Here is a 54,974-nt window from a genome sequence, read left to right as displayed (position 1 = left end):
CGCAGCTGTTCCGCTACCTGAATTTCATGCTCGCATTCGCCGCGCCCCAGGACAGCGAAAAAGACCTGCTGGCGCGCTTTGCCAGGATCGGCATCGCCCCCGGCGCGCCGTTCAAGTTCAAGGACTTGACCGCCGAACAGCGCAAGGCCCTGGAAGATGGCATCACCGATGCCCGCGCCGAATTTGCCGCGTTCAAGAAAGACAAGGTCGATACCCACCAGGTTTCCAGTGGCGACCTGTTCGGCAGCCGCGACCACCTCAATAACAACTACCTGTACCGCTACGCCGGCGCCGACATGGGGATTTTCGGCAATTCCACCGATGAAGCGGCTTACTTCAGCTACTTCGTCGACAGCGAAGGCAAGCCCGCCAACGGCGCGCGCCACAGCTACACCGTGCATTTCGCCAAGGACCAGCTGCCACCGGCCGACGCGTTCTGGTCGCTGACCATGTACGACGGCAAGACCAAGCTGCTGGTGCCCAACCACAAGAAACGTTACCTGATCAATTCGCGCATGCTCGCCGGCCTCAAGCGCGACGCCGACGGCGGCCTGACCCTGGCCCTGCAGCACCACGAACCACCGAAAGCCGAACAGAGCAACTGGTTGCCGGCCCCACCGGGCCCGTTTTACGCAATATTGCGGGTTTACCTGCCCAAGCCTGAGGTAGGGAATGGTCAATGGAAGCTGCCGCCCCTGACACCGCTTAAGTAATACAACGTGCCCGGTCGGGCACGTCACAAACTGAATCAGGCCGATACAAGGAGTAGCGCCATGGTTTTACGTGTCCGACTGAGTGCGGTGTGTGCATCAACACTGGCGATGCTGCCAGGGCTAGGGTTTGCCGACAACGCCAGGGACTGGCAGAACACCCCGACCGACTTGAACATGGTGTTCGGTTACTACAACCGCATCGACACCAATACCCCCATCGACACCACGCTGCCGATCACCGGCCTGTCGTTGAACGCCGACCTTTATCTGTTTCGCTACGCCCGTTCGTTTGGTATCGACGGGCGCGGCAGTGCCATCCAGTTCGTGCAGCCGTACGCCGATGTTTCCGCGTCCTTCGACAATGCGCAATTCTTCACCGGCACCAAACGCAATGGCGGGATGGGCGACACCCAAATCGTATTTGCCCACAACATCTTCGGCGGCCCGGCCCTGAGCAAGGAAGAATTCGCGCAATGGAAACCGGAAACCTTCCTCACCGCCGCCGCCTGGCTGACCCTGCCCACCGGCGACTACGACAAGGACCGCATCATCAACATCGGCGCCAACCGCTGGGTGTTCAAGCCCGAGCTGGGGTTTGGCACGCCGATCGGCCCGACATGGCTGGAGATCAACACCTGGGTCTCGTTGTTTGGCGACAACAAGGACTACCACGGCGACAGCAAGCTGGAGCAAAAGCCGCTCTACGCGATTGAGGGCCACTACAGCTACACCATCAACCGTGCGTTGTGGGCCTCGCTGGACGCCACCTACAGCCGTGGCGGTGAAAGCCGCATCGACGGCGACTGGCAGGACAACAAGCAGGAAAACGCCCTGCTCGGGGCGAGCATGGGCTTTATGTTGTCGCCGCAGTTCGGCGGTTTGCTGGCCTACACCGACACCGTGTCCGAGCGTCGCGGTTCGCCGGATGTGACCACCTGGACCCTGCGCTTTCAATACGTCTGGTGAGTACCACTTTCTCGAAGTAAACGGAGTGCGCCATGTCCCGTTTTCGTCACGCAAGCATGGCTCTGATCGGCCTGCTGCTCACCAGCGGCGCCTCGGCCGACGAGCTCGAACCCAAGGCCCTGAACGCCCTGGAGCAGATGGGCGGCTACCTGCGCAGCCTGGCGCAGTTTCGCATCGAGGCCGACAGCCGCACCGACCAGGTGCTGGAAAACGGCCAGGTCATCGAGTTTCGTCACCACACCCGCCTGCAAGCCAAGCGGCCCGACAAGCTGCAGGTGTCGGTCGAAAGCGACGGCAAACGCCGCAGCCTGTTCTACAACGGCAAGCGTTTCACCCTGTTCGACAGCCGCAGCGGTTACTTCGCCAGCCAGGATGCGCCGGCCGATATCAGCGCTTTGCTCGACCAACTCAGTGAACGCTACGGCATCGAATTGCCCCTGGCCGACCTGTTCCGCTGGAACCCCGACACCGCCAAAGCCGTGGGCCTGAGCAGTGCCTTGCTGATCGGCCCTGAAAGCCTGGAGGGTAAGGCCTGCGACCACTACGCCTTTCGCCAGCCGGACATCGACTGGCAACTGTGGATCCGCCAGGGCCCGCAGCCCGTGCCGTGTCGCCTGGTGATCAGCCGCCGCGACACCGCCGAGCAACCGCGCCACAGCGTCGACTATCAATGGCAACTCAGCCCCACCTTGTCACCCGACGACTTCGAGTTCATCCCGCCGACGGGCGCGCGCGCAGTGCCGCTGCAACAGTTGGCGCCACAGGGAGAGCAGCCATGAAGGCCACGGCGGCGGTACTCACGGCAAGCGTGCTACTAACGGCGCTCGACCCGTTGGCAGCCCAAGCCTGGCAAGTGCGCGGCGGCGGTGGCGCGCGCACGTTTGTAGTTCCCCATGGCGGCGGTGGCTACCACCCGCCCCCGCCACATCCGATGCCCGCGCCCCGCCCCATGCCGCCGCATCCGGAGCCGCATCCGCAACCCCATCCCTATCCGGGCCCACAACCGCACCCGGCGCCACCGCCCGGGCCACATCCTTATCCGGTGCCGCCTCCACCGCCTCCACCGCCGCCGCATCCGGATGACTGGTACCACCCGTGGGCAGCCGCCGCAGTGGTCGGCGCCACCACGGCAACGGTGCTGGCCATCGGCACCCAGGTCAGCAGCGTGCCGGCGGAGTGTGTCTCGGTGGTTGCCAATGGCGTGGCCTACCAGCATTGCGGGCCTACCTGGTACCAACCGCGCTACGTCGGCGGTTCGGTTCAATACATCGTGGTCGCCGCGCCCTGGTGACCCACTGCTTCAAGGACGATTGAGATGACAGCGCTCAACGATTTGAAGGCCTTGCAAGCCAGCATGGCCGAAAGTGTTCTGGGCCAGGACCAGGTAATCCGCCAGATCCTCATCGGCCTCTTGGCCAACGGACACCTGTTGCTCGAAAGCCTGCCCGGCCTGGCCAAGACCCGCACGGTCAAGGCCCTGGCCCGGCACCTGGAGGCGAAGATGAGTCGCATCCAGTTCACCCCCGACCTGCTGCCCTCGGACATCACCGGCGCCGAGGTGCTGCACCAGGTCGACGGCCAGAACCAGATCCGCTTCCAGCCCGGCCCGCTGTTCGGCAACCTGATCCTCGCCGATGAAATCAACCGCGCGCCGGCCAAGGTCCAGGCGGCCTTGCTCGAAGCCATGGAAGAACGCCAGATCACCGTGGCCGGTGCCAGCCACCCACTGCCGCCGCTGTTTATCGTGGTGGCCACGCAAAACCCCATCGAGCAGGAAGGCACCTACCCGCTGCCCGAAGCGCAGATGGACCGTTTTGTGATGAAGGTGCTGCTCGACTACCCCAGCGCCGAGAATGAAGGCCAGGTGCTGCGCCTGCTGCGCGAAGAAGAACAGGCTGCGACCACCCAGGCCGTGCAGGGCTTTACCTTGGCGCAAGAGGTGATCTTCAGCGCGCGCCAGGAAGTCAGCGCGGTCCAGGTCTCGCCCGCCATCGACCGCTACCTGATCGACCTGGTCAACGCCACCCGCCATCCCGGCGACTACGACCCCGACCTTGCGCGCTGGATCAGCCTCGGCGCCAGCCCGCGTGGCGGCATTGGCCTGGACCGTTGCGCACGGGCCGAGGCCTGGTTGCAGGGCCAGGCATTCGTGACCCCGGCCAATGTACAGGCGGTGGCGCACCCGGTACTGCGCCACCGCCTGCAACTGAGCTATGACGCGGTGGCCGATGGCGTCAGCGCCGACCAGGTGCTCGACCGCCTGCTGAGCACAGTGGCGATCCCGGCATGAACGCCGACGGTCTGGTCTACGTCAGCCTGGCGCAGTTGATGGCCTTGCAGTTCCAGACGCGGGACTTGAGCTTTGTCGCGCGTCAGCCCCAGGGCAGCATCCTGGCGGGCAACCATGCGTCACGCCTGCGTGGGCGCGGCTTGAATTTCGATGAGCTGCGTCGTTACCAGCCGGGCGACGACCTGCGCCATCTGGATTGGCGCGCATCGCTGCGCACCGGCAAACCGGTGGTGCGCACCTTTACCGAAGAGCGCGACCGCCCGGCTTTGATTGTGGTGGACCAGCGCATGTCGATGTTTTTCGGCTCGGTGCGCAGCTTCAAATCGGCCGTGGCCGCCGAACTCGGTGCGCTGGCGGCCTGGATGGTGTTCAACGCCGGCGACCGGGTCGGCGGCCTGGTGTTCAACGACACGCGCATCGACAGTGTGGCGCCGTTACGCAGCCGCAAGCGCGTGGAGGCGCTGTGCAGCCGCATCGCCGCGCAGAATGCCGAACTCAAGGCTAGCAATGCCGACGCCCAGGGCGCCAGCCAGTTGGACAAGGTGTTGCAGCAGTGCCTGGCCGTGGCCGGGCATGACCACTTGATTTGCCTGGTCAGTGACTTCGCCGACGCCGGCCCGCGCACCCTGCAATTGCTGCAACAGCTGTCGGCGCATAACGACGTGGTGGCGTTGCAGGTGTATGACCCGCTGGCGCTGAACCTGCCCAGTCGCGGGCAGTTGCTGATTACGCAGGGCCAACTGCAAGTCACGCTGGAGGTGAGCAAGCGCCAGGTGCGTCAACCCTTGGGGGATTTTCTCGGCGGGCGCTTGAAGGACGTGGCCACCCTGCTGCGCCGCAGCCAGGTGCCGTTGTTGATGATCAGCACCGCCCTGCCCGCCGCCGACCAGCTGCGCACGGAACTGGGGAAACGCCGATGACCAACCCCGTGCCCAGCATCGAACAACTCCAGGAATTGGACTTGCCCGCGCCGGTCAGCTACTGGCCGCAAACCTGGGGCTGGGGAGTGCTGCTGGGCTTGGTCGTGGTGAGTTTGCTGATACTGGGCGGCCGTCAATGGCTGCGCTGGCGGCGCGATGCCTATCGGCGTGAAGCCCTGGCGCGCTTGAACAACCTGCAGGATATGCGTGAGTTGCCCGAGCTGCTCAAGCGCGTGGCGCTGTCGATGCCACTGACGACGGAGGAACACCAACGCGTCCCAACCCTGAGCGGCGCCGACTGGCAAGCCTTTCTGCAACGCCACGCCGGTGGCCCGCTGCCCGAGGACCTGAGCCGCCGGCTGGCCGAACTGGCCTACGGCAATCCTTCACCAGATCCGCAACTACTGGCCCAGTGCAAAGCCTGGGTGGAGCAGCACCATGTGGCAGCTTGATTACCCCTGGCTGCTGTTGCTGCCGCTGCCATGGCTGGCCTACCGCTGGCTGCCCGACTACAACGAGGCACGCAGCGCGGTGCGTGTGCCGTTTTTTGCTGGCATGAGCCAGGCGGTGGGCGCGGCGCCGTCTGCCGGTGGCGCGCGGCATAATCGCAGCCAATTGCTGCTCAACCTGCTGGTGTGGGCCTTGCTGGTGTTGGCCATCGCGCGCCCGGTATGGGTGGAAAAACCCATCCAGCGCCAGCAGCCGGTGCGTGACCTGATGCTTGCCATCGATATCTCCCAGTCGATGCAGACCCAGGACTTTACCGACGCCAACGGGCAGAAAATCGACCGCCTGGCCGCCGTCAAACAGGTGGTGCAGGGCTTTATCCAGCAGCGCAAGGATGACCGCATCGGCCTGATCCTGTTCGGCAGCGGCGCCTATCCCCAGGCGCCGCTGACCCTCGACCACGCCAGCCTGGCCCTGCTGCTGGACGACAGCGGCATCGGCATGGCCGGGCCGAATACCGCCATCGGCGATGCGATCGGCCTGGGCCTCAAGCTGTTGGACCAGGCCCACGAGCCGCAGAAAGTGCTGATCCTGCTCACCGACGGCAATGACACCAGCAGTGCAATCACCCCGGACCACGCCGCCGACATGGCCGCCGCCAAGGGCGTAATCATCCACACCATCGCCATTGGCGACCCGCAGGCCAGCGGCGAAGCCAAGGTTAACCTCAGCGCGTTGCAGGGCATTGCCGCGGCCACCGGTGGCCGTTATTTCCGCGCCGAGGACCGCGACAGCCTGAGCCAGGTCTACGCGACCCTGGACCAGATCACCCCGCATCAAGTCAACACCCTGAGCCATCAGCCCAAGCGCGACCTGTTCTGGTGGCCGCTGGCGGCGGCGCTGGCGGTGTTGGCGCTGTATCACCTGATCGGCGCGTGCTGGCCCCATCGCTTCAAGCGGGAGGTCGTCGATGGACTTGACTGACTTCCACTTCCTGCGCCCCGCCTGGCTGTTGCTGGCGGTGTTCGGCGCATTGCTGCCGCTGATCTGGCGGCGCAGCCGTGATTTGCAGCGGCGCCTGCGCGGCAACATCGCGCCGCATTTGTTGCCGCATCTGCTGCTCACGCCCACCGATGCCCATCGCCTGCGCCCGGTGCACCTGGTCAGCGCCGTGTTGATGCTCGGCGCAGTGGCCGCTGCGGGGCCGACCTGGGAGCAGGATCGCCCGGACTTTCTGGAAAACCGCGCGCCGCTGATCATCGCCCTGGACCTGTCGCCGTCGATGGACACCGCCGATGTGCCGCCCACGCGCCTGACGGCCGCCAAGCACACGCTGCACGACCTGATCCAACGCCGCAAAGGCGCACGCACCGCGCTGCTGGTGTATGCCGGCAGTGCGCACCTGGTGTTGCCGCCCACCGACGACCCGGCGCTGCTCGACAGCTTTATCCAGGCGCTGAGTACTGACCTGATCACCCGACCCGGCAAGGACGTTGCCAGCGTGATCGACCAGGCCAAACGCTTGCTCCAGCACTCCCCCGGCACCTTGCTGTTGATCACCGACGGCGCCGACACTGCGCAATTGCCCACGCTCAAGCAGCACCTGGCCGACAGCCCCCTGCAAGTGCTGGTGCTGGCGCTGGGCAGCAGCCCCACGCTCAAGGCATTGGCCTCGACGACCGACGCGCCTTTGGGCAGCCTGACCCTGAATGACGATGACCTGGACTGGATCGAACTCCACGCCCAGGCGCACTTCCAGAATGCCGACGAGCAACAGCGCCTGTTGCAGTGGAAAGACGCCGGTTACTGGCTGTGCTGGCCGCTGCTGCTGTTGGCGCTGCTTTGCGTGCGACGCGGCTGGAGCCTGAACTGGACGGCCATCGTGCTGCTGGGTGTGCTACTGGCGCCGACCCAGGCCGATGCCAACCCGTTTCTCACGCCCGACCAACAAGGCCGCTGGGCCTTTGAACACCACCACTACCCCGAGGCCGCCGCGCGGTTTGTCGACCCGTACTGGAAAGGCATCGCCGCCTACAACGCCGCCGACTACGACCTGGCCCAAGCGACCTTCGCCGCCCTGAACACGCCGCAAGCCGCGTTCTACCTGGGCAATATCCACGTGCGCCGCTTCAAGTTCGATGACGCCATCGCCGCCTATCAACATGCCTTGCAGCTGCAACCGGTGTTCCCCCAGGCCAGTGCCAATCTGGCGTTGGCGATTGCCTTGAAAAAAGACACTGAAAGCGCCGAGAAAAACACTCCCGAGGTCAAGCCCGATGAGGTCAAGTTCGACAAGGCCCCCGGCAAGGGCCAGAGCAAGGCGATCCAGACCGAGCAAGCCAATAACGACGCGCTATGGCTACAGAACCTGACCACCTCGCCGGCGAATTTCCTGCGGCGCAAATTCAGCCTGCAAGACCAGGAGCCACGGCCATGACCCGTTACTGCGGCCTGCTGCTGTTGCTCGCTGGGCCATTGTGGGCCGGCGAGCCGCAACTGCGTGTGCAGGCGCAGTTGTTGCCGGGCAGTGCGGTGGTGGTGGGCGAACAAGTGCAAGTGCAGGTAGATGTGCTGACCAACACCTGGTTCACCTCGGGCGCGACCCTGCCGGAGTTGAAACTCGATGGCGCACGCGTGCAGGCGCCCGGTGGCGAGGCTGAACACACCACCCAAGTGATTGGCGGGCAAACCTTCTACGGCATGCGCTACGCCTATCGCATCACCCCGAGTGTGGCGCAACACTTCACGGTGCCGGCGCTGACCGTCAGCGCCCAACCGGGCCAGGCCACTTCGACCCTGAGCGCCCAGAGTGCGCCGCTGACCTTCGAGGCCACCCAGCCACCGGGCTTTGCCCCAAGCGAGCCGGTGCTGGTCGCCAGCGCCGTGCGCCTGGAGCAAACCCTGACTGGCAGAGACCTTAAAGTCGGCGACAGCATTACCCGCACCCTCACCCTGCAAGCCGACGACACCCCGGGCTTGTCCCTTCCACCGCCGCCGGCGGCGGACATCGACGGCCTGCGCCGCTACCCGCAAGCGCCCACCATCAGCAACCTCGGCGACGGGCGCGGCGGCATCACCGGCGGCCAGCGCATTGACCCACTGGTATACCGCGTGACCCAAAGCGGGCATTACCGCCTGCCGGCCATCAGCGTGAAATGGTGGGACACGCGCAACCATCGTCTGCAAGTGGCGCAGGTGCCGGCGCTGACATTCGACGCCAAGGCAGCCGCCTACACGCCGCCCTTCTCCATCACCGACGATCTCAAGGCCCTCGGCCAGCACACGCGCTGGCAAGTGTCGCGGCACCTGATGGCTTGGGCCGCTGCCGTGGTGCTGCTAGTGCTCGGCGGTTACCTGATCCACACGCTATGGCCGCGCCTGCCGCCGCTGTGGCGAAAACTGTGTACGACATTGCGTTGGGTGTGTCGTCAACTACGCTTGGTTCCACTGAACCCTCGTCGCGAAAAGGATTTCCCATGACGTCATTGCGTTCTGCCCTGCCCCTGCTGTTGTTGCTCAGCCTCCCCGCCCTGGCGGCCGACCCGTTGCCGTCGTGGAACGAAGGCCCGAGCAAAAAGCAGATCATCGAATTCGTCCAGGCCGTGACCGCCGAAGGCTCCAAGGACTACGTAAAACCGGCTGAGCGCATCGCCGTGTTCGACAACGACGGCACCCTGTGGACCGAGCAACCGGCGTATTTCGAAGTGCTGTTTGCCTTCGATGAGGTCAAGCGCCTGGCGCCCCAGCACCCGGACTGGAAAACCACTCAACCGTTCAAGGCCGTGCTCGAAGGCGACCACCAGGCGCTGGCCGCGACGGGCATGGACGGCCTGTTGAGGATCATCGGCGCCACCCACACCGGGGTCAGCACCGAGGCGTTTATCGACAACGCGAAAAACTGGCTGAAACAGGCGCGCCACCCGAAGACCGGCAAGCCCTTCAACCAGATGATCTACCAGCCCATGCTGGAAATGCTCGACTACCTGCGCAGCCAGCAATTCAAGACCTACATCGTCTCCGGCGGTGACACTGCGTTCATGCGCGCCTTCGCCGAAGAGGTCTACGGCGTGCCGCCGGAACAGGTGATCGGCAGCAATTTCGTCACCCAGTTCCAGCTCAACAACGGCCAGCCCCAAGTGCTGCGCACCGCCAAGCTGGCGCATAACGACGATGGCCCGGGCAAGCCGGAAAGCATCGACGCGATCATTGGCCGCCGGCCGATCCTGGCCTTCGGCAACTCCGACGGCGACCTGCAAATGCTGCAGTGGACCGCCGCCGGCAAAGGCAAACGTTTCATGGGCCTGGTGCACCACACCGACGCCAAGCGAGAGTGGGCCTATGACCGCAACTCTCAGGTGGGGCGCCTGGACAAGGCTCTCGACCAGGCCCGAACACAGCACTGGACCGTGGTGGACATGGCGAGCGAATGGCGCCGCATCTACCCGTTCGAGCCGGCTGTGCAACCGCAGGTGCAATAAAACCAGACGTCGCGATGGACTGTAATAAACGTTGGTCGCAGGCAATGCGACTCAAGCCCTAGAAGGAGCAAGTCTTATGACTCGCATACGTAAGTGGCTGCCGAAACTCGCCCTGGTGGCGGCTTCGGTGCTGGGGGCCTCGGCATCCGCCTGGGCCGCCGACAAGCCGAATATCCTGGTGATATTCGGCGATGACATCGGGCAAACCAATATCAGCGCCTATTCCATGGGCGTGGTTGGCTACAAGACCCCGAATATCGACCGGATCGCCAAAGAAGGCATGATGTTCACCGACTACTACGCGGAGAACAGCTGCACCGCCGGGCGCTCGTCCTTTATCACCGGCCAGACGCCGTTGCGCACCGGTCTGTCCAAGGTCGGAGCCCCCGGCGCTACGGTCGGTTTGCAAAAACGTGACATCACCATTGCCCAGGCCTTGAAGTCCCTGGGCTACAGCACCGGACAATTCGGCAAGAACCACTTGGGCGACCGGGACGAATACCTGCCGACCAACCATGGTTTCGACGAGTTCTTCGGCAACCTCTACCACCTCAACGCCGAAGAAGAACCGGAGCGTCCCTACTGGCCCAAGGACGACGCCGAGTTCGTCAAGGCCAACTCGCCACGCGGCGTGATCCACAGCTTTGCCGACGGCAAGATCGAAGACACCGGCGCCTTGACCACCAAGCGCATGGAAACCATCGACGACGAAACCACCGCCGCCGCCCAGGCTTTCATCAAGAAACAAGCCGAAGCCAACAAGCCGTTTTTCGTGTGGATGAACACCACGCGCATGCACCTGTTCACCCACGTGCGTGAGTCAATGAAGGGCCAGAGCGGCATGCCCGGCAACGAGTACGCCGACGGCATGCTGGAGCACGACGCCGACGTCGGCAAACTCCTGCAAACCCTCGACGAGCTGAAAATCGCCGACAACACCATCGTGGTCTACACCACCGACAACGGCCCCAACCAGTTCTCCTGGCCGGACGCGGCGACCACGCCGTTTCGCAACGAGAAGAACTCCAACTGGGAAGGCGCTTATCGCGTGCCGGCGATGATTCGTTGGCCGGGCAAGATCAAGCCGGCGGAAGTCTCCAACGAGATGTTCTCGGGCATGGACTGGTTCCCGACGCTGCTGGCTGCCGCCGGTGATGGAGAGGTCAAGGACAAGTTGCTCAAAGGCTGGGCACCGGTGGCCGGCGGCACCAACTTCAAGGTGCACCTGGACGGCTTCAATCAGCTGCCGTACCTGACGGGGCAGCAACCCAAGGGCGCGCGCGACGAGTTCTACTACTTCAACGATGACGGCGTGCTGGTGTCGGCGCGCTTTGGCAACTGGAAAGCGGTGTACTGCGAGCAGCGCGCACCCGGTGGGTTCAAGGTCTGGAGTGAGCCGTTCGTGTGTTTGCGGATACCCAAGATCTTTAACCTGAGGATGGACCCGTATGAACGCGCCGATGTGGTTTCCGACCAGTATTACGACTGGGGCACCAAGAACGTCTACCTGGTTGCGGTGGCAGTGACCAAGTCGGCGAAGTTCCTGGAAACCTTCGTCGAGTACCCTCCGAGCCAGAAACCGGCCAGCTTCAGCATCGACCAGATCCGCGAAGCGGTGGACAAGAAAATCGAAGCGAAGATGAAAGCCGCACCTGCGGGTTGAAAAAAGTGGGAGGGGGCAAGCCCCCTCCCACACTGATTGAGTATTTTCGAACAAGGCTATCTGCAATGTCTTCACGCACCGCCAGCAAATCCCTTGAAGTGACTGCAACTCCCTCGACTGTGATCCCAGCCCTGCTGCTGTTTATCTCCGGCGGCGCGGCCCTGGTGTATCAGGTGTTGTGGATCAAGCAGCTGTCACTGGTGGTCGGCGTCGAGGTGTATGCGATCACCGCCGGCATCAGCGCATTTTTTGCCGGGTTGGCCTTGGGTGGCTTGCTGTTCGGGCGTTTGGCGGACCGTTTTGCGCGGCCGCTGTTGTTGTATGCAGGTCTGGAATTACTGGTCGGTGTGTTGGGTGTCGGCGCGACGCTGGCTCTCGGCACGGCGGCCGAACCGTTTGCCTGGCTGGAGCAACGCATCGGGCTCTTGGCCTGGGTGTTGCCATTTCTGCTGGTGGGCTTACCCGCCCTGTTGATGGGTGGCACGTTGCCGGTGCTGGTGCGTTCGCTGGCAATCGACGCCAAGGGCTTGAGCCAGGCCGGTGGGCGCTTGTACGCCGCCAACACCGCCGGGGCGATTGCCGGCACCTTGCTTACCGCGTTTGTGCTGATCGCGCAGTTTGGCGTGCGCGGCAGCGCGCTGGTGGCGGCGCTGCTCAACCTGACAGCGGCGCTGGGTGCGTTGTTGTCTGTGCGTCATCAGGCGCCCGTGTCCATCGCACCGGCGCGGCCGATTGAACCAGCACGCCTGGCCCTGGTGCTCTACGCCATCGCCGGTGGCGTCGCGCTGGGTTACGAGGTGGTCTGGTCGCAATCCATCGTGCAATTCATGAGCACGCGCACCTATGCCTTCGCCGTGGTACTGGCCACCTACCTGAGCGGGTTGTTTATTGGCAGTCAGTTGATGTCCCGCAGGGTGGAACGCCTGCGCGATCCCTGGGGGGTGTTCGGCCTGTTGATCGCGGGTGCGGGGTTGGTGGCGCTGATGGAAATCGCCCTGCTCGGCCGCTGGCTGATCCTGCTGCAAACCCAGGCCGAGGCGCTGGTGCTGAGCCTGGGCGGCAGTGAGTTGCCGGGGATGAGTGCGCGTTTCGCCACGGCGGCGTTGTGCATTGTGTTTGTGCCGACGCTGCTGTTGGGCGCTGCGTTCCCGGTGGCGCTGCGCTTGAGTGTCGGCGACCGCCATGTGGGCCGGGATGTGGGCGCGGTAGTGGCGTTCAATACCCTGGGCGGGATTGTCGGCGTGATGCTTTGCGGCTTTGTGCTGATTCCCTGGTTGGGGTTGGTACGCACGCTGGGCCTGCTGGCGGTAATTGCCGGCGCGGTGGGCTATCTGGCCGTGCGCCGTGGCCATGGGGTGAAAAAGGGCCGGCGTCAGGCCGTGGTCGCGTTGGGGCTGGTGTCGCTGGCGGTGGCGCTGCTGACGCCGGTGGACCGCCTCGCCAACCTGTTGCCCGGCGCGCGCAATGGGAGCCTGGCGTTTTACCAGGAGGGTCGCGGTGCAACGGTGGCGGTGGTCACCCAAGGCCAGGGCGCGCGGGCGTTTCAGCGTTTGTATATCCAGGGTGTGTCCAACACGGGCGACGCCATGCCGTCGCTGCGCTACATGCGCATCCAGGCGCTGCTGCCACTGTTGATCCATAACGCCGAGCCCAAATCGGCGCTGGTAATCGGTTTTGGCACTGGCATTACGGCGGGCGCGCTGCTGCGCTATCCCGGCCTGGAGCACCGCGTGGTCTCCGAACTGCTGCCGGCGGTGGTGCACGCCGCGCCGCTGTTCAAGGGCAATTACAACGCGGCAAGTGACCCCGGCATTGACCTGCGCCTGCGCGACGGCCGCCAGGAACTGCTGCGCAACCCGCAAGCCTATGACCTGATCACCCTGGAGCCGCCACCGCCCTCCGCCGCCGGTGTGGTCAACCTGTATTCCCAGGATTTCTACCAGTTGGCAGCCCAGCGTCTGGCCCCCAAGGGCCTGCTGGCGCAGTGGCTGCCGCTGCCGACGCAAAACATCGAGGATTCACGCGCGCTGGTGCGCAGTTTCCTCAATGTGTTCCCGTATGCGTCGCTGTGGACCAGTGAGTTCCACGAGATGCTGCTGGTCGGCTCCCTCGAACCGATTGAGCTGGACGCCGAACGCATCCGCCAGCGCTTCGAACAGCCCGGCGTGCGCAGCGCCCTCGCCGAGGTGGGCATCGACTCGGCCGCCACCCTGCTCGCCACCTGGGTTACCGACCGCCACGGCCTGGAGCGTTTTGCCGCTAACGCGCTGCCCGTCACCGACGACCAACCGCGCATCGAATACGCGCCCTGGGTGCGCAGCAAGGAAATCACCCGCGTGCTGCCGGCACTCCTCGACCTGCGCGTGCCCGCTCCGCTACTCAACGCCGACGCAACTTTCAGCCGCACCCTCGCCGCCGAGCAACAGCGCCTGATGCAGTTCTACCGCGCCAGCCTGCACGCCTACGATGGCGACCGGGACGCATGGGGGCGGGATATTCGCGAGGTACTGCGTGAAGATGCCGCCAACCCGTACTACCGGTGGTTTGGCGGCAATTGAGCGGGCTTACTTGCCTTTGTGCAGCTTGAGGTAGGACTGGTGCAGGTCCGACGCCCAGCCGTCGATCACGCTTTTCACGTCATCGGCCTTCATCACCTGGGAGTCGTTGTCCAGCGGCTTGCCGGTGCCTTTGCGCACCACCTGGGCGAGGACCTTGCCGCTGGCGCCGTCAAGGAACTGCGCCTCGGTGCCGAGGGTGGTTTCCTGATCACGGATGCCGGTGCCGGTACTGACTGCCGCCGCCACCAGCGCAACGGGAATAAATTCGTAGGGCTTGAGGCTTTCGGTCTTGCTGCTGACCGCCGTGATCGCTGCGCGCACCACAATCACGCCAGGGCCGGGGCCGTTGGCCAGCGGCAATGACTTGGCCAGCTCACGCTTGAGCGCCTGGTTGTAGTAGGTGTTGATGCCGTTGAGGGTGCTGTCGGGGATTTTCGCGGTAGCCTGTGGCTTGGGGTAGAACTGGGTCGGTTCGATGTACGCCGCGTGGTAGCGGCTCAGGTCGAGCTTGGGGTCGACCCAGCGCATCACTTCAGCGCCCGACGGCGACTTGGCTTCCTTGAGCTGGCTGTAGTCGGAGAGAAAGCCCGAGTACTCGTCGGGTTGGGTCACCTTGCTGGCACAGCCTGTCATTCCGATTGAAGCGATGCACAATGCGCTGATCATTAGCCTTAGTTTCATCATTGAACTCCCTGGCGGTCATCATCGAAACTCTGAGCTGTAGGTATAGCCAATCCTGACGAAATCGCGCTTTTTTCCGCCGCCCGTTTGACAGGACTGCGGCCAGCGTCAAAGCTGCACGAAGCTTAAGCACGCCGTAGAGCGTCCATGCATCAAGACAGCGGAAGTCGGAATGCCCAAGCCCAAAAAAGCACCTGCAACGCCCCACCGTGATTCATCCCGTCGTTACCTGTACCCCGTGTTGATCGTGCTGCTGCTGGCGGCCATGGCCGGGATCTGGTTTTTCCTCCAGGCCAGTACGCCTCAGTTGCGTGCGCCGGGGCCCGTTGTCGTGGCCAAGTCGGCGGTGAACCCGCCGCCGGCACGCATGGTCGATGAACAGCAGTGCCAGGGCTGCCACCAGGTCCAGGCCAAGGACTGGCAAGGCTCCCACCATCAGTTGGCGATGCAGGCCGCCACGCCGCAGACGGTGCCGGCCGATTTCAACAACGCCTCGTTCAGTGCCGAAGGCGAAACCACGCGGTTCTATCAACGCGGCGATGAGTTCTGGGTCAACACGCCGGGCAGCGACGGCAAGGCGGCTGACTTCAAGGTCGCCTACACCTTTGGCATTGCGCCGTTGCAGCAGTACCTGATCGAGGTGGGCGGCGGTCGCCTGCAAGCGCTCGGTGTGGCCTGGGATACCCAGAAAAACCGCTGGTTTCACCTCTACCCCGGCCAGGGCGTGAACTTCAAGAACCCCCTGCACTGGAGCAAGCCCAGCCAGAACGCCAACTTCATGTGCGTGGAGTGCCACACCACCGGCTACAAGCGCAATTTCGACGCGACAAAAAACACCTTCGACAGCCAGTGGAACAGCCTGGGCGTCGGCTGCCAGGCCTGCCATGGCCCGGCCTCCAACCATGTGGAATGGGCGGCAAAAAAAGGCGACCTGCTGCACGCGGGTTTTGCCGTTGACTTGAAAGACAAGGACGCCACCGTCGAACTGGAAACCTGCGCCCGTTGCCACGCCCGCCGCGCGCCGCTGGGCGATGGCTTTACCGTGGGCAAACGACTGATGGACGATTACCTGCCCAGCGTATTGACCCGCGAGCTGTATGCGCTGGACGGCAAGATCAAGGATGAAGTGTTTGAACACGGCTCTTTTGCCCAAAGCAAAATGGCCGCAAAAGGCGTGCGCTGCAGCAACTGCCACAACCCCCACAGCAATGAACTCAAGGCACCGGGCAATGCGGTCTGCCTGCAATGCCATAACCCATCGGGCAAAACCCCATACACCACGGTGGATGGGCGCGGCTTGCAAGCGAAAAACTACGATTCCATCGACCACACTCGGCTGCCACCCGGCCAGCCGGGCTCGTTCTGCGTCGATTGCCATATGCCCGGCAAGGTCTACATGGGCAACGATTTGCGACATGACCACAGTTTCAGCATCCCGGCCGGTGCCCGCGATGTGCTGCGCGCGCCGAATTACGCTGAAAGCATGGCGGTGATCCGCGGCGGCCAGCCGGGTGCGGCCCAGGCGCTGTATGAGCAGTTGGCGCGCAGCAACCTGCCGGCGATCCAGCGCGCCACCCTACTGGTTGAACTGCCCAACTTCCCCAGCGAGCAGGCGCTGAAACTGGCGACCAAGGACCTGTCCAGCCCCGCTCCGCAAGTGCGCGAAAGCGCGATCCGCGCGGTGAGTGCATTGCTGCCACCGCCGGAACGCGTCGCGCTCTACGGCCCTTTGCTCAAGGACCCGGTGCGCGCCGTGCGCATCCTGGCCGCGCGGGACCTGCTCAGCGTGCCCGGCGAGGGCCCGGCCTGGAACAGCGCCATCGCCGAATATGAACAGGTGCAATCGAGCCTGCTGGAGCGTGCCGAAGCCAACCTCAACCTGGCGATGCTCTACCAGGCCAGCGGGCGTGGCGACAAAGTCGAAGCCCAACTGCGCACGGCGCTGGTGCGCGATCCGGACTTTTTCCCGGCGCTGGTGACCCTCGCCCAGTGGCTGGAAGCCAATGGCCGCGGCGAGGAAGCCCGCCGCCTGATTGCCGAGCAACTGGCGCAGCATCCAGACGCCGCATTGCTGCAACACACTCAAGGGTTGATGCTGATTCGTGCGGGCGATATCGCCAACGCCATGCCACACCTGCGCAACGCCGTGCGCCTGGACCCGGCCAACGCCCAGTACGCGTTTGTGCTGGCGGTGGCGTTGCACGACAGCGGCAAGGTCGAGCAAGCCTGCCAACAACTGGAAGACCTGCTCAAGCGCCAGCCGTACAACCGCAATGCGCGGCTGTCGCTGATCCAGTACTACCTGGAAAATGGCCAGGAGCCCAAGGCCCAGGCGGTGTTGCAGCGTTGGAAGGCCCTCAACCCCGGAGACCCGGCGTTGAAGTAAAACGCCTAGCCGCGTTCGCGCGGGATCAGGCTCTGTAACTGCGAGGCGAGGAAATTGGCGTCGAAGGCAAAGGTGTCCGGGTCTTTGAGGCCATTGGTTTTCTTCCACAGCCAGTCATTCTTGTCCGCCGGCAGCACCAGCGAGACGCTGCCATGGCGCGCGGCGGTCAGGCCGATGACCGACACCGCAATCGAACCGCCAACACCCATCACCTCGGGGACGAATTCGACGGTTTTACCGGTGATCTGCACATTGAGTTTCTCGGTGTTGAACGTCGACGTCTCCACCGGCACGCCGGGGCCGCTGGCCACGTAGGCCTCGCGGTGGACCTCCAGCAAGCCCACGCTCTTGACCGGCTCCAGCCACAGCTCGATCTGCCCGAACAACTCGCCAAGCTTTTGCGCCCAACGGGCCGACTGCAGGTCAAATTGCTGTTTTTTGTGCGCTTCGCTGTCGGCGTAATGACGAAGCATCTCGCCCAGTTGCTGTACATCGTCCATTGCGGAGTTCCTTGGGTGAACCAGGTAACGAAGCCTGATCATGGCAGATGCGGCCGTTCGGCGTATGGCTTAAAACTGCACCGGTGAATTCGCGGGCAACTGCGTATGACTAATCCACGGCCGATGGGTAAGGTGAGGCCACAGTCCTGTTCGGGAGCACCACATGCGTACCATCGGCCTTATCGGCGGCATGAGCTGGGAGTCCAGCGCCGAGTATTACCGCATCATCAACCAGCGCGTGCGCGACCAACTCGGGCCGCTGCGCTCGGCGCAACTGTTGATGTACAGCGTCGACTTCGGCCCGGTGGAACAGGCCCAGCACGCCGGGCGCTGGGATGACACCGCGCTGATCCTCGAAGATGCCGCCAGGCGTCTGGAGGCTGGCGGCGCCGAGTGTGTTGTGCTGTGTACCAACACCATGCACCTGGTAGCACCGCGTATCGAGGCGGCGGTGTCGATTCCGTTTCTGCATATTGCCGATGCCGCCGGTGCCGCAGCCGTGGCAGCCGGCACCCTGACCGTCGGTTTGCTCGGCACGGCGTTCACCATGGAGCAGGACTTTCTCAAGTCGCGCCTGACCGCCCAGGGCCTGACCGTGTTGGTGCCGGACGCAGACGAACGCCAGGCCTTGCACCGGATCATCTATGACGAGTTGTGTGTCGGCGTGATCAGCGACGAATCCCGCCAGGTCTACCAGCGGGTCATCGAATCCCTGGCCGCACGCGGCGCCCAGGCGATCATCCTCGGGTGCACGGAGATCAGCTTGTTGGTCAAACCCGAGCACAGCGACCTGCCGCTGCTGGACACCACCGAGCTGCATGCGCAGGCTGCGGTGGCGTTTGCGCTGGGGGATTAAGCCGATGTGCGCAGGCGCGCCATGCTCAGGGTGTCGACGAACACACCGTCACGCAGGGCGTAATCACGCAAGCGGCCTTCGACCTCGAAGCCGAACTTGCGATACAGGTGGTGCGCAGCTTCGTTGTCGGCGTACACCGTGAGTTCCACCCGGTGCAGGTTCATCCAGTTGTCGGCCACGTCCAGCGCGGCCTTCAGCAGCTTCGAACCGATGCCCTTGCCCTGCCACACCGTGGCCACGCCCATGCCGAACGAACCGACGTGGGCCTGGCGCACACGCAGGTACTGTTCCAGGCCGAGCTGGCCGATCACCTCACCGCCGTGCACGGCCACCAGTTGAAGCCGGCGCTCGTTGTCGGTGACCAACTTGTTGCGCCACGCCTCCACGGACTGATAAGGCATTTGCAGCACCTGACGGCACACGGCCGGGTCGTTGTAGAGCACGGCGACGCCTTCAAGGTGGGCCTCGGTAAAGCGCTGGATCACGATATGCGGTTCAGGTGTGTGCATTGTGCTTCATCCTTTGAAAGACACGTGGCCGCCCAGTGTAGGGGCCGTGCCTGCACGCTGGCTAGGGTGCAGGCACGCTGGCCCACAACGCCGGCCAGTCGCCGTAAGCGACGCCGGTGCAGCGCGGCATCATGTGAAATTCGCTGAGCTGGAAACCTTTGCCGTCGAACACCCAGACGCCACCGCCACCGCAATCACCGATCCCGCGCTGCTTGTAGAAATAACTCAAGGTGCCGGTGGCGGCGTCGTAGCCCACCGAGCCTTGCAGCGCGGCGCCGTCCAACGGCAGCGGCTCAATGTCGATCGGGGTTTGGGCATAGGGCGCCTGGCGCTGACGGCTGACCACGTCGTACTCACAGTTGTAGGCCGCGCAGTCATAACGCACCACGGTCATGGCCTGCTGCGCGGTCAGCGCGCCGGCTTCAGCTTCGGGCTCGGCGCCGGTACCGTTATCCTCCTGAGTGATGGTGCCAAGGGCGGCCGCGACCAGGCCCGCCTGTTCTTGCGCCGTCAATGCCGGCGCACCCGGGAACTTACCCAACACCGGTGCCGGCAAGCGTGCAGGCACGGCACTGGCCGCGACCTTACCTGGCCGGGCCAGTGCGGTGACGTTATCCACCCGCCCCTGCACCGCATCCATCAACAGCAGCGAGGCACTCAGCCCGCTCAGCGACACATGCGCGTCCTTGTCGCCCGGCAGTTGCAGGCGCTCGCCGTTGCGCAGGCGCTGCAACCAGCGCCGAGCCGCCGCGTCTTCGATCACACCGAAGGACTGCACCTCGGGATCGCCGCCCTGGTCGTCCAACTCGACGTGCAGGTCCTGGGTCAGTGCTTGACCCAGGGGCTGGCTATCCAACTGCAAGGTGGCAAGGTCCAGCGCCTCACCGCGATGATCAAAGCGCAAGCGCAGGTACCCTTGCGGCCCGGCCTGGTGCCAGATATGCAGGGTCAGCGAGCTGTAGTCTTCTTCATCGACGCCACTGGGCGCGCTGAGGGCGTGGCAATTTCGCAGGTTGTCGCAGCCGATGACCCACTGCTTGATTTCCCGCAGCAGCGGCACGCTTTCGGCGGGGGGTTGAGCGAAGGCTTGGGCGCTGATGCCGGTCAGCATCAAGGCCAAGAAGGCGGGGCGCAGCATGGGGACTCTCCGTGTCGAAAAGGCGCGGATTGTCCCATGTTCAGGGCTGTGCGTCAGCGCCCCGCAGCCGTGCGCCACAGCCGTGCGATATCCGCCGCGCGCTCGCGCAACAGGCGCGGTGCCTCGCTGCAGGCCTGCTCCAGGCTCATCGGGCCGCAGGGCAAGGCGAAGGCGGCGTCCACGCCATGGGCGTACATCTGCGCATACCCTTCGCCCAAGGTGCCGGCGATGACGATCACCGGCACGCCGTGTTGTTGAGCGATACGCGCCACGCCAAACGGGGTTTTGCCGCGCAGGGTCTGGGCGTCGAAGCGGCCCTCGCCGGTGATCACCAGGTCGGCGCCGCGCACGGCGGCGTCCAGCCCGACCAGTTCGGCAACCACCTCCACACCGGCGCGAAATTGCGCGCCGAGGAACGCCTTGGCAGCAAAGCCCAGGCCGCCAGCGGCACCGCTGCCGGGCTCGTCGCGCACGTCCTTGGGCATCACCTTGGCGCAGTGGTCGGCAAAATGGCCGAGGGCGGCGTCCAGCTGCTGCACCTGCTCGGGATTCGCACCCTTTTGCGGGCCGAAAATCGCCGAGGCACCGTGGGGGCCGCACAGCGGGTTGTTCACGTCGGCGGCGATTTCAAAGCGTACCTGGGCCAGGCGCGGGTCCAGGTGCTCGAGATCGATACGTGCCAGGCGCGCCAGGGCCAGGCCGCCGGGTGCCAGGGCGTGGTCCTGGGCGTCGAACAGTTGCACGCCGAGGGCTTGCATCGCACCGGCGCCGCCGTCATTGGTAGCGCTGCCGCCAATCGCCAGGATGATGCGCTCGGCGCCCAGGTCCAGCGCGGCGCGGATCAGTTCGCCAGTGCCAAAGGTGGTGCTGGAGCAGGCGTCGCGCTGGCCCGGCGCGACCAGTTGCAGGCCGCTGGCCTCGGCCATTTCGATGAGGGCGGTGCGGCTCTCGGCCAACCAGCCCCAATGCGCGTCAACGTTACCGCCCAGAGGGCCCTGAACGGTTTGGCTGCGCAACTCGCCATTGCACGCCGCCAATACCGATTCCACCGTGCCTTCACCACCATCCGCCATTGGGCACAGGACCAGCTGCGCGTCAGGCCACACCTGCGTCAAGCCTTCGGCAATGGCCTGGGCCACGCCTTCGGCACTCAGGCTGTCCTTGAACGAGTCGGGGGCGATGATGATTTTCATGGGCTTTCTCCGGTTTTTATGACGCCCATGCTGCCAGTTGGCACCGGCAATGACGCCGGTCCGATGCACAAGTGCGGGTGAGCTTTGTTGTTCATTTCTACAAAGGCTGCGGCAGCAGTTGCACACCCAGGTACAACGCGAGCATGCCGTCCAGAGTCAGCGGGTCGACGCCGCTGAGTTCGGCGATGCGTTCCATGCGGTAGCGCAGGCTGTTGCGGTGGATGCCCAGAGCGTCGGCGCAGGCCTGACTTTGCCCATCGTGTTCGCACCAACTGCGCAGCGTCGCCAACAGTTGGCCGTTGTTGTCCTTGGCCAGCACCTTGCGCAAGGGGTTGAGCAGTTCGTCGAGGGCATCGTCGTTGCGGTGGCGCCAGAGCATCACCGGCAGGCGGTAGCGGTTGAGGGTCAACAACTGCGACTGCGGCAGCACATCGCGACCGTAGGCCAGCAAGTCGCCGACGCGACGGTAACAACGGCGCAGACCGGCCAGGCCATCGGCCTGCCCGCCCACGGCCACGCGCAGGACGGTCCAGCCGAGGCCTTGGAGTTTTTCCAGCAGGCGCGGGTTGTCCACTGGCGTGGCGGCCGGTCGGCACCACAGCAGCGAAAACTGCGCCGAGCTGACACACCAGCTGTCCGGGTAGCGCGAGGTAAGCCAGGTGCTCAAGGCCTCGGCCGATTGCCCCACGCCCAGCTCGAACAAGTACGGCGTGCGCGCCAGCTGCGGCTTGAGCCCCAGTTGCTGCGCTTCGTCGACCAGGCGTGGAGAGTCACCGCTGTCGGCCAGTAACAGGGCCAGCAAGTCGTCGCAGCGCTGGCGCCGCCATTGTTGCTCGACCTGCTGATGGCGATGGCTGACCAGCATCTCGGCGGTCATGCGCACCAGCTCGGCGTAGGTGCGCAGGCCTTCCGGCTCGCCGGTGATGCCCAGCACGCCGATCAGGCGCTGATCGTGCATCAGCGGCAGGTTGATACCCGGTTGCACGCCCTTGAGGTGCTTGGCGGTCTGCCCGTCGATTTCGACCACGCGCCCATTCGCCAGCACCAGTTGCGCGCCTTCGTGGCGGGTGTTGATGCGCTCCGGCTCGCCGCTGCCGAGGATCAGGCCCTGGCTGTCCATGACATTGACGTTATAGGGCAGGATCGCCATGGTGCGATTGACGATATCCTGCGCCAGGTCATGATCCAGCTCGAACATGGGGCTAAGTTCCTTAAACGGTGTGGTTGTTCACAGGCACAGCGCAAAGCCTGCTTCGCTGTGCGCGAGCACAAAGACAGCAACCCGCTGGGTGGCCGAGACTCTTTGGGCGATCAACGTTAACCTCGCATCGCAAAAAATCATAATAAAGAGAGACTCCCATGTCACAGAGCGCCGCTGCCACACTGGCCACCGATGACGATAAAAACGCCATCTACAAGCGCATCACCCTGCGCCTGATCCCCTTCATCTTTATCTGCTATCTGTTCAACTACCTCGACCGGGTAAACGTTGGCTTTGCCAAGTTGCAGATGCTCGATGCATTGAAATTCAGCGAAACCGTCTATGGCCTCGGTGCCGGGATCTTCTTTATCGGCTACGTGCTGTGCGGCGTGCCGAGCAACCTGGCGCTGACCAAGTTCGGTCCACGGCGCTGGATTGCGTTGATGATGATCGTGTGGGGCACCCTGTCCACCTGCCTGCTGTTCGTCACCACGCCGACGCATTTCTATACCCTGCGCCTGTTTACCGGTGCCGCCGAAGCCGGTTTCTTCCCCGGTGTGGTGCTGTACCTCTCGCAGTGGTTCCCCACGTTCCGCCGTGGGCGGATCATGGCGCTGTTCATGTCGGCGATCCCGGTATCGGGCTTGCTCGGCAGCCCGTTTTCCGGCTGGATCCTCAACCACTTCGCCGCCGGCCAGGGCGGCTTGGCCGGCTGGCAGTGGATGTTCCTGTTGCAGGGCATCCCGACCGTGATTCTCGGCGCCCTCGCCTACTTTCTGCTCAGCGACAGCTTTGCCCACGCCAAGTGGCTCAAGCCCCACGAACGCGCGGTGCTGGAAGCCGACCAGGCCACGGACCTGGCCAACAAGCCGAAAACCACCACTGACTCGCTGGCGGAAGTCTTCAAGAACCCGGCGATCTGGGCATTCGGCTTGATCTACTTCTGCATCCAGAGCGGCGTGTACGCGATCAACTTCTGGCTGCCGTCGATCATCAAGAACCTGGGGTTCAGCGATAACCTGGTGATTGGCTGGCTCAGTGCAATCCCCTACCTGCTGGCGGCGGTGTTCATGCTGCTGGTGGGCCGCTCGGCAGACTTGCGCAAAGAGCGCCGCTGGCACTTGGTGGTGCCGATGCTAATGGGCGCCATCGGCCTGGTGATCGCGGTGAACTTCGCCACCACGCCGGCCATCGCCATCCTCGGCCTGACCATCGCCACCATGGGCGCCCTCACCGGCCTGCCGATGTTCTGGCCAGTGCCGACTGCCATGCTCAGTGCCGGTGCGGCGGCGGGTGGTTTGGCGTTGATCAACTCCATGGGGCAAATGGCGGGGTTCCTCAGCCCGTATATTGTCGGGTTTGTGAAGGATGCTACGGGGTCTACGGATATTGCTTTGTACCTGCTGGCAGCCGTGATCGTCGCCGGTAGCGTGCTGGCGCTGCGGATGACGCGTACCCTCAAGGCTTAACGCGATCAATAATGTGGGAGGGGGCTTGCCCCCTCCCACATTTTGCTCTGTGTTTACAGCAGGCCGCCGCCGTCGATGTCGATAACGGCGCCGGTCATGAAGCCATTTTCCATGGCCAGCACGTACCCCGCCGCCACCTCCTCTGCCTGGCCTACCCGGCCAACAGGCAACGCGGCACCGGCCTTGGCAAACATCGCCAGCCGCTGTTCCTGCGCAAGCCCCGCATACGCCGGCGTATCAATCACCCCCGGGCTGATCACATTGACCCGACGCGGCGCCAGCTCCTTGGCCAACTGCTTGCCGAGTGCCTCTGTGGCGGCGTTGATGCCGGTCTTGATGAACTGTCCCGGCGCCAATTTGCGCCCCAGTTGCCCCGAAGTCAGGCTGATGCTGCCGTGCTCATCGAGAAACGGCAGCGCCAGCTGAATCGCCCGTAGCGATCCCCAGAGTTTTACATTGAAGTTTTCCTGGGCCTCATCCAGATCGGTTTCCACCAGCGGCTTGGCGCGCACCGATGGGCCGGAGGTGTAGACCAGGTGGTCAAAGCGCCCCACGGCCTCGAACAGGCGTTGCACGGAAGCGGCGTCGGTGACATCCACCGGTTCGCTGCGCAGGCCGTTTTCGCTGCCCGAGGTCAAACGTCGCCCGGCCAGTACCACCTGTGCGCCACGGGCGACTGCGGCCTTGGCCACGGCGGCGCCGATACCGCTGCTGCCGCCAATGACGACGACGGTTTTACCGTTGAGGGAAGAGTTCATGGGAAAGGTCCTGGGTCAGAAAGTGAGCGTTCATCTTCCCAGCTTGGCAATCGGCGAAAAATCCCGGTAAAACGACAAGATCTTTAAAGGATTTTTACAAATGAGCTCAATCCTCGACCTTGAAGTCTTCGTACGCACGGCCGATACGGGCAGCCTATCGGCGGCGGCCCGCAGCCTAAGCCTGACACCGGCGGCGGCGAGTATCGCCCTCAAACGCCTGGAAACTCGGCTGGGCATGCGCCTGCTGGCGCGCTCGACCCGCAGCATGCGCTTGACCGAAGAAGGTCGGCGCTACCTGGATAGCGTGCGCGTGGCGCTGGAAGCGCTGTCCGAAGGCGAACAAGCGATCAAGCAGCAAGGCCAGAGCCTCAGCGGCTTGTTGCAACTGGCGGCGCCCTCGGATTTTGGGCGTAATGTGCTACTGGGCTGGTTGGACGAGTTCAAGCGCGAACACCCGAATATCCGTCTGCAATTATTGCTCAACGACAGCAATGCCGATTTGTTCCGCGACACTGTCGACATCGCCCTGCGGTTTGGCGTGCCCCAGGACTCCAGCCTGGTGGCGCTGCCGGTGGTGCCCGGTCACCATCGTATTCCCTGCGCCAGCCCGGACTACCTGGCCCGCCACGGGACACCGCGTGCGCCTGCCGATCTGGCCCGGCACAGTACGCTGCGCTATATGCGCCGGGGCCGGGCCAACAGCACGTGGTATTTTCGCCAGGGCGCAGTGCTGCAGGAGGTTGAGGTTACAGGCGACTACCTCAGCGACGACGGTGAAATCGTGCGGCGCTGGGCCCTGGCCGGCCACGGCATCGCCTACAAGGCCAACCTTGATATTGCCCGCGATATCAAGGCCGGACGGCTGGTGCCGCTGTTGCCTGAATGGCAAGGCGAACCCACGCCATTCAACCTGATGTGCCCGCACCGCCTGCAAGTGTCGGAACGCGTGAAGGTGCTGCATCGATTTTTACAGGAGCGCTGTCAGGCTTTGCTGTCTGCATGAAGAAACACCCCCAGGGCTTGTTCCAGAGCCCTTGAGTCTGGTATTGCATAGCTCACCTTTCCCTGCCGCAAGGAGCTTTGCATGATTTACCGCACATTGGGCCAGTCCGGGTTGAAGGTCAGCGCCTTGACCCTGGGCACCATGATGTTTGGCGAACAGACCAACACCGAAGACTCGCTGCGCATCATCGACAAGGCCTGGGACCAGGGCATCAATTTTATCGACACGGCGGACGTCTACACCGGCGGGCGCTCCGAAGAAATCGTCGGCGAGGCCATTGCCCGCCATCGTGAGGACTGGGTGCTGGCGACCAAAGTCGCGATTGGCCCCACCGACGGCCTGCCCAACCGCAGTGGCTTGAGCCGCAAGCGTATTTTCAATGCGCTGGAGGCCAGCCTGACGCGACTGGACACCGATTACCTCGACATCTATTACCTGCACCGCGAAGACCACAACACCCCGCTGGAAGTCACCGTATCGGCCATCGGCGACCTGATTCGCCAGGGCAAGATCCGCTACTGGGGCCTGTCCAACTACCGTGGCTGGCGCATCGCCGAGGTGATCCGCGTGGCCGAGCAACTGGGCGTGGACAAGCCGGTGATCAGCCAGCCGCTGTACAACATCGTCAACCGCCAGGCCGAGAGCGAGCAGATCACCGCCGCAGCGGCCTACGGCCTCGGTGTAGTGCCTTACAGCCCGTTGGCGCGCGGCGTGCTCAGCGGCAAATATGCCCCGGATGTCACCCCCGAAGCCGGCAGCCGCGCGGCGCGCCAGGACAAGCGCATCCTGGAAACCGAATGGCGCATGGAGTCGCTGCGCATCGCCCAGCAGATCCAGCAATACACCCAGGGGCGTGGCGTGGGGATCGTCGAATTTGCGATTGCCTGGGTGCTCAACAACTCGGCCGTCAGCTCGGCCATCGTGGGCCCGCGTACCGAGGCGCAGTGGGACGCCTATACCGGCGCGCTGGACATGAAGATCACGGCGCAGGATGAGGCGTTTATCGATTCGTTGGTGACGCCGGGGCATTCGTCGACGCCGGGGTTCAATGATGTGGGCCACTTTGTCTCGGGTCGGATCGCACGCCCGTAGGCAAACGAACCCGCGCAAATCAGCCAGGCGCGAAAATTTCCCGCAATACGCCCCAAAACAGAGCAGCCGTTTCGCGCCGCAGGCACCATAATGCACGCTTCTATGTGTACAACTCGGTTTGCGAGAGGACAGCGTGTCTAAAGGTGTTGTGTTATCGGTCTCGGCCTCGGTGTTGTTTGCCGTGATGTATTACTTCACATCGCTGCTCACGCCCTTGAGCGGCCTGGAAATTTTCGGCTGGCGCATGTTGCTCACCGTGCCGTGCATGACCGTGTTCATGCTGGTCAGCGGCGAATGGCGGCGGGTGTGGGATTTATTGCGGGTACTGGCGGCCAAGCCTCGGTTGATTGGCGGCGTGGTGGTGTCTTCGGCGTTGCTGGGCGTGCAGTTGTGGCTGTTCATGTGGGCGCCGCTGAACGGGCGCAGCCTCGATGTGTCGGTGGGCTACTTCCTGTTGCCGCTGACCATGGTGCTGACCGGGCGCCTGGTGTGGGGCGAGCAGTTGTCCTACCTGCAAAAGATCGCAGTATTCTTCGCCGGCCTCGGGGTGCTCAACGAGTTGTACCAGGCTGGCGGGTTTTCGTGGGCCACGCTGGTAGTGATCATCGGTTACCCGCTGTACTTCATCGTGCGCAAACACCTCAAGACCGACAACCTGGGCGGGCTCTGGCTGGATATGGCGCTGATGCTGCCGGTGGCCTGGTGGTTTGTGCAAAGCGGTGAGCAGGGTTTTGCGGTGATGGATGCCTACCCGAAACTGTATGCATTGATCCCCATACTCGGCCTGATCAGTGCCTCGGCTCTGGTGAGCTATATCATCGCCAGCCGCTTGCTCGCGTTCAGCCTGTTCGGCCTGCTCAGTTACGTCGAGCCGGTGCTGTTGCTGGTGGTGGCATTGTTGCTGGGTGAAGGGATCAAGTCGGGTGAGTGGCTGACCTACATTCCGATCTGGATCGCGGTGATGGTGCTGGTATTCGAAGGGTTCAAGCACTTGGTGCGCCAGCGTAAAGCCTGAATCGCAGGCAATAAAAAGCCCTGGCATGCCAGGGCTTTTTTATACTCAGTCGGCGGTCAATACACCGCGTCGCACTTGGTCGCGTTCGATGGATTCGAACAGCGCCTTGAAGTTGCCCTCGCCAAAGCCATCGTCGCCCTTGCGCTGGATGAACTCGAAGAACACCGGGCCCATCAGGGTTTCCGAGAAGATCTGCAGCAGCAGGCGCTTGTCGCCTTCGATCGAGGAACCGTCCAGCAGAATACCGCGTGCCTGCAACTGGTCGACCGGCTCGCCGTGGTTCGGCAAGCGGCCTTCGAGCATTTCATAGTAGGTATCCGGCGGCGCGGTCATGAAGCGCATGCCGATTTTTTTCAGCGCGTCCCAGGTTTTCACCAGGTCCTCGGTGAGGAACGCCACGTGCTGGATGCCCTCGCCGTTGAACTGCATCAGGAATTCTTCGATCTGCCCTGCGCCCTTGGACGACTCTTCGTTCAGCGGGATGCGAATCATGCCGTCCGGGGCGCTCATGGCCTTGGACGTGAGGCCGGTGTATTCGCCCTTGATATCGAAGTAGCGCGCTTCACGGAAGTTGAACAGCTTCTCGTAGAAGTTGGCCCAGTAGGCCATGCGCCCGCGATACACGTTGTGGGTCAGGTGGTCGATGACCTTGAGGCCGGCGCCGACCGGGTTGCGCTCCACGCCTTCGAGGTACACGAAGTCGATGTCATACAGCGAGCTGCCTTCACCGAAACGGTCGATCAGGTACAGCGGCGCACCGCCGATGCCCTTGATGGCGGGCAGGTTCAGTTCCATCGGGCCGGTTTCGATATGGATCGGCTGGGCACCGAGTTCCAGCGCGCGGCTGTAGGCTTTTTGCGAGTCCTTGACGCGAAACGCCATGCCGCACACCGACGGGCCGTGCTCGGCGGCAAAGTAGGAGGCCAGGCTGTCGGGCTCGTTGTTGAGGATCAGGTTGATCTCGCCCTGGCGGTACAGGTGCACGTTCTTGGAACGGTGGGTCGCAACTTTGGTGAAGCCCATGATCTCGAAGATCGGCTCCAGGGTTCCCGGAGTCGGCGATGCGAATTCGATAAATTCAAAGCCCATCAGGCCCATTGGGTTTTCGTATTGGTCGGCCATTTCGGCACCTCATCATTCTTGTGGGTAGCAATCCGTTAGTTGCAAGCAAGGATGAGGGTGCAGGGTGGCGCGCAGGAGAGCCCTCGCACGCTGCGGGCGAGGAAGTCACCAAAGATGAGGGGGGAGCCGAGTAGCTTCATGGTGTCATCAGTCTCTGACGGCCGAGGCTTGCGTGAGCGCAAGTCCATATTCTTGTATGCGTAAATCGATTCTACACAGCGTAACCGTGTTTGTCCGTACTCTTATCAAATCCCCATTGCCCTGGCCGGTGCAAGGGGTTTGTTGCACAGGTAGATGCCCAGCAGGATAACCACCCCGCCCGCCAGCATCGGCACACTGATCTGCTCGCCCAGCAGCAGCGCGCCGCAGATCACGGCGGTCAGCGGGTTGAGCGCGATAAACACGCCGGACCGCGTGGCGCCGATACGCCGGATGCCATCGTAGTAGCCGATGTACGCCAGGGCCGAGCCCAGAATGCCCAGGTAGGCCAGGCTCAACAGCTGGGGCCAATGCAGGTTGCCCAGGCCTTCTACGCTAAGGTTTCCGGTGGCCAGCGTGGTGACGGTGAGCATCAGTGTTCCCAGCAGCACCGACCAGGTGACCGTCTGCAACGGCCCGAGGCTGTGATTGAGCCCGCGGGCGCACAGCGAGTAAACGCCCCACCCCGCTACACAGCCGAGGATCAGCAAGTCGCCGACCCAGGCATCGGCGCCTGCCTGCAGCAGCTGCGGGTTACGGCTGACAATCACCGCCGCAGCGCCCACCAGGCACAGCGCAATCCCCATCAGCTTGATACGGCTCAGGCGCTCCTTGTAAAACAACCAGCTCGCCAAGCCGATGACCGCCGGGTTCAGCGCCACAATCAACGAAGCCCGCGACGCATTGATGTACTGCAACCCATAGAAGAAACACAGGTTGTAGAAAAAAATCCCGAACAACCCCAGCACTGCCAGTTGCACCAGTTGCCCAGGGGTTGGGCGTGCCAGGCGAATCCGCGCAAATGCCATGAACAGCAGCAATGCCAGGCTGGCCAGGACAAACCGCAGGCTGGCGATCAGCAGCGGGTTCTGATCCGCCAGAAAGCGCCCGGCGACAAAGGTGCCGCCCCAAATCATGGTGACGGCGGCGAGTTTGCAGTAGGTCAGGCGGTCGCTCATGGTTAATGGCTCAGGGTTGGCGAGAATTGGCGTATTCTTCGGCTAATGATCGATCATCGTAAAATGAGCTATCACTCATGACCCTGACGCAATTGGAAATTTTCTCCCTGGTGGCCGAGTTGCAGGGCTTTACCAGCGCGGCCCACCGCTTGGGCATCAGCCAGTCGGCGGTGTCCCACGCCATCAAGGCTCTGGAACAGGAGCTTGGCGTGGAATTGTTTCGGCGCCATCAGAGCCTGGTGGAACCGAGTGATATTGGCCTGCAATTGCTCGGGCGCGCCCGTGCCATGCTGGGCCTGGCCAACACCTTGCAGCAGGAAGCCGCCGACGCCCAAGGTATGAAACGCGGCACCCTGCGCATCGGCTCATTCGGGCCTACCGCCTCGATTCGCCTGCTGCCCGCCATTCTCGCTCGGTTCCGCGCAGCCCACCCCGGGATCGAGGTGCACGTCGACGAAGGCCCCGACCGGCATGTGCTGCAGTGGCTGGATGAGCGGCGCATCGACGTGGGCTTTGTGGTGCTGGACCAGGAGCGTTTCGACACCGTTGCGTTGTTCGAGGACCAGATGATGGCGTTGCTGCCGGCTGACCACCCACTGGCCTTGCGAGACACGCTCACCCTGCGGGACCTGTGTGACGATCCGTTTATCCTCACCGAAGCGGGCTCTTCCGAGCTGGTCACGCGCCTGTTCAACGCCGCACAGTTGCGGCCCAAAGTGCGTTACCGCTGCGCCCAGTTGCTCAGTACCCTGGAGGCCGTCAGCCGCGGGGACGGGCTGAGCATCGTCGCAGAGGCATCGTTGCCACAGGCGCACGACCCGCGCTATGTGAAACGGCCACTGGCGCCGCGCGTACCACGGCGGATCGGCCTGGCCGTGCTTGATCGCCGCCAGGCCTCACCGGCCACGCTGGCATTCATCGAGATTGCGCAGGGCCTGGGTCTGGCGAGCTTATTTGAGCCGGTCCGTCTATCATCGGCGCATCCCTAGCCCCTTACGCAACAGGCCTTCACCTCCATGCCCCTCACCGTCAAAGGCCCGCGAAAACCCCTCACCCGCCATTCGATCAGTGTGCTGTGCGGCCTGCTACCGGTTTTTCTGGGGCTGGTCATCCTGCATTGGCAGGCTGAACGCAGCCTGGAGCAGAGCACTGCGCGAACCGCCGAAGAAGCCGTGCGTCAATTCGACCTGATGCTCGACAACACCGCCCTCGCCGCCCAGGCCTTGCTGCCGCTGGCAGGGCAGCCTTGCGACAACGGCGCGCAATTGGCGTTGCGCGAGCAGGTCACGCGCCGGCCGTTTGTGCGCGCCACCACGTTGTCGTGGCAGAAAAACATCTATTGCAGTTCATTGTTCGGCGGCAATTACGAGTCGCGGGTAAACCCCGAAGACTATGTGGACGGCAAACTGTGGTTGATGAACGGCAACCCGGTGACGCCGGATACCGCGCTGCTGGTGTACCGCCTGGTTGATGGCGACAAAGCCGCATTTGCCTCCATTGACGGCTACCACCTGACCAACGCGCTGCGCTTGATCAGCCGTTATGCGCAGTTGGTGCTGCAGGTCGGCCCCAACTGGCTCGGTGCCGATGGCAAGGTGCAAAACAGCGCGCTACCGGTGTTTGCCGTGGCCCCGCAGCAGCTGGCGTCGGCGCGCTATCAGTACAGCGTCGAGGTTGGCATGCCGGCCGGCGAAGTGTGGCGTTACATGCAGGCGCGATACCCCGCGCCATTCAGCCTGGTGCTGTTCTTTGGTGTATTGGCCGGTTTGCTCGCGCACTGGCTGCAAAAACGCGTTTCGGCCCCGACCCAGGAGCTGCAACGGGCGCTGGGCGCCAATGAATTCATCCCGTACTTTCAACCGGTGGTGCGCGGCGACACCCGTGAATGGGCCGGCTGCGAAGTGTTGATGCGCTGGCAGCACCCCAAGGAAGGCCTGGTACGGCCGGACCTGTTTATCCCCCTCGCGGAGGATTGCGGCCTGATCGTCCCTATGACCCGTGCCCTGATGCGCCAGACCGCAGCGCAACTGGCCCCGCATGCCGCGCGTTTGTGCCCGGGCTTCCATATCGGGGTGAATATCACCGCCCGCCACTGCGAGGACCTGGCCCTGGTGGAGGATTGCCGTGAGTTCCTCGCCGCCTTTGCGCCTGGGCAGGTCACCCTGGTGCTGGAGTTGACCGAGCGCGAGCTGATCGTGCCCACCGACATTACCCGCCGCCTGTTCGACGCCCTGCATGAACTGGGCGTACTGATTGCCATTGATGACTTCGGTACCGGGCATTCCAGCCTGGGTTACTTGCGCAACTTTAATGTGGACTACTTGAAGATCGACCAGAGTTTTGTCGCCATGATTGGTGCAGATGCACTCTCCGGGCATATTCTGGACAGCATCATAGACTTGTCGGGCAAGCTCGACCTGGGCGTCGTCGCAGAAGGGGTAGAAACAGCGCAGCAGTGCGAATATCTGGCGGCCCGGGGTGTTGATTTCCTACAAGGCTACCTGTTTGGCCGGCCATTGCCCGGGGATGAATTCATTAAATCCCTGGCCGGCCATTGAATAGCCATGGACTAGACGTGTTGAAATAATGTAAGTGAAACAAAAGACGTGATTTACTCGTAGCCGATTAACTACTACAATTTTTTCCTGCCTGTGCAGAACTCGCAGGAAGGCGTCTTTTCTGAGTTGCCTTAACGCTCTTGGCTTACAGCTTTGTTTGCAGTTGATATCAGCCAACAACACTATTTGGAGTACCTATTTTGTCCAGACTCGCCGAATTTCGCGCAGCAGAAAAAGCCCTTCAAGAGCAGCTTGCCCAGCTGGAATCCCTGAAGAATGACGCCGGCCTGAAGAAAGAAATCGAATTCGAAGAAAAGCTCCAAGGGTTGATGAAGACTTACGGCAAAAGCCTGCGTGACATCATCGCCATCCTCGACCCTAGCCTGGGCAAGGCTGGCGCTGCGGCCGCCCCCGCACCAAAACAGCGCCGCGCGCGCGTGGTCAAGGTTTACCAGAACCCGCATACCGGTGAGCTGATCGAAACCAAGGGTGGCAACCACCGCGGCCTCAAAGCCTGGAAGGAACAGCACGGTTCCGACACTGTAGAGTCCTGGCTGCGCAAGTGATCAACCGGTACTAAAAACAGCCCCGCGTATGCGGGGCTTTTTTTATTCAGCGGTTCGGAACCGAACTTAAATAACATTTCATTTTGTTCAAAAGCGCTCGACAGGATGATTTAAAGTTTCAGGCTGTCGCGCACCGAACTGACTTCATCCTTACTCGCTTCGTATGCTTGGGCCTGGCCTGCGTATGAAAAAACATAGGCCTTATCGGTATCAACAGCACCGACCAATGTTTGTGAAAGCACGTGACGACCGTTTTCAGTTATCACGCAAGTAGTTTCCAGCGCTTCAAGGCGACTCAATGTCGCCGGGTGCATCTTGGTGCAGACACTTTGATAACCGCCTTGGGCAAAATCCTTCTGGATGGATTTACGCATTTCCAGCAAAACACCTTGAAGATTAACTTTATGCCCTGCCTCAATCGGCGTGCCGGTCAACTCCATGACCATCAAGGTGGTGCCGTTCTCATCGTTCTTGATAGCCCGTTGGCGCGACACCGACGAGGGTTTCACCGGCGCCTGATCGTCGGGCACCACCTCCTCCACCTGCCAGCCACTGGGCCAATGAATCTCCGGGTCGGCCGCCAGCACAGTGGGGCTGCCCAACAGTAAACATACGGTGCTCAACAGCGACTTACGAAATCCGATCATTGCAGGAAACGCCCAAGGTTCAAGCGACAAAGTTTGAGCCCCGCCACCCGCTCCCGCAAGGCCTGGCCGACCTTTTTCATTTGGCGCCGCCGGGAAGCCTTGCGTATCATGGCCCGGCTACGGATGCTTGCCGCAAGCCCATTTTTTTCTGGAGGGCCCATGAGCCTGCACGAATTGAACACCTTCCCGGGCGTCACCGCCCAACCTGACACCGCCACCTCGAACTTCGTGTTCAACCACACCATGCTGCGGGTCAAGGACATCACCAAGTCGCTGGATTTCTACACCCGCGTCCTGGGGTTTTCGCTGGTTGAAAAACGTGACTTCCCGGAAGCCGAATTCAGCCTGTATTTCCTCGCCCTGGTCGACAAATCCCAGATCCCGGCCGACGCCACCGCGCGTACCCAGTGGATGAAGTCGATCCCGGGGATCCTGGAACTGACCCACAACCACGGCACCGAAAGCGACGCTGACTTCGCCTACCACAACGGCAACACCGACCCGCGTGGCTTTGGCCATATCTGCATTTCGGTGCCGGATATCGTCGCCGCGTGCGAGCGTTTCGAAGCCCTGGGCTGTGACTTCCAGAAGCGCCTGAGCGACGGCCGCATGAAGAGCCTGGCCTTTATCAAAGACCCGGATGCTTATTGGGTCGAGATTATTCAGCCAGCGCCGCTGTAAAAGTCTTACGCAATAAAAAACCCCATGATCACTCATGGGGTTTTTCATTTCCGGGGCCGGGTTTACGCTGGGGCGGAAGTACGGATCAGGTGGTCGAACGCACTCAGGGAGGCCTTGGCGCCCTCGCCTACGGCGATCACGATCTGCTTGTACGGCACGGTTGTGACGTCACCGGCAGCGAATACACCTGGCAGTGAAGTCTCGCCACGCGCATCCACAATGATTTCGCCACGCGGTGTCAGCTCCACGGTGCCTTTGAGCCAGTCGGTGTTAGGCAGCAAACCGATCTGCACAAAGATACCTTCCAGGTCGATGGTCTTGAACTCACCGCTGTCGCGATCCTTGTACGCCAGGCCGGTGACTTTCTGGCCATCACCCTTGACTTCGCTGGTCAGCGCGCTGGTGATCACGTCCACGTTCGGCAGGCTGTAGAGCTTGCGCTGCAACACCGCATCGGCGCGCAACTTGTTGTCGAATTCAAGCAGGGTCACATGGCTGACGATACCGGCCAGGTCGATAGCCGCTTCAACACCCGAGTTACCGCCGCCGATCACCGCTACACGCTTGCCTTTGAACAGCGGGCCGTCGCAGTGCGGGCAGAAGCACACGCCCTTGGCCTTGTATTCCTGCTCGCCCGGCACACCCATTTCACGCCAGCGGGCGCCGGTGGCCAGGATCACGGTCTTGGACTTGAGGCTCGCACCGCTCTCAAAGCGGATTTCGTGCAAGTCGCCGGCATTTTTTGCCGGGATCAGGCTGGTGGCGCGCTGCAGGTTCATGATGTCCACGTCATACTGACGCACGTGGGCTTCCAGGGCGCTGGCCAGTTTCGGGCCTTCGGTTTCCTGTACCGAGATAAAGTTCTCGATGGACATGGTGTCCAGCACTTGCCCGCCAAAACGTTCGGCAGCAACACCGGTGCGGATCCCTTTACGTGCGGCGTAGATGGCTGCGGCAGAACCGGCTGGGCCGCCACCGACCACCAACACGTCAAACGCATCTTTGGCGCTGATTTTTTCAGCGGCTTTTTCGATACCGCTGGTGTCGAGCTTGGCGAGGATTTCTTCCAGGCCCATGCGGCCCTGGCCGAAGTTCACACCGTTGAGGTACACGCTTGGCACGGCCATGATCTGGCGTTCATCGACTTCCGCCTGGAACAGCGCGCCGTCGATGGCGACGTGGCGGATGTTCGGGTTGAGCACGGCCATCAGGTTCAGCGCCTGGACCACGTCCGGGCAGTTCTGGCAGGACAGCGAGAAGTAGGTCTCGAAGCTGAACTCGCCTTTCAGGGCACGGATCTGCTCAATCACTTCGACACTGGCCTTCGACGGGTGGCCACCGACTTGCAGCAGGGCCAGCACCAGCGAAGTGAATTCATGGCCCATAGGGATGCCGGCGAAACGCAGGCTGATATCGGCACCCGGGCGGTTGATGGAGAACGATGGCTTGCGCGCATCATCGCCATCGGTTTTCAGGGTAATCAGCGTGGTGAGGCTGGTTACGTCCTGCAAAAGGGCGAGCATTTCCTGGGATTTCGCGCCGTCGTCGAGGGAGGCAACGATCTCGATCGGCTGGGTGACCCGCTCCAGGTATGACTTCAACTGAGCTTTAAGATTGGCGTCCAACATACGGGCGATTTCCTTTAATTCCGGGTATAAAAAAACGCCCGAGCGAATCTCGCCCGGGCGTTTTTGAGGGCGGTGCAGCTTACTTAAGGTGCGGCAGTGACCGCCCTGAGGTGTTCCACAGACTTAGATCTTGCCGACCAGGTCCAGGGACGGAGCCAGAGTGGCCTCGCCTTCTTTCCACTTGGCTGGGCACACTTCACCCGGGTGGGCAGCAACGTACTGGGCAGCCTTGATTTTGCGCAGCAGCTCGGAAGCGTCACGGCCAACACCGCCGTCGTTCAGCTCAACGATCTTGATCTGACCTTCCGGGTTGATCACGAAAGTGCCGCGGTCTGCCAGGCCAGCTTCTTCGATCAGTACGTCGAAGTTGCGGGAGATGGTCAGGGTCGGGTCGCCGATCATGGTGTACTGGATTTTGCCAATGGCTGGCGAAGTGTTGTGCCAGGCAGCGTGGGCAAAGTGGGTGTCGGTGGAAACGCTGTAGATTTCGACCCCCAGTTTCTGGAATTCGGCGTGATTGTCAGCCAGGTCTTCCAGCTCGGTTGGGCAAACGAAAGTGAAGTCGGCTGGGTAGAAGAAGAATACCGACCACTTACCTTTCAGGTCAGCTTCCGACACATCTACGAAGTTGCCGTTTTTGAAGGCGGTAGCTTTGAACGGTTTTACTTGGCTGTTGATGATAGGCATCGTTGACTCTCCGTCAGGGGTTAAGAAGTTGATGGGGTGAATCCTACCCACTCTTTCCGAGCATGGCTCATTGGCAAACCTGATGCTGACGATTGGTTTTCCCTATCAGGTGACTGTATTAATAGAAGAAATCTCAAAGCAGCGGTTGAGTCGCCAGGGTCATGCCAATAAAGGGCGTCGCTTCAACATAGCGCATGGCCGATTTCATGTCGCTCCAGCCGACGTAACTCATCAGCGACTTCAAGTCCCAACCACTGCGATGGGCCCACGTGGCAAAGCCCCGGCGTAGCGAGTGGCTGGTGTATTGCTCGGCGGGGATGCCGGCGCGCTCCAATGCCTGGCGCAGCAGCGGGATGACACTGTTGGGGTGCAAGCCCTCCTCCCCCAGGTTGCCCCAGCGATCGATACCGCGAAACACCGGGCCGCGCACCAGCGCCGAGGCGCTGAGCCATTCGCTGTAGGCCTGCACCGGGCACAGGCGCAGCAGCGCGGGGGTCTGGTAGGTCTTGCCGAGGTTGTCGCGGTCACTTTTGCTGCGCGGCAAGTAGAGGCTGATCCCGGCACCCGGCGTGGCCTGCACATGCTCGATATCGAGGCGACACAGCTCATCGCTGCGAAACCCGCGCCAGAAACCCAACAGGATCAACGCGCTGTCGCGCTTGGCACGCAGCAGCCGAGGCTGGTCTTGCGCGAGCGCCGCCTCTTTTGCTTCTACTTCCAGAGAAGCAACGACTTGCTCCAGATGCTTGAGCTGCAAAGGCTCGGCTTGCTTCTCCTGCGCAGGATGCACAGCGCGGATGCCCTTGAGCACCTTACGCACCACGGGCGCCTTGGTCGGGTCGGGAAACCCCTGACTGGTGTGCCACTGCGCCAAGGCCGAGAGCCGCAGCTTCAGGGTGTTTACCGCCAGCACCCCGGCGTGGGCCACCAGGTAACGCGCGACGCTGTCGCTGGTTGCGGGCAGGAACCCACCCCAACTCACTTCGAAATGCTCGATGGCCGCGCGATAGCTGCGGCGCGTGTTGTCGCGTGTCGCGGCGTTGAGGTATCGATCCAGATCGCTCATGAAAGGCCTTTTCGTACTGCCATGGGGTGCTGCGGGTTTCAAACCCCTAATGACACGGGATAATACGCCAATATCCCATCTGTTAAATGATGAATTTAAACGAGTTTTTATCCATGCTATAGTACGTATATACATAATACATACCACAGTACTAAATCGACGGAGACCCCATGGCTCGCGGTGGCATCAACAAAGCAGTAGTTCAAACGGCACGCTTGGCGATCCTGGCCCGCGGCCAGAACCCCAGCATCGATGCAGTACGCATAGAAATGGGCAATACCGGCTCGAAAACCACCATTCATCGCTATTTGAAAGAGTTGGACGAGAGCGAAACCCGCCTGACCATCACCGAAGCCCCTATCGATGACGAGCTTGGCGAGTTGGTGGCGCGCCTGGCACAACGCTTGAAAGAGAAGGCGCAAGAGCCTATAGACCTGGCTCAAGCGCAGTTCGAACAGCAAAAAACCGCCCTGCTCGCCCAACTGGAAACGCTTGAAGAGACCCAGCGCCATCTCCAGCAACAGTGCGACATCCAGGCCGCTGCTCTAGCGGAAGAAAGCGCCGCCCTGCAAACCGCCAGCACCAGCCTGCAGACCGAGCAAACCCGTAACGCCGGGCTCAGCCAGGCGTGCAGCGATTACGAGCTACGCATTAACGACAAGGACGAACAGATTCGTTCATTGGAGGAAAAGCACCTGCACGCCCGTGATGCGCTTGAGCATTACCGCAACGCAATCAAGGAGCAGCGCAAGCAGGAACAGCGCCGGCATGAAGGCCAGCTGCAACAGCTGCAGGCTGAACTGCGCCAAGCCCAGCAGAGCGCCATGGTGCGCCAGGATGAAATCACCCAACTGCACCGTGACAATGAGCGGCTATTGATTGAACACCGGGTAACGGCGAAGGAGCTGGCTGCCCAGCAGGAGCAAGCCCGCAAGGATCAGGCCCAGCAGCTCAAGCTGAACGAGCAGATGAGCCTGATCGACAACGAGCGCACGCTGCTGCAAGAACGCCTGCGGGTGGCCGCACTGGAAAGCCAGACACGCCAGGACGCACTGAATGAACAACAACACACACACAAAGCCCTGGAGCTGGACCTGATAAAGGCCCAGGCGACGATCGAGGCATTGCGCCTGGCGGCCGCCGTTGCAGCGGCGCCAGAAGCAACACCACAGGTTTGATCAGCCGGCCACAGGCGTACGCATGGTGACGAACTCTTCCGCTGCCGTCGGGTGCACGCCGATGGTTTCGTCGAAGTGCTGCTTGGTCGCGCCCGCCTTGAGCGCGATCGCCAGCCCTTGCACGATCTCACCTGCGTCCGGACCGACCATGTGGCAACCCAGCACCTTGTCGGTGTCGGCGTCGACCACCAGTTTCATCAAGGTTTTTTCCTGGCAGTCGGTCAGGGTCAGCTTCATCGGACGGAAACGACTTTCGAAGATCTGGACCTTATGGCCCTTCTCTTTGGCCTCTTCTTCGGTAAGGCCGACAGTGCCAATATTCGGCAGGCTGAACACCGCCGTCGGAATCATCGCATAGTCCACCGAGCGATATTGCTCAGCCTTGAACAGCCGACGCGCCACAGCCATGCCTTCAGCGAGGGCCACCGGGGTCAGTTGCACGCGGCCGATTACATCACCAATGGCCAGGATCGAGGATTCAGCCGTCTGGTACAAGTCGTCCACTTCGACGAAGCCACGCTTGTCGAGTTTGACGCCGGTATTTTCCAGCCCCAGGTTGTCCAGCATCGGCCGGCGACCAGTGGCGTAGAACACACAATCGGCTTCCAGCACCCGACCGTCTTTCAAGGTAGCCTTGAGGCTGCCATCGGCCTGCTTGTCGATACGCTCGATATCAGCGTTGAATTGCAGGTCCAGGCCGCGCTTGGTCAGCTCTTCCTTCAGGTGCGTGCGCACCGCGCCATCAAAGCCGCGCAGGAACAGGTCACCGCGGTACAGCAACGTGGTTTGCGCACCCAAGCCGTGGAAAATCCCGGCGAACTCGACGGCGATGTAACCGCCACCTACCACCAGCACGCGCTTGGGCAGTTCTTTAAGGAAAAACGCCTCATTGGAGCCAATGGCGTGCTCACGCCCTGGAATCTCCGGGATCTGCGGCCAGCCACCGGTTGCGATCAGGATGTGCCTGGCGGTGAAACGCTCGCCATTGATTTCCACCTGGTGCGGATCGACCAGTCGCGCATGCCCTTCATGCAGGGTCACGCCGCTGTTCACCAGCAGGTTGCGGTAAATGCCGTTAAGGCGATTGATCTCGCGATCCTTGTTGGCGATCAGGGTCGCCCAATCAAAGTTCGCCTCGCCCAGAGACCAGCCAAACCCGCTGGCTTGCTCAAAGTCTTCGGCAAAATGCGCGCCGTACACCAACAGTTTTTTCGGCACGCAACCCACGTTGACGCAGGTGCCGCCCAGGTAACGGCTTTCCGCCACGGCCACCTTGGCACCAAAGCCCGCGGCAAAGCGCGCAGCACGAACACCGCCGGAACCGGCGCCAATTACATACAGGTCAAAATCGTAGGCCATTTCACTCTCCTCGGCAGAACATCAGCATACCGACTTACATGGGGCTGAAAAACGAAAAAGCCACCCGAAGGTGGCTTTCTCTCAAAACAGGTCGGCTACTGTGAATCAGTAAGCCTTGCCAGTCTTGTAGAAGTGCTCGTAGCAGAAGTTGGTAGCTTCGATGTAGCCTTCAGCGCCGCCGCAGTCGAAACGCTGGCCCTTGAACTTGTAGGCAATTACGCAACCGTCTTTGGCTTGCTTGAGCAGAGCGTCGGTGATCTGGATTTCGCCGCCCTTGCCAGGCTCGGTTTCTTCGATCAGCTTGAAGATGTCCGGCGTGAGGATGTAACGGCCGATGATCGCCAGGTTCGACGGAGCATCTTCCGGTGCCGGTTTTTCAACCATGTCGCGAACACGGATCAGGCCATCGCCAATGTCGTCGCCGGCGATCACGCCGTACTTGTTGGTTTCTTCCGGGTTCACTTCCATCACGGCAACGATGGTGCAGCGGTATTTCTGGTACAGCTTGACCATCTGGGTCAGCACGCCGTCGCCTTCGAGGTTCACACACAGGTCATCCGCCAGTACCACGGCGAACGGCTCGTCGCCGATCAACGGGCGGCCGGTGAGGATGGCGTGGCCGAGGCCTTTCATCTGGGTCTGACGGGTGTAGGAGAACGAGCACTCGTCCAGCAGCTTGCGGATACCAACCAGGTATTTTTCCTTGTCGGTGCCCTTGATCTGGTTTTCCAGCTCATAGCTGATGTCAAAGTGATCTTCCAGCGCGCGCTTACCACGGCCGGTCACGATGGAGATTTCGTTCAGGCCGGCATCCAGTGCCTCTTCGACGCCGTACTGAATCAGTGGCTTGTTCACCACCGGCAGCATCTCTTTGGGCATGGCCTTGGTCGCTGGCAAGAAGCGAGTGCCGTAACCGGCTGCTGGGAACAAGCATTTCTTGATCATATGGGTCCTTACAGAGGGCTGTGCGTACGGAATTCGGCGCAGTCTAATCAGGCCGCAGTCACCTTACAATGGGTCCTGCTGGCGTTGCGATGTCATCATAGAGAAAAAATGTCGGCGTAAGTTCCGCTGATCTTACGAAGAGCGCTTCCAATACCCTGGCAACAAATACCTCACCCGACGATATTGCGCAGGGTTTCGACTGTTTTAGCATGCTTTGGGGCCTGAAACACTGACCGGGAATAACTTGCGCGGCCATTCGGCATTTGGGGCTATCATTAGCCCCTTGAACCAGACCACGAGATTGTTAATAGATGTCAGAACCAAAAGGCGTGAACGGCTACCTGATCACAAAACGAGCGGACGGTTGGCACTTGATCAACTTCCACGGAGACAGCGTTGCCGGGGCATTCGCGACCGAACAACAGGCTACTGCGGTAGCTGAAGTGTTTGTGGATGAAGCAGGCCACGCATCGAGCAAGCGCCCGAAGACCAAGTAAACCTGGCTGCGCGACGCAAAAAGCCCCTTGAATGGGGCTTTTTTGTGTTTGTCTGTACCCGGATGGCATATCGCTATAATCTTCCGCAAACGCCCCACGACAGTGTCAGCGCTCCCCTCCAACACCCTTGACGACGAACTCACATGAACAAGATTCTGGCACTGATTGCGGTACTGGCGATGGCCGGCTGCACCACCACCTCCGACGTCTACCTGAAAAACGGTGAGCAAGGCCTGACTATCGATTGTTCGGGCGAGGCCAACTCCTGGGCCAGCTGCTACGAAAAAGCTGATGCGTCCTGCGCCGGCACCGGCTACCGCATTGTCGGCACCGAAGGCACGCCATCGCTCAAAGAAAGCGACAAGACCCTGGGCCAGGACGTGGGCAACTACAAAAGTCGCAGTGTGGTGGTGGTCTGCAAGTAACCCCAAGGGGTTACAGATGGATCTCGGCAAACTTGATGCCCAGCTCCCGCAGGATGTTGGTCAGCTCATCCAGGCTGGCAAAGGATTCGACTTCATCCTGAGCGTCCACCAGGAAGTAACTGCGCCCGCCGCTCTTCTTGAAGAAAACGATCCACTCGCCAAGGTCGGCAGGGTTCTGGATGACATGGGTGGCCGAGATTTGCCCCTCGGCATGCCGGGCTTTGACGTGCTCACGTTTCATAGATGGTTTTCCGCAACGGCATCAGCCGGAAATGCATTCTTCCCCGGCTTTTTTCACATCACCCGGACGGATCGGTACGTTGGACATGCTCTCGTAAAGCTTGATGCTGCTACCGCTGGAGCGTTCTTCAATCTCGAAAATCGCCGACGGGTCAGCGGAGAACTTCTGCGGCACGATTACCTGGAAGCCTTCCTTATGCGGTTCGATCTGCGGCGGCCGACGGGTCGCGGATAATTTGCGCACGACGCAGGCCGCATATTCCTGCGGTTTTTTCCCGGAAATGACCGCCAGGGTCGGCGGCGTCTGCTTGATATCTGCAACCGAAGCACACCCACCTATCGCCAAGGCCAGAACCAACACACTCCACTTCATACAAAACCTCCGATAAAGACCCTACGACAGCGGGGATGGTAATTTTCTCCCGCCCACGTAGGATTTATCCCTGATAAATCGGTAAATAACTGTTTTAAATTGTCGACGCTGTTGAACACGGGCCGATAATAAACGCGCTGGGGCTGATAAACTCCATCTTAACCTACGTATCGTTCTGATTTTTCAGAAAAAGCCCTTCTGGAGACACCCTCATGAAATTCATCCACCAGCGCGAGCACCTCAACGAGGGAGACATTGTCGTCATCGAATGCTCGCAGACTTGTAATATTCGTCTGATGAGCGATGCGAATTTTCGCAGTTTCAAAAATGGCGGCCGCCACACTTACCACGGCGGCGCTTTCGACACGTTCCCGGCCAAGATCACCGCGCCGAGTACCGGGTTCTGGAACATCACCCTGGACGTCGTCACCCGCCGCGCCATCAGCGTGACCAAAAAGCCTGCGTTGTCCCACAAGATTCGCATCGTGCGTCGCACCAGCTCCAAGCTGAGCTGACCCGAACTTTTCACAGGAAATAACCGTGACCGCCACCACCAAATACGTAATCAAGTACAAGCTCAACGGCGAACGCCGCTTTGAGTTCGCCCAGTTGCAGACCAACAGCGTGGAAGAAGCCAAGCAAGCCCTGGCCAAACTCCACGATGCCAGTGATGAAATCACTGACATCAACGTGAGCAAGGCGCTGTAAGCCCATGCCCGGCCCCACCGCCGACCTGTTCGCCGATGACGCCCTGCAACAACCTGCCGGGCGCGAGCAAATTGGCGAACAGTCCTACGTACTAAGGGGCTACGCCCTACCCTGGATTGAGCGCCTTCTGCCCGAGCTGCGCCGTGTCCTGGCTCAATCGCCATTTCGGCAGATGGTCACCCCCGGCGGCTTCACCATGTCGGCGGCCTTGAGCAGTTGTGGTGACCTCGGCTGGACCACCGACTCAACCGGCTACCGCTACTCGCCAGTCGACCCGCGTAGCCGGCAGCCCTGGCCCGCCATGCCAGACGCCTTGCACCAATTGGCCGTGGAGGCGGCGGCAGAAGCTGGGTTCATGCACTTCGCGCCCGACGCTTGCCTGATCAATCGCTACGTGCCAGGTGCCAAAATGTCCCTGCATCAGGACAAAAATGAACGCCGCTACAGTGAACCGGTGGTGTCGATCTCCCTCGGGCTGCCGGCGATTTTCCTGTTTGGCGGCCATGAACGCAGTGGCAAAACGCAAAAGGTTTCGCTGTTCCATGGTGATGTCGTGGTCTGGGGCGGAGTTGATCGCCTGCGTTTTCATGGGGTGATGCCGATCAAGGAAGGCGTGCACCCCGTCATGGGCGCGCAGCGTATCAACCTCACCTTGCGCACCGCCGGCTGATTTGACCGCAAGCTTCGGAGTGCCTGGCCGCCCTCCCCGCGCTAATCTGGCCTGGACCTGCCAAGAGTGCCGACCATGACCACCGAACAAGACCCGCGCTGGGCTGCCATTCTCGCCCGCGACCCCAAGGCTGACGCGCTGTTCGTTTATGGCGTGAAGACCACCGGCGTGTATTGCCGCCCCAGCAGCGCCTCGCGCTTGCCGCGCCCGCACAATATTGAATTCTTCGACACGCCGGCGCAGGCCGAGGCGGCAGGCTATCGCCCCAGCAAACGCGCGGCCGGCGACCAGACCCAAGTCGCCGAACACCATGGGCGATTGGTGGCCGAGGCGTGCCGACAGATCCAGCAGGCCGACACCCCGCCCAGCCTGGGCACACTGGCAGCCCAGGCGGGCCTGAGCCCCTTCCATTTTCACCGCGTGTTCAAGGCTGTCACTGGCCTGACGCCCAAGGGCTACGCCAGCGCCCATCGCTCACGCAAGGTGCGCGACGGGCTCAAGCGCCAGCACACAGTGACGCATGCGCTGTATGACGCGGGCTTCAATTCCAACAGCCGCTTTTATGAGTCGGCCGACCAGCTACTCGGCATGAAACCCAGTGACTACAAGGCCGGCGGCACCAACAACGCGATTCTGTTCGCCGTTGGGCAATGTACGCTGGGCGCGATCCTGGTAGCGCAAAGTACCCGTGGGGTGTGCGCGATCCTGCTGGGGGATGACCCGGACAAATTGGTGCGTGACCTGCAGGATCAATTCCCCAAGGCCAGCCTGGTGGGTGCCGACCCGGACTTTGAACAGTTGGTCGCCCAGGTGGTGGGGTTTGTCGAGGCGCCGGCCCTGGGCCTGGACCTGCCGCTGGACCTGCGCGGCACGGCATTTCAAGAGCGCGTTTGGCAGGCCTTGCGCGAGATTCCGGTAGGCAGCACGGCCAGCTATGCGCAGATCGCCGAGCGCATCGGCGCGCCCAAATCGTTTCGCGCGGTGGCCCAGGCCTGCGGGGCCAACAGCCTGGCGGTGGCGATCCCCTGTCACCGCGTGGTACGCAGCAACGGTGACCTGTCGGGCTACCGCTGGGGCGTGGAGCGCAAGCGCCAATTGCTCGAGCGCGAAAGCCAGGGTTAAAGCAACTTGCGCTTACGAAATTGCGCAACCTTATGCCGGTTGCCGCACAGCGCCATGCTGCACCAGCGGCGTTTATGGGCTTTGGTGCGATCGTAAAACCACAGCACACATTCGGGATGCTCGCAGGTGCGAATCAGGTTGAAGTCGCCCTCCACCAACAGGCCCGCAGCGGCCTCGGCAATCGTTGACAGGAACTGCTCCGGGGTTTGGGTTTTGCGCTGACGCTCCAGCTGCAGTTCACCTGGCGCCGGCCACACCAGCTGAGGATGGCTGACGGCCTTGCGCAAAAAGCCGTTGAGCGCCGTCGGATCGCCCTGTATCCCCGCCTTGCGTTGTTCCAGCAGAGCGCGGATCACTTCGCGCAATGCCAGCGCCGCAGCGAGCAACGCGCCCGGCTCGAAGGCCGGTACCGCGCCCTCCTCGGCCCACCCCAGGCGCACCAGCCAGCGCTCGACATCCGCGTCGTTTTGCCAGAACTCGAAGGGCTCGCCGTCGATAGTGGCGCGCGTGTTGAGCATATCCAGCACCGGGTCATCGGCCAGGACGTGGGGGTCCAGGGGAACAGCGGGAGGTGTGGGGGCTGCCATGGTCAATCCTCTTGAGAGCGCTGGCATCGTAACCTCTATTTGGACGGATGGGTAGTTACACACGGCAATTTACTAACCTTATAAATTGATTTGACAGGTTACATTTTAAAGCGCAGATTTTTACGAGGTAACCCGTATATCAACTTTATCAAGTTACAAAAGGCGCACCCACCATGACCACTCAAACTCCCGTTGTTCACTACCGTCACGTCGATGTCGATGGTATCCGCATGTTTTACCGCGAGGCCGGCGACCCCGCCGCCCCGGTCATGTTGCTGATGCATGGCTTCCCCAGCTCGTCCCATATGTACCGCGACCTGATCCCGCTGCTTGCGACGCGCTTCCGGGTCATCGCCCCAGACCTGCCGGGCTTTGGTTTCACCGAGGTGCCGGCCGAGCGCAATTACGTCTACAGCTTCGACAACCTGGCGATTACCACCGGGCATTTTGTCGACGCACTGGGGCTCGGCCGTTACGCGCTGTACGTCTTCGACTACGGTGCACCGGTTGGCCTGCGCCTGGCAGTCGCGCATCCGGAGCGGGTCAGCGCGCTGGTGTCGCAAAACGGCAACGCTTACCTGGAAGGTTTGGGCGATGCCTGGGCGCCGATTCGTGCGTATTGGGCCGAGCCGAGCCAGGCTAATCGCGAGGTGATTCGCAACGCGGTGATCAGCCTCGAAGGCACGCGCTATCAGTACCTGCACGGGGTGAGCCAGCCGGAGTTGGTCGCGCCGGAAGCCTACATGCTCGACGTGCTGCTGATGCAGCGCCCCGGCAATGACGAGATCCAGCTGGACCTGTTCCTCGATTACCGCAACAACCTCACGCTGTACCCGGCATTCCAGGCGTTTTTCAAGGCCACTCAGGTGCCGGCCCTGGTGATCTGGGGTCAGAACGACCCATTCTTTATCCCGCCAGGCGCGGCTGCCTACAAGCGCGACAACCCCAACGCCGTGGTGGAAATGCTCGACACCGGCCACTTCGCCCTGGAAACCCACGCTGCCCATATTGCCGCACGGATTCACGCCGTGCTGGGCCACGCCATCGACTGATGGCACACCACGAAAGATCACGCTCGTCCAGTGAATAAAACAGACTGGCCGGGTGCCAATGGCCCTGTTAAAACAGCGAAACGCCTTACTAACGCTGGAGACGCATCCCATGAGCACCTGGCCAGACACCCGAATTGTTGACCTGCTGGGCATCGAAGTGCCCATCATCCAGGCGCCCATGGCCGGCGCCACGACGACGGCGATGGTCATCGCTGCCAACCAGGCAGGCGCACTCGGTTCAATGCCGGCAGCCGCCCTGAGCCTTGAGCAACTGCGTGAAGCCTTGGCTACCATTCGCCAGGCCAGTACGCGCCCCATCAACGTTAATTTCTTCTGCCACCAACCGCCCGCGCCCGACGCAACGCGCGACCGGCGCTGGAAGGATCTGCTGGAACCCTACTACCGCGAACTGGGCGCCGACTTTGACGCGCCGACGCCGGTTTCCAACCGCGAGCCGTTCAATGAAGGCGCCTGCCGCGTGGTGGAAGAATTTCGCCCTGAAGTCGTCAGTTTCCACTTTGGCCTGCCGGAAAAATCCCTGCTGGACCGAGTAAAAGCCACCGGAGCAAAGGTGCTGTCGTCCGCCACTACCGTTGAAGAGGCGATCTGGCTGGAACAACACGGCTGCGATGCAATCATCGCCATGGGCCTTGAAGCAGGCGGCCACCGTGGGATTTTCCTCAGCGACGACCTCAATACCCAAATCGGCCTGTTTGCGCTGTTGCCGCAAATCGTCGACGCCGTCAGCGTGCCGGTGATCGCCGCCGGCGGGATCGGCGATGCACGCGGCATTGTCGCGGCGCTCACCCTGGGTGCCTCGGCCGTGCAGATCGGTACCGCGTACCTGTTTACCCCCGAAGCCAACGTAACGCCTTCCCACCACCATGCACTGCGCCACGCCCAGGCCAGCGAAACGGCGCTGACCAACCTGTTTACCGGGCGCCCGGCGCGAGGCATCGTCAATCGGGTGATGCGTGAATTGGGCGCGATCAACCCGCAGGCCCCTGCATTTCCAACCTCCGGCGGTGCGTTGATGCCGCTCAAGGCCAAGGATGAAGCGGGCTTCAGCAACCTGTGGTCGGGCCAGGCCTTGCGCCTGGGGAAAGACACCACCACGTATGCACTGACCCGGGAACTGGCCGAGCAGGCGCTGGCAAAACTCAACTAGGATCAGAAACAGCAGCAACTTTGCACTGTACCGGCAATGGCCAACCGCTATATATTCCCATACATAGCGGTTTAGCCCTCTCCCTATAACAAGCCGTACAAACCCCAAGGAGCTGCTTCATGAAGATTCACGCCTCACGCCTGGCCCTGCTGGTCGCCGCCCTCGCCTTCGGTTCGGCGCATGCCGATGAAGTCCAGGTGGCCGTTGCAGCCAACTTCACCGCACCGATCCAGGCGATTGCCGCCGACTTCGAAAAAGACACCGGCCACAAGCTGGTCGCAGCCTACGGCGCCACCGGGCAGTTCTACACCCAGATCAAAAACGGCGCGCCGTTCGAAGTGTTCCTGAGCGCCGACGACACCACGCCACAAAAACTCGAAAGCGAAGGCGATACCGTCAAAGGCTCGCGCTTCACTTACGCCGTGGGCACCCTGGCGCTGTGGTCGGCCAAGGAAGGTTATGTGGACGCCAAGGGCGACGTCTTGAAAAACAACGAATTCAAACACCTGTCCATCGCCAACCCGAAAGCCGCACCGTACGGCCTGGCCGCCACCCAGGTATTGGCCAAGGAAGGCCTGACCGACAAGGTCAAGGACAAGCTCGTCGAAGGCCAGAACATCACCCAGGCCTATCAGTTTGTGTCCACCGGCAATGCCGAGTTGGGTTTTGTCGCCTTGTCGCAGATCTATAAAGACGGCAAAGTCACCAGCGGTTCGGCGTGGATCGTCCCGGCGTCCATGCACGACCCGATCAAACAGGACGCGGTAATCCTTAACAAGGGCAAGGACAGCGCCGCTGCCAAGGCACTGGCCGAGTACCTCAAAGGGCCCAAAGCCGCGGCCGTCATCAAGTCCTATGGTTACGAGCTGGCCAAGTAAATGCCGTTATCGAGTGCCGATTTTTCCGCGATCTGGTTGACCATCAAGCTGGCGTCATTGACCACTGTGATCCTGCTGGTCATCGGCACTCCGATTGCCCTGTGGCTGTCGCGCACCCGCTCCTGGTGGCGCGGCCCCATCGGCGCAATCGTCGCCTTGCCGTTGGTGTTGCCGCCGACGGTGATCGGTTTCTACCTGCTGTTGACCATGGGCCCCAACGGCTACTTCGGCCAGTTCACCCAATGGCTGGGCCTGGGCACCCTCACCTTCAGCTTCGCCGGGCTGGTCATTGGCTCGGTGATCTATTCCATGCCGTTTGTAGTGCAGCCGTTGCAAAACGCCTTCTCCGCCATCGGCACTCGCCCGCTGGAAGTGGCCGCGACCTTGCGCGCCAATCCGTGGGACACCTTTTTCACAGTGATCCTGCCGCTGGCCCGCCCGGGGTTTATCACCGCGTCCATCCTGGGCTTTGCCCATACCGTCGGTGAGTTCGGCGTGGTGCTGATGATCGGCGGCAATATCCCCGACAAAACCCGCGTGGTCTCGGTGCAGATCTACGACCACGTCGAAGCCATGGAATACGCCCAGGCCCATTGGCTGGCGGGCTCCATGGTGGTGTTCGCATTCCTTGTGTTGCTGGCGCTGTACTCCAGCCGTAAAACCAAGATGGGCTGGAGCTGATGTCGATGATTGATGTGCGCCTGCAACTTCAATATTCCGGCTTTGCCCTGGACGTCGACCTGCACCTGCCGGGGCGCGGCGTCACGGCGCTATACGGGCATTCCGGCTCGGGCAAGACCACCTGCCTGCGCTGCATCGCCGGGCTGGAGCGCGCCGAAGACGGGTTTATCCAGGTCAACGATGAGGTCTGGCAAGACAGCCGCAACGGGCTGTTCGTGCCGCCGCACAAACGTGCGCTGGGGTATGTGTTTCAAGAGGCCAGCCTGTTCCCGCATTTGTCGGTGCGGGCCAACCTGGAGTTCGGCCTCAAGCGCATCCCGCGTGCGCAACGCCGGGTCGACATGGCCCACGCCACCGAGCTGCTGGGCATCGGCCACTTGCTGGAGCGCAACCCGCAGCACTTGTCCGGCGGTGAACGCCAGCGCATCGGCATCGCCCGCGCCCTGCTCACCAGCCCACGCCTGCTGCTGATGGATGAACCGCTGGCCGCCCTCGACAGCCAGCGCAAAGGCGAAATCCTGCCGTACCTCGAACGCCTGCACGACGAGCTGGATATTCCGGTGCTGTATGTCAGCCACGCCCAGGACGAAGTCGCACGCCTGGCCGATCACATCGTGTTGCTCAGCGACGGCAAGGCCCTGGCCAGCGGCCCCATCGGCGAAACCCTGGCGCGCCTCGACCTGCCTATGGCGCTGGGGGATGACGCCGGTGTGGTGGTCAACGGCAACGTCAGCGCCTATGACGCTCACTACCAATTGCTCACCCTGCAACTGCCCGGCAGCGCCCAGCACCTGCGCGTGGCGCATGCGCCGATGGCGGTTGGCAAGCCCTTGCGGGTCAAGGTCCAGGCGCGGGATGTGAGCCTCAGCCTGCAGGCCGAGGAACACAGCAGCATCCTCAACCGCCTGCCGGTGACGGTTAGCCAGGAAGTCTCAGCGGACAACAGCGCCCACGTGCTGGTGCGCCTGGACGCCGATGGCACGCCGCTGCTGGCGCGGATCACGCGGTTTTCCCGCGACCAGTTGCATCTGCACCCCGGCCAGCGGCTGTGGGCGCAGATCAAGGCGGTTGCGGTATTGGCCTAGCAAAGCTTTTGGCACGACCGCGCATGGCTGCGGTCAATCAGGCATACCGGCCTGATTTGTTGCCAAGGAACCCGCGCCATGTCCGATCCCGCGTTGCCCGCCGACCTGCATTACGTTGACGACACCCAGCCCGGCATTCGCCGCAAAAAACTGCGCGGCAAATTCCAGTATTTCGACAAAAAGGGGGAGCGCATTACCGATGCCGACGAGGTCAAGCGCCTCAACGCCCTCGCCGTCCCCCCGGCCTACACCGACGTGTGGATCTGCGCCGACCCGCGCGGCCATCTGCAAGCCACCGGCCGCGACGCCCGTGGGCGCAAGCAATACCGCTACCACGCGCGTTGGCGCGAAGTGCGCGACACGGATAAATATTCACGCCTGCAGGAGTTCGGCAACGCCCTGCCCAAGTTGCGCAAGCAACTGGAAGCGCAACTCGCCGAGCCTGGCTTCACCCGCGAAAAGGTCTTGGCCACGGTGGTGATGCTGCTGGACGCCACGCTGATTCGCGTCGGCAATACCCAATACGCCCGCGACAACAAATCCTACGGCCTGACCACGCTGCGCAACCGCCATGTGGACATCAAGGGCAGCGAGATCCAGTTTCAGTTTCGTGGCAAGAGCGGTGTGGAGCACCAGATCAGCGTCAAGGACCGACGCCTGGCCACGGTGGTCAAGCGCTGCCTGGAACTGCCGGGGCAGAACCTGTTCCAGTACCTGGACACCGATGGCGAGCGCCATACCGTCAGCTCCCATGACGTCAACGCGTACCTGCACGACCTCACCGGCGCCGACTTCACCGCCAAGGATTACCGCACCTGGGCCGGCACCGCCATGGCGCTGGCCGTGCTGCGCGAGTTGCAGTGGCAGCCCGAATCCGACGCCAAACGCCATGTGGTGGCGATGGTCAAGGACGTGGCCAAGCAGCTGGGCAACACCCCGGCGGTGTGCCGCAAATGCTATATCCACCCGGCGGTGCTGGAGCATTTCAGCCTGGGCGAGCTGTCTCGGCTGCCTAAGCCGAGGGTGCGCAAAGGCCTGAAAGCCGAGGAAGTTGCCCTGGCGATGTTCCTGGAACAACTGGCCGTCGACTTGCCCCAGAAAGCCAAGGCGAGTTAGGCTCTGCCTCCCTTGCGACAATCAGGACGACCGCCGACGTGAACCACTAAGCCTTCCAAAATGTATCTGCAACGAGCCGCCTGGCGCGCTTGTTGGCCTGTTCGACATTTTTTTGGAGGTGCTGATGACCGACGTCAACCGGCTGCCCGTCCTGGTTTCCCTGCAACACTTGTGCTTTCAGTTCGCCAATGGCGACACCTTGCTGGATGACTTGGACCTGTCCATCGACCACACGCCCACCGGCATTGTGGGGCGCAATGGGCAGGGCAAAAGTATCCTCGCGCAACTGATTGCCGGGCAGTTATTGCCCTCCTCCGGCTCGCTCGTTCGCACGGTCAGCGTGGCCTATGTGCCCCAGCGCATCGTGGTTGCGGGCAGCGAAAGCGTCGCCGATATCACCGGCAGCACACCAGTGCTCGCTGCCTTGGAGCGAATGGCGACGGGGGTTGCACAGGTAGACGACCTGGCACTGATCAACGATCGCTGGGACCTCGCCAAACGCTTGCGCTGTGCCCTGGATTTGGCCGGCCTGGCAGATCTGCATTTTCATACGCCGGCCGAACACCTCAGCGGCGGCCAGTTAGCACGAGTCGCGGTGATTGGTGCGCTGCTGGCCGCGCCGCAACTATTGGTACTCGATGAGCCCACCAACCATCTCGACAGCGCTGGCCGCGCGTGGCTGCTACAGGTATTGAAAGCCTGGCGCGGCGGCCTGGTGGTGGTCAGCCATGATCGGCAACTGCTCAACACGCTGGCGCGGATTGTCGAACTGTCTCCACTGGGTGTGCGGGTGTACGGCGGCAACTACGCAGCCTATCGCCAGCAGCGTGACACCGAACAGCACGCCGCCGTCGCCGCCCTGGAACACGCACGCCTGGAGCGCAGCCGCGAGCGCCGGCGCCTGCAACAGGACCACGACAGCCTGCAACGCGCTGCCGCACGCTCGCGCAAACACGCAGAAACCGCCAATGTGGATCGGTTCACCAAGGCGCGCTGGAAAGGCGCCGCCGCGCAAATTGTCAGCAGCGTGCGCAGTGAGCATCACGCCCACAAACATCAATTGGATGACAACGTGCGCCAGGCCTACGCGCGCGTCGCGGATGAGACGCCGACCCTGCTCGCCCTGCCAGCGTGCGTCGTGCCCAATGGCAGGCACGTGCTCAGCCTGGTGGATGTGCGGTTACCCTGGCTGGAACACCCGCCGCTCACGCTGCACCTGGCAGGCCCGGTGCGCGTCGTCGTACAGGGCCCCAACGGCTGCGGCAAATCCACCTTGCTCAAGTTGCTTGCTGGCCAATCTCCGCGCGTAAGCGGTGAGTGCTCGGTGGCGGTGCCCACTGCGTATATCGACCAGCACCTGACGCTGCTGGACAACCACCGCTCCATCGTCGACCAGCTCGACACGCCGCTGACCGCAGCCGAAGTACGCACGCGCCTGGCCTTGTTGCAGCTGGATGCGACACGGGCGACCCAGCCGACCGGCAAGCTCAGCGGTGGCGAACGCTTGAAAGCCGCGATGGCGATTGCCCTGTGGCGCCAATCACCGGCGCAACTGCTGTTGCTCGATGAACCCACCAATCACCTGGACCTGGAATCGGTGTGTGCGTTTGAACAGGCGTTGCAGGGTTTTACCGGCGCGATGCTGGTGGTATCCCATGACCCCGCGTTTGTGCAGGCGATCCGTCCAACCCATCGTTTGCTCTGGCAACCCGAGGGCTGGCGCCTGGAGTGTGTCTGAGGTCATTGCGCGCGCCCGCAAAGCGTCCTACGGTAGTGGCCGGATAATCTCACCGAGGAACCCGGTCCATGCTGCCTTCGCCCCGCAAGCCTCTCGCCAACGCCGCGCTTGCCCACCAACAGCGTTGGCGTGGCCGCGTCGGCATGCTGCTGGTGGCCAGCCTGTCGGTGCTGGCGGGCATGACCGATGCCATCGGCTTTATGGCCAGCGGCGATTTTGTCTCGTTCATGAGCGGCAACACCACGCGCCTGGCGGTGGCGATCAGTGCCGGTGACCTGGGCCTGACCGGACGGCTGCTGTTGCTGGTGGCCACCTTCGTGGTGGGCAATGCCTTGGGAGTTGTAGTCAGCCGCCTGTGCCGGCGCCATGCCCTGCCGCTGCTGTTGTGTATTGCGGCCTTGCTGTGCGGCGGCGCCTTGCTGCCGGTGACGGATGCGTTGCCCGCGCTGCTGGCGGCGATCATCGCGATGGGCATGCTCAATGCGGCGGTGGAAGAGGTGAATGGTTTGCCGGTGGGCCTCACCTACGTCACCGGCGCGCTTTCGCGGTTTGGTCGCGGCCTGGGACGTTGGCTGCTGGGCGAACGCCGCAATGGCTGGCGGGTGCAATTGATTCCCTGGGCGGGGATGTTCGTGGGCGCGGTGATCGGCGCGCTGCTGGAGCAGCAGATGGGCTTGAATGCGCTGCTGGTCAGCGGTGGGTTGGCGGCGGTGCTGGGGCTGGTATCACTGAAGATTCCGCGGCGCTGGCACTTGGGTTTTATGCCGCGCTAGGAAAAAGAGGAGGTGCTCGCCCGACGTTTAGGCCTCGACGTCCGTGTACTGGTAAAGAGCCATCATGTCGGGCGAGCGGGTGAATCATAAGCGAATGTCCGGCGGCTGTCCCGCCGGGGATTTCCTAAAAGTGCTAAGGCAATGGATTACAGGCACGTCGCGAGGGCAGCCAAACGCCGCTTGGCGGGCATGTTGTCTTCGGCGGCGTAGTACTTGACGGTCGAGCCGGCGCCGGCGCTCAGCACATCGACAAAGTAGTCGCCGCCGGTGGTGTAGACGGTAAAACCACCGGCCCCGGTAGGCTCCTTGAAGCCACCCGCGTCCACGCCAAACACGCTTTCGTCCTGCCAGCCGAACTGGATGCACTCGGCAACCACCAGGGTGGCCTTGTCCGACGCCATGGCCTTGTAGGGGTTACCTGCGCGCGCGTC

General features: G+C 62.3%; 57 protein-coding genes (2 of these 57 cut by a window edge). 38 read left to right on the top strand and 19 right to left on the bottom strand.

The features are described from left to right. The 13 genes from AC0IYH_RS00855 to AC0IYH_RS00795 all read left to right on the top strand — a co-directional run. Window positions 1-713, top strand: partial view of a DUF1254 domain-containing protein gene (locus AC0IYH_RS00855; RefSeq protein WP_471832703.1) — the 3' portion only. It extends 688 nt beyond the left edge of the window; the window shows 713 of its 1,401 coding nt (coding positions 689-1,401); its start codon lies beyond the left edge, outside the window; it ends in the stop codon at window positions 711-713. Between the two features lie 60 nt (window positions 714-773). Continuing rightward, window positions 774-1,679: a transporter gene (locus tag AC0IYH_RS00850; protein WP_116627935.1), complete on the top strand. Its 906-nt coding sequence runs from the start codon at window positions 774-776 to the stop codon at window positions 1,677-1,679. 32 nt (window positions 1,680-1,711) lie between these two features. After that, window positions 1,712-2,458, top strand: coding sequence for a DUF2092 domain-containing protein (locus AC0IYH_RS00845; protein WP_471832702.1), 747 nt, complete (start codon window positions 1,712-1,714; stop codon window positions 2,456-2,458). Further along, window positions 2,455-2,970, top strand: a complete 516-nt coding sequence (locus AC0IYH_RS00840) for a hypothetical protein (RefSeq protein WP_116627933.1) — start codon at window positions 2,455-2,457, stop codon at window positions 2,968-2,970. Before AC0IYH_RS00845 ends, AC0IYH_RS00840 begins: the two co-directional genes overlap by 4 nt. 24 nt (window positions 2,971-2,994) lie before the next feature. After that, window positions 2,995-3,969: an AAA family ATPase gene (locus tag AC0IYH_RS00835; RefSeq protein WP_122772131.1), complete on the top strand. Its 975-nt coding sequence runs from the start codon at window positions 2,995-2,997 to the stop codon at window positions 3,967-3,969. Continuing rightward, entirely contained in the window at window positions 3,966-4,889 is a 924-nt protein-coding gene (locus AC0IYH_RS00830) for a DUF58 domain-containing protein (RefSeq protein ID WP_471832701.1), read from the top strand. Before AC0IYH_RS00835 ends, AC0IYH_RS00830 begins: the two co-directional genes overlap by 4 nt. Continuing rightward, entirely contained in the window at window positions 4,886-5,341 is a 456-nt protein-coding gene (locus AC0IYH_RS00825; RefSeq protein ID WP_471832700.1) for a DUF4381 domain-containing protein, read from the top strand. The genes AC0IYH_RS00830 and AC0IYH_RS00825 overlap by 4 nt, the downstream gene beginning before the upstream one ends. Next, a complete protein-coding gene (locus AC0IYH_RS00820) occupies window positions 5,328-6,320 on the top strand; it encodes a vWA domain-containing protein (RefSeq protein ID WP_471832699.1) in 993 nt (330 codons plus the stop codon). Before AC0IYH_RS00825 ends, AC0IYH_RS00820 begins: the two co-directional genes overlap by 14 nt. Next, window positions 6,307-7,773: a vWA domain-containing protein gene (locus AC0IYH_RS00815; protein ID WP_471832698.1), complete on the top strand. Its 1,467-nt coding sequence runs from the start codon at window positions 6,307-6,309 to the stop codon at window positions 7,771-7,773. The genes AC0IYH_RS00820 and AC0IYH_RS00815 overlap by 14 nt, the downstream gene beginning before the upstream one ends. Further along, the gene (locus AC0IYH_RS00810; protein ID WP_471832697.1) at window positions 7,770-8,816 is read left to right on the top strand and encodes a hypothetical protein; all 1,047 of its coding nucleotides are present in this window, start codon (window positions 7,770-7,772) and stop codon (window positions 8,814-8,816) included. The genes AC0IYH_RS00815 and AC0IYH_RS00810 overlap by 4 nt, the downstream gene beginning before the upstream one ends. Further along, the gene (locus AC0IYH_RS00805) at window positions 8,813-9,814 is read left to right on the top strand and encodes an HAD family hydrolase (RefSeq protein ID WP_471832696.1); all 1,002 of its coding nucleotides are present in this window, start codon (window positions 8,813-8,815) and stop codon (window positions 9,812-9,814) included. The genes AC0IYH_RS00810 and AC0IYH_RS00805 overlap by 4 nt, the downstream gene beginning before the upstream one ends. A 76-nt stretch (window positions 9,815-9,890) precedes the next feature. Next, on the top strand, window positions 9,891-11,477 hold the full coding sequence (locus AC0IYH_RS00800; protein WP_116627925.1) for an arylsulfatase: 1,587 nt from the start codon (window positions 9,891-9,893) through the stop codon (window positions 11,475-11,477). Window positions 11,478-11,542: 65 nt separating this feature from the next. Beyond that, a complete protein-coding gene (locus AC0IYH_RS00795) occupies window positions 11,543-14,035 on the top strand; it encodes a spermidine synthase (RefSeq protein WP_471832695.1) in 2,493 nt (830 codons plus the stop codon). Window positions 14,036-14,041: 6 nt separating this feature from the next. On the opposite strand, the gene AC0IYH_RS00790 is transcribed toward AC0IYH_RS00795, so the two are convergent. Further along, window positions 14,042-14,716: a DUF3313 domain-containing protein gene (locus AC0IYH_RS00790; protein ID WP_116627923.1), complete on the bottom strand. Its 675-nt coding sequence runs from the start codon at window positions 14,714-14,716 to the stop codon at window positions 14,042-14,044. 172 nt (window positions 14,717-14,888) lie between these two features. Here AC0IYH_RS00790 and AC0IYH_RS00785 point away from each other — a divergent pair, with 172 nt between their 5' ends. After that, window positions 14,889-17,102, top strand: a complete 2,214-nt coding sequence (locus AC0IYH_RS00785; RefSeq protein ID WP_471832694.1) for a tetratricopeptide repeat protein — start codon at window positions 14,889-14,891, stop codon at window positions 17,100-17,102. A gap of 5 nt (window positions 17,103-17,107) precedes the next feature. Here the strand turns inward: AC0IYH_RS00785 and AC0IYH_RS00780 are convergent, their stop codons facing one another. Next, window positions 17,108-17,602, bottom strand: coding sequence for a hypothetical protein (locus tag AC0IYH_RS00780; RefSeq protein ID WP_471832693.1), 495 nt, complete (start codon window positions 17,600-17,602; stop codon window positions 17,108-17,110). A gap of 163 nt (window positions 17,603-17,765) precedes the next feature. Between AC0IYH_RS00780 and AC0IYH_RS00775 the strand changes: the two genes are divergently transcribed. Then, window positions 17,766-18,458, top strand: a complete 693-nt coding sequence (locus AC0IYH_RS00775; RefSeq protein WP_471832692.1) for an aspartate/glutamate racemase family protein — start codon at window positions 17,766-17,768, stop codon at window positions 18,456-18,458. Here AC0IYH_RS00775 and AC0IYH_RS00770 read toward each other — a convergent pair. The 4 genes from AC0IYH_RS00770 to AC0IYH_RS00755 form a co-directional block, all read right to left on the bottom strand. After that, complete coding sequence (locus AC0IYH_RS00770; protein ID WP_471832691.1) at window positions 18,455-18,967, bottom strand: GNAT family N-acetyltransferase; 513 nt, start codon at window positions 18,965-18,967, stop codon at window positions 18,455-18,457. The genes AC0IYH_RS00775 and AC0IYH_RS00770 overlap by 4 nt on opposite strands. 61 nt (window positions 18,968-19,028) lie before the next feature. Next, window positions 19,029-20,105: a DUF1176 domain-containing protein gene (locus tag AC0IYH_RS00765; protein WP_471832690.1), complete on the bottom strand. Its 1,077-nt coding sequence runs from the start codon at window positions 20,103-20,105 to the stop codon at window positions 19,029-19,031. Window positions 20,106-20,158: 53 nt separating this feature from the next. Beyond that, window positions 20,159-21,298: a glycerate kinase gene (locus tag AC0IYH_RS00760; RefSeq protein ID WP_471832689.1), complete on the bottom strand. Its 1,140-nt coding sequence runs from the start codon at window positions 21,296-21,298 to the stop codon at window positions 20,159-20,161. A 97-nt stretch (window positions 21,299-21,395) separates the two neighbouring features. After that, complete coding sequence (locus AC0IYH_RS00755) at window positions 21,396-22,496, bottom strand: sugar diacid recognition domain-containing protein (RefSeq protein ID WP_116627917.1); 1,101 nt, start codon at window positions 22,494-22,496, stop codon at window positions 21,396-21,398. A gap of 161 nt (window positions 22,497-22,657) precedes the next feature. Here AC0IYH_RS00755 and AC0IYH_RS00750 point away from each other — a divergent pair, with 161 nt between their 5' ends. Then, the gene (locus AC0IYH_RS00750) at window positions 22,658-23,968 is read left to right on the top strand and encodes an MFS transporter (protein ID WP_116627916.1); all 1,311 of its coding nucleotides are present in this window, start codon (window positions 22,658-22,660) and stop codon (window positions 23,966-23,968) included. 53 nt (window positions 23,969-24,021) lie between these two features. Here AC0IYH_RS00750 and AC0IYH_RS00745 read toward each other — a convergent pair whose 3' ends face one another. After that, window positions 24,022-24,726, bottom strand: a complete 705-nt coding sequence (locus tag AC0IYH_RS00745) for an SDR family oxidoreductase (RefSeq protein ID WP_471832688.1) — start codon at window positions 24,724-24,726, stop codon at window positions 24,022-24,024. 100 nt (window positions 24,727-24,826) lie between these two features. Between AC0IYH_RS00745 and AC0IYH_RS00740 the strand changes: the two genes are divergently transcribed. The 3 genes from AC0IYH_RS00740 to rarD all read left to right on the top strand — a co-directional run bounded on the left by AC0IYH_RS00740 (window position 24,827) and on the right by rarD (window position 27,836). Beyond that, window positions 24,827-25,729, top strand: coding sequence for a LysR family transcriptional regulator (locus tag AC0IYH_RS00740; RefSeq protein WP_116627914.1), 903 nt, complete (start codon window positions 24,827-24,829; stop codon window positions 25,727-25,729). A gap of 81 nt (window positions 25,730-25,810) precedes the next feature. Next, the gene (locus tag AC0IYH_RS00735; RefSeq protein ID WP_471832687.1) at window positions 25,811-26,821 is read left to right on the top strand and encodes an aldo/keto reductase; all 1,011 of its coding nucleotides are present in this window, start codon (window positions 25,811-25,813) and stop codon (window positions 26,819-26,821) included. A 133-nt stretch (window positions 26,822-26,954) separates the two neighbouring features. Continuing rightward, on the top strand, window positions 26,955-27,836 hold the full coding sequence (gene rarD, locus AC0IYH_RS00730) for an EamA family transporter RarD (RefSeq protein WP_116627912.1): 882 nt from the start codon (window positions 26,955-26,957) through the stop codon (window positions 27,834-27,836). Window positions 27,837-27,881: 45 nt separating this feature from the next. Here the strand turns inward: rarD and hppD are convergent, their stop codons facing one another. Together hppD and AC0IYH_RS00720 are read right to left on the bottom strand one after the other, a co-directional pair. After that, the gene (hppD, locus tag AC0IYH_RS00725; RefSeq protein ID WP_116627911.1) at window positions 27,882-28,958 is read right to left on the bottom strand and encodes a 4-hydroxyphenylpyruvate dioxygenase; all 1,077 of its coding nucleotides are present in this window, start codon (window positions 28,956-28,958) and stop codon (window positions 27,882-27,884) included. Between the two features lie 245 nt (window positions 28,959-29,203). Continuing rightward, window positions 29,204-30,115, bottom strand: a complete 912-nt coding sequence (locus AC0IYH_RS00720) for a DMT family transporter (protein WP_471832686.1) — start codon at window positions 30,113-30,115, stop codon at window positions 29,204-29,206. A gap of 77 nt (window positions 30,116-30,192) precedes the next feature. On the opposite strand from AC0IYH_RS00720, the gene AC0IYH_RS00715 reads away from it, so the two are divergent. From AC0IYH_RS00715 to AC0IYH_RS00705, 3 genes are all read left to right on the top strand, one after another. Continuing rightward, window positions 30,193-31,104: a LysR family transcriptional regulator gene (locus tag AC0IYH_RS00715; RefSeq protein ID WP_116627909.1), complete on the top strand. Its 912-nt coding sequence runs from the start codon at window positions 30,193-30,195 to the stop codon at window positions 31,102-31,104. A 27-nt stretch (window positions 31,105-31,131) separates the two neighbouring features. Further along, the gene (locus AC0IYH_RS00710; protein WP_122772118.1) at window positions 31,132-32,673 is read left to right on the top strand and encodes an EAL domain-containing protein; all 1,542 of its coding nucleotides are present in this window, start codon (window positions 31,132-31,134) and stop codon (window positions 32,671-32,673) included. Window positions 32,674-32,873: 200 nt separating this feature from the next. After that, on the top strand, window positions 32,874-33,239 hold the full coding sequence (locus tag AC0IYH_RS00705) for a histone-like nucleoid-structuring protein, MvaT/MvaU family (RefSeq protein WP_116627907.1): 366 nt from the start codon (window positions 32,874-32,876) through the stop codon (window positions 33,237-33,239). A 110-nt stretch (window positions 33,240-33,349) separates the two neighbouring features. On the opposite strand, the gene AC0IYH_RS00700 is transcribed toward AC0IYH_RS00705, so the two are convergent. After that, the gene (locus AC0IYH_RS00700) at window positions 33,350-33,886 is read right to left on the bottom strand and encodes a DUF4946 domain-containing protein (RefSeq protein WP_122772117.1); all 537 of its coding nucleotides are present in this window, start codon (window positions 33,884-33,886) and stop codon (window positions 33,350-33,352) included. Between the two features lie 159 nt (window positions 33,887-34,045). On the opposite strand from AC0IYH_RS00700, the gene gloA reads away from it, so the two are divergent. After that, window positions 34,046-34,567: a lactoylglutathione lyase gene (gloA, locus tag AC0IYH_RS00695; protein WP_471832685.1), complete on the top strand. Its 522-nt coding sequence runs from the start codon at window positions 34,046-34,048 to the stop codon at window positions 34,565-34,567. 62 nt (window positions 34,568-34,629) lie between these two features. Here the strand turns inward: gloA and ahpF are convergent, their stop codons facing one another. The 3 genes from ahpF to AC0IYH_RS00680 all read right to left on the bottom strand — a co-directional run bounded on the left by ahpF (window position 34,630) and on the right by AC0IYH_RS00680 (window position 37,948). Then, window positions 34,630-36,195, bottom strand: coding sequence for an alkyl hydroperoxide reductase subunit F (gene ahpF / locus AC0IYH_RS00690; protein ID WP_122772115.1), 1,566 nt, complete (start codon window positions 36,193-36,195; stop codon window positions 34,630-34,632). 123 nt (window positions 36,196-36,318) lie between these two features. Continuing rightward, window positions 36,319-36,882 (bottom strand): alkyl hydroperoxide reductase subunit C, encoded by a 564-nt coding sequence (ahpC, locus tag AC0IYH_RS00685; protein ID WP_101270642.1) that lies wholly within the window; start codon window positions 36,880-36,882, stop codon window positions 36,319-36,321. A 133-nt stretch (window positions 36,883-37,015) separates the two neighbouring features. After that, window positions 37,016-37,948: a site-specific integrase gene (locus tag AC0IYH_RS00680; RefSeq protein ID WP_471832684.1), complete on the bottom strand. Its 933-nt coding sequence runs from the start codon at window positions 37,946-37,948 to the stop codon at window positions 37,016-37,018. A gap of 170 nt (window positions 37,949-38,118) precedes the next feature. Here AC0IYH_RS00680 and AC0IYH_RS00675 point away from each other — a divergent pair, with 170 nt between their 5' ends. Further along, a complete protein-coding gene (locus tag AC0IYH_RS00675; protein WP_471832683.1) occupies window positions 38,119-39,126 on the top strand; it encodes a DNA-binding protein in 1,008 nt (335 codons plus the stop codon). On the opposite strand, the gene gorA is transcribed toward AC0IYH_RS00675, so the two are convergent. Beyond that, window positions 39,127-40,485 carry a glutathione-disulfide reductase gene (gene gorA / locus AC0IYH_RS00670; protein WP_471832682.1) on the bottom strand — a complete coding sequence of 453 codons (1,359 nt, stop codon included), beginning with the start codon at window positions 40,483-40,485 and terminating at the stop codon, window positions 39,127-39,129. A 105-nt stretch (window positions 40,486-40,590) separates the two neighbouring features. Next, on the bottom strand, window positions 40,591-41,430 hold the full coding sequence (gene galU, locus AC0IYH_RS00665; RefSeq protein ID WP_101270651.1) for a UTP--glucose-1-phosphate uridylyltransferase GalU: 840 nt from the start codon (window positions 41,428-41,430) through the stop codon (window positions 40,591-40,593). A gap of 311 nt (window positions 41,431-41,741) precedes the next feature. Between galU and AC0IYH_RS00660 the strand changes: the two genes are divergently transcribed. Beyond that, window positions 41,742-41,927, top strand: a complete 186-nt coding sequence (locus tag AC0IYH_RS00660) for a hypothetical protein (RefSeq protein WP_116627900.1) — start codon at window positions 41,742-41,744, stop codon at window positions 41,925-41,927. A gap of 143 nt (window positions 41,928-42,070) precedes the next feature. After that, complete coding sequence (locus AC0IYH_RS00655) at window positions 42,071-42,352, top strand: hypothetical protein (protein WP_122772111.1); 282 nt, start codon at window positions 42,071-42,073, stop codon at window positions 42,350-42,352. A 10-nt stretch (window positions 42,353-42,362) separates the two neighbouring features. Here AC0IYH_RS00655 and AC0IYH_RS00650 read toward each other — a convergent pair whose 3' ends face one another. Next, window positions 42,363-42,593, bottom strand: coding sequence for a hypothetical protein (locus tag AC0IYH_RS00650; RefSeq protein ID WP_116627898.1), 231 nt, complete (start codon window positions 42,591-42,593; stop codon window positions 42,363-42,365). 21 nt (window positions 42,594-42,614) lie between these two features. Beyond that, window positions 42,615-42,965: a hypothetical protein gene (locus AC0IYH_RS00645; RefSeq protein WP_116627897.1), complete on the bottom strand. Its 351-nt coding sequence runs from the start codon at window positions 42,963-42,965 to the stop codon at window positions 42,615-42,617. 212 nt (window positions 42,966-43,177) lie between these two features. On the opposite strand from AC0IYH_RS00645, the gene AC0IYH_RS00640 reads away from it, so the two are divergent. From AC0IYH_RS00640 to ada, 4 genes are all read left to right on the top strand, one after another. After that, window positions 43,178-43,480, top strand: coding sequence for a DUF1883 domain-containing protein (locus tag AC0IYH_RS00640; RefSeq protein WP_116627896.1), 303 nt, complete (start codon window positions 43,178-43,180; stop codon window positions 43,478-43,480). A gap of 25 nt (window positions 43,481-43,505) precedes the next feature. Further along, complete coding sequence (locus tag AC0IYH_RS00635; protein WP_165842687.1) at window positions 43,506-43,673, top strand: hypothetical protein; 168 nt, start codon at window positions 43,506-43,508, stop codon at window positions 43,671-43,673. A 4-nt stretch (window positions 43,674-43,677) separates the two neighbouring features. Continuing rightward, a complete protein-coding gene (gene alkB / locus AC0IYH_RS00630) occupies window positions 43,678-44,343 on the top strand; it encodes a DNA oxidative demethylase AlkB (protein ID WP_471832681.1) in 666 nt (221 codons plus the stop codon). Between the two features lie 75 nt (window positions 44,344-44,418). Continuing rightward, window positions 44,419-45,465, top strand: a complete 1,047-nt coding sequence (gene ada / locus AC0IYH_RS00625; protein ID WP_471832680.1) for a bifunctional DNA-binding transcriptional regulator/O6-methylguanine-DNA methyltransferase Ada — start codon at window positions 44,419-44,421, stop codon at window positions 45,463-45,465. On the opposite strand, the gene AC0IYH_RS00620 is transcribed toward ada, so the two are convergent. Then, window positions 45,462-46,052: a CGNR zinc finger domain-containing protein gene (locus tag AC0IYH_RS00620; protein WP_471832679.1), complete on the bottom strand. Its 591-nt coding sequence runs from the start codon at window positions 46,050-46,052 to the stop codon at window positions 45,462-45,464. The genes ada and AC0IYH_RS00620 overlap by 4 nt on opposite strands. Window positions 46,053-46,225: 173 nt before the next feature. Between AC0IYH_RS00620 and AC0IYH_RS00615 the strand changes: the two genes are divergently transcribed. From AC0IYH_RS00615 to AC0IYH_RS00580, 8 genes are all read left to right on the top strand, one after another. Beyond that, window positions 46,226-47,104, top strand: coding sequence for an alpha/beta hydrolase (locus tag AC0IYH_RS00615; protein ID WP_116627892.1), 879 nt, complete (start codon window positions 46,226-46,228; stop codon window positions 47,102-47,104). A 109-nt stretch (window positions 47,105-47,213) separates the two neighbouring features. Beyond that, complete coding sequence (locus tag AC0IYH_RS00610; RefSeq protein WP_471832678.1) at window positions 47,214-48,272, top strand: NAD(P)H-dependent flavin oxidoreductase; 1,059 nt, start codon at window positions 47,214-47,216, stop codon at window positions 48,270-48,272. Between the two features lie 119 nt (window positions 48,273-48,391). Next, window positions 48,392-49,150 (top strand): molybdate ABC transporter substrate-binding protein, encoded by a 759-nt coding sequence (gene modA, locus AC0IYH_RS00605; protein ID WP_471832677.1) that lies wholly within the window; start codon window positions 48,392-48,394, stop codon window positions 49,148-49,150. Then, a complete protein-coding gene (gene modB / locus AC0IYH_RS00600; protein ID WP_033902954.1) occupies window positions 49,151-49,831 on the top strand; it encodes a molybdate ABC transporter permease subunit in 681 nt (226 codons plus the stop codon). Window positions 49,832-49,836: 5 nt separating this feature from the next. Next, complete coding sequence (modC, locus tag AC0IYH_RS00595) at window positions 49,837-50,916, top strand: molybdenum ABC transporter ATP-binding protein (protein WP_471832845.1); 1,080 nt, start codon at window positions 49,837-49,839, stop codon at window positions 50,914-50,916. 78 nt (window positions 50,917-50,994) lie between these two features. Continuing rightward, entirely contained in the window at window positions 50,995-52,032 is a 1,038-nt protein-coding gene (locus AC0IYH_RS00590) for a DNA topoisomerase IB (RefSeq protein ID WP_471832676.1), read from the top strand. Between the two features lie 124 nt (window positions 52,033-52,156). Next, on the top strand, window positions 52,157-53,770 hold the full coding sequence (locus AC0IYH_RS00585; RefSeq protein ID WP_471832675.1) for an ABC-F family ATP-binding cassette domain-containing protein: 1,614 nt from the start codon (window positions 52,157-52,159) through the stop codon (window positions 53,768-53,770). Between the two features lie 68 nt (window positions 53,771-53,838). After that, window positions 53,839-54,543, top strand: coding sequence for a YoaK family protein (locus AC0IYH_RS00580; protein WP_471832674.1), 705 nt, complete (start codon window positions 53,839-53,841; stop codon window positions 54,541-54,543). A 146-nt stretch (window positions 54,544-54,689) separates the two neighbouring features. Here AC0IYH_RS00580 and AC0IYH_RS00575 read toward each other — a convergent pair whose 3' ends face one another. Continuing rightward, on the bottom strand, window positions 54,690-54,974 hold the 3' portion of the coding sequence (locus AC0IYH_RS00575; RefSeq protein WP_101270681.1) for a hypothetical protein. The gene runs 69 nt beyond the window's last position; only the last 285 of its 354 coding nucleotides appear in the window; the start codon falls outside the window, past its right edge — the gene reads right to left on this strand; its stop codon occupies window positions 54,690-54,692.

The sequence above is a fragment of the Pseudomonas sp. AC463 genome (assembly GCF_979253585.1).
The sequence above is the reverse complement of the archived record's forward strand: the minus strand, read 5'-3'. Positions and strand labels throughout refer to the sequence as shown.

Excerpts from the sequence above, each read along its gene's own strand:
- AC0IYH_RS00850 (WP_116627935.1), top strand. The coding sequence starts at position 774 with ATGGTTTTACGTGTCCGACTGAGTGCGGTGTGTGCATCAACACTGGCG.
- AC0IYH_RS00845 (WP_471832702.1), top strand. The coding sequence starts at position 1,712 with ATGTCCCGTTTTCGTCACGCAAGCATGGCTCTGATCGGCCTGCTGCTC.
- AC0IYH_RS00840 (WP_116627933.1), top strand. The coding sequence starts at position 2,455 with ATGAAGGCCACGGCGGCGGTACTCACGGCAAGCGTGCTACTAACGGCG.
- AC0IYH_RS00835 (WP_122772131.1), top strand. The coding sequence starts at position 2,995 with ATGACAGCGCTCAACGATTTGAAGGCCTTGCAAGCCAGCATGGCCGAA.
- AC0IYH_RS00830 (WP_471832701.1), top strand. The coding sequence starts at position 3,966 with ATGAACGCCGACGGTCTGGTCTACGTCAGCCTGGCGCAGTTGATGGCC.
- AC0IYH_RS00825 (WP_471832700.1), top strand. The coding sequence starts at position 4,886 with ATGACCAACCCCGTGCCCAGCATCGAACAACTCCAGGAATTGGACTTG.
- AC0IYH_RS00820 (WP_471832699.1), top strand. The coding sequence starts at position 5,328 with ATGTGGCAGCTTGATTACCCCTGGCTGCTGTTGCTGCCGCTGCCATGG.
- AC0IYH_RS00815 (WP_471832698.1), top strand. The coding sequence starts at position 6,307 with ATGGACTTGACTGACTTCCACTTCCTGCGCCCCGCCTGGCTGTTGCTG.
- AC0IYH_RS00810 (WP_471832697.1), top strand. The coding sequence starts at position 7,770 with ATGACCCGTTACTGCGGCCTGCTGCTGTTGCTCGCTGGGCCATTGTGG.
- AC0IYH_RS00805 (WP_471832696.1), top strand. The coding sequence starts at position 8,813 with ATGACGTCATTGCGTTCTGCCCTGCCCCTGCTGTTGTTGCTCAGCCTC.
- AC0IYH_RS00800 (WP_116627925.1), top strand. The coding sequence starts at position 9,891 with ATGACTCGCATACGTAAGTGGCTGCCGAAACTCGCCCTGGTGGCGGCT.
- AC0IYH_RS00795 (WP_471832695.1), top strand. The coding sequence starts at position 11,543 with ATGTCTTCACGCACCGCCAGCAAATCCCTTGAAGTGACTGCAACTCCC.
- AC0IYH_RS00790 (WP_116627923.1), bottom strand. The coding sequence starts at position 14,716 with ATGAAACTAAGGCTAATGATCAGCGCATTGTGCATCGCTTCAATCGGA.
- AC0IYH_RS00785 (WP_471832694.1), top strand. The coding sequence starts at position 14,889 with ATGCCCAAGCCCAAAAAAGCACCTGCAACGCCCCACCGTGATTCATCC.
- AC0IYH_RS00780 (WP_471832693.1), bottom strand. The coding sequence starts at position 17,602 with ATGGACGATGTACAGCAACTGGGCGAGATGCTTCGTCATTACGCCGAC.
- AC0IYH_RS00775 (WP_471832692.1), top strand. The coding sequence starts at position 17,766 with ATGCGTACCATCGGCCTTATCGGCGGCATGAGCTGGGAGTCCAGCGCC.
- AC0IYH_RS00770 (WP_471832691.1), bottom strand. The coding sequence starts at position 18,967 with ATGCACACACCTGAACCGCATATCGTGATCCAGCGCTTTACCGAGGCC.
- AC0IYH_RS00765 (WP_471832690.1), bottom strand. The coding sequence starts at position 20,105 with ATGCTGCGCCCCGCCTTCTTGGCCTTGATGCTGACCGGCATCAGCGCC.
- AC0IYH_RS00760 (WP_471832689.1), bottom strand. The coding sequence starts at position 21,298 with ATGAAAATCATCATCGCCCCCGACTCGTTCAAGGACAGCCTGAGTGCC.
- AC0IYH_RS00755 (WP_116627917.1), bottom strand. The coding sequence starts at position 22,496 with ATGTTCGAGCTGGATCATGACCTGGCGCAGGATATCGTCAATCGCACC.
- AC0IYH_RS00750 (WP_116627916.1), top strand. The coding sequence starts at position 22,658 with ATGTCACAGAGCGCCGCTGCCACACTGGCCACCGATGACGATAAAAAC.
- AC0IYH_RS00745 (WP_471832688.1), bottom strand. The coding sequence starts at position 24,726 with ATGAACTCTTCCCTCAACGGTAAAACCGTCGTCGTCATTGGCGGCAGC.
- AC0IYH_RS00740 (WP_116627914.1), top strand. The coding sequence starts at position 24,827 with ATGAGCTCAATCCTCGACCTTGAAGTCTTCGTACGCACGGCCGATACG.
- AC0IYH_RS00735 (WP_471832687.1), top strand. The coding sequence starts at position 25,811 with ATGATTTACCGCACATTGGGCCAGTCCGGGTTGAAGGTCAGCGCCTTG.
- hppD (WP_116627911.1), bottom strand. The coding sequence starts at position 28,958 with ATGGCCGACCAATACGAAAACCCAATGGGCCTGATGGGCTTTGAATTT.
- AC0IYH_RS00720 (WP_471832686.1), bottom strand. The coding sequence starts at position 30,115 with ATGAGCGACCGCCTGACCTACTGCAAACTCGCCGCCGTCACCATGATT.
- AC0IYH_RS00715 (WP_116627909.1), top strand. The coding sequence starts at position 30,193 with ATGACCCTGACGCAATTGGAAATTTTCTCCCTGGTGGCCGAGTTGCAG.
- AC0IYH_RS00710 (WP_122772118.1), top strand. The coding sequence starts at position 31,132 with ATGCCCCTCACCGTCAAAGGCCCGCGAAAACCCCTCACCCGCCATTCG.
- AC0IYH_RS00700 (WP_122772117.1), bottom strand. The coding sequence starts at position 33,886 with ATGATCGGATTTCGTAAGTCGCTGTTGAGCACCGTATGTTTACTGTTG.
- gloA (WP_471832685.1), top strand. The coding sequence starts at position 34,046 with ATGAGCCTGCACGAATTGAACACCTTCCCGGGCGTCACCGCCCAACCT.
- ahpF (WP_122772115.1), bottom strand. The coding sequence starts at position 36,195 with ATGTTGGACGCCAATCTTAAAGCTCAGTTGAAGTCATACCTGGAGCGG.
- ahpC (WP_101270642.1), bottom strand. The coding sequence starts at position 36,882 with ATGCCTATCATCAACAGCCAAGTAAAACCGTTCAAAGCTACCGCCTTC.
- AC0IYH_RS00680 (WP_471832684.1), bottom strand. The coding sequence starts at position 37,948 with ATGAGCGATCTGGATCGATACCTCAACGCCGCGACACGCGACAACACG.
- AC0IYH_RS00675 (WP_471832683.1), top strand. The coding sequence starts at position 38,119 with ATGGCTCGCGGTGGCATCAACAAAGCAGTAGTTCAAACGGCACGCTTG.
- gorA (WP_471832682.1), bottom strand. The coding sequence starts at position 40,485 with ATGGCCTACGATTTTGACCTGTATGTAATTGGCGCCGGTTCCGGCGGT.
- galU (WP_101270651.1), bottom strand. The coding sequence starts at position 41,430 with ATGATCAAGAAATGCTTGTTCCCAGCAGCCGGTTACGGCACTCGCTTC.
- AC0IYH_RS00660 (WP_116627900.1), top strand. The coding sequence starts at position 41,742 with ATGTCAGAACCAAAAGGCGTGAACGGCTACCTGATCACAAAACGAGCG.
- AC0IYH_RS00655 (WP_122772111.1), top strand. The coding sequence starts at position 42,071 with ATGAACAAGATTCTGGCACTGATTGCGGTACTGGCGATGGCCGGCTGC.
- AC0IYH_RS00650 (WP_116627898.1), bottom strand. The coding sequence starts at position 42,593 with ATGAAACGTGAGCACGTCAAAGCCCGGCATGCCGAGGGGCAAATCTCG.
- AC0IYH_RS00645 (WP_116627897.1), bottom strand. The coding sequence starts at position 42,965 with ATGAAGTGGAGTGTGTTGGTTCTGGCCTTGGCGATAGGTGGGTGTGCT.
- AC0IYH_RS00640 (WP_116627896.1), top strand. The coding sequence starts at position 43,178 with ATGAAATTCATCCACCAGCGCGAGCACCTCAACGAGGGAGACATTGTC.
- alkB (WP_471832681.1), top strand. The coding sequence starts at position 43,678 with ATGCCCGGCCCCACCGCCGACCTGTTCGCCGATGACGCCCTGCAACAA.
- ada (WP_471832680.1), top strand. The coding sequence starts at position 44,419 with ATGACCACCGAACAAGACCCGCGCTGGGCTGCCATTCTCGCCCGCGAC.
- AC0IYH_RS00620 (WP_471832679.1), bottom strand. The coding sequence starts at position 46,052 with ATGGCAGCCCCCACACCTCCCGCTGTTCCCCTGGACCCCCACGTCCTG.
- AC0IYH_RS00615 (WP_116627892.1), top strand. The coding sequence starts at position 46,226 with ATGACCACTCAAACTCCCGTTGTTCACTACCGTCACGTCGATGTCGAT.
- AC0IYH_RS00610 (WP_471832678.1), top strand. The coding sequence starts at position 47,214 with ATGAGCACCTGGCCAGACACCCGAATTGTTGACCTGCTGGGCATCGAA.
- modA (WP_471832677.1), top strand. The coding sequence starts at position 48,392 with ATGAAGATTCACGCCTCACGCCTGGCCCTGCTGGTCGCCGCCCTCGCC.
- modB (WP_033902954.1), top strand. The coding sequence starts at position 49,151 with ATGCCGTTATCGAGTGCCGATTTTTCCGCGATCTGGTTGACCATCAAG.
- modC (WP_471832845.1), top strand. The coding sequence starts at position 49,837 with ATGATTGATGTGCGCCTGCAACTTCAATATTCCGGCTTTGCCCTGGAC.
- AC0IYH_RS00590 (WP_471832676.1), top strand. The coding sequence starts at position 50,995 with ATGTCCGATCCCGCGTTGCCCGCCGACCTGCATTACGTTGACGACACC.
- AC0IYH_RS00585 (WP_471832675.1), top strand. The coding sequence starts at position 52,157 with ATGACCGACGTCAACCGGCTGCCCGTCCTGGTTTCCCTGCAACACTTG.
- AC0IYH_RS00580 (WP_471832674.1), top strand. The coding sequence starts at position 53,839 with ATGCTGCCTTCGCCCCGCAAGCCTCTCGCCAACGCCGCGCTTGCCCAC.